The organism is Waterburya agarophytonicola KI4, from assembly GCF_020640915.1.
GTDB classification, from domain to species: domain Bacteria; phylum Cyanobacteriota; class Cyanobacteriia; order Cyanobacteriales; family Xenococcaceae; genus Waterburya; species Waterburya agarophytonicola.
Genome location: NZ_JADWDC010000038.1, coordinates 1 through 45,326, shown reverse-complemented (window position 1 = coordinate 45,326; position 45,326 = coordinate 1). Strand labels below are relative to the sequence as shown.

Here is a 45,326-nt window from a genome sequence, read left to right as displayed (position 1 = left end):
ATCAACGAATTTTTCTATTATAGTTTAGTCCTCGGAAAGTGACAAAAGAGGGTTATAGCGTTTCTCATTTTAATGCGGTACAGTCAAATGCCTCGGTATTTGTGATGAGTAATCAGTCATTAGTTAGTCACTTATTATTCTGGTTATTCTGGTTGTACCTTATGACTTTGAGAAACGCTTTTTTTAATCAAAAACAGTTTTAATTAGCAAGACTCCAATTAAAACTGTTTTTAATCAAAGTATCATCAATAAATTGTCTCAAAGTATCCGCCATCATTTGTTGTTCGCTAATACGGGGATGACCAGGGGTAACTTGTTGATGAATTAAGGAGAAAACTCGATCGTCATTGTATTCTTGACGATATTCTGCGATCGCTTCGGTTAAGTATACATCCCATTCGCGATCGTGATACATATTGGGAAACATTCCCACAAAGTAAGCATTAGGACGTTTGGCTCGCAGATTGGCAATAAACTGTTTATAGCGATCTTTCCAAGCTTCTGCGGTTAAATCCTCCCCAATTTTAATGCTTGCAGAATCATTTTGACCCAAAGCAATTATTACCAAGTCGGGATTATAGTTATTAAAATCCCACAAAGGAGCATCATCAAGAGGCGCTGACTTATCGTAAAAAGCTTCCATCCCCGTACCTCGATGCCAATAGCCAAAACCATCAATTAGAGATGCTCCTGATTGAGCTACTAAAGAAACTTCCGCATCATAACTTCTGGCAAGAATTGAGGCATAACTGTAGTAGGCGTTATAAAGATGCTCTTTGTCTCCCTCAGGATCTTGAACTCCTGCTCGATCGTATTCCACTACCGCACCAGCGGAAATAGAATCTCCGTAAACTTCGATCTTTTTTTCTGAGTCTGGATTTGCGGGTAACAATTCCCCGTCAATAATGATGCTGTTGAACTCAAATCCCCCTGCAACATAGTCTGTACGTTTAACTATGACTGCATTATGCTCCTTATTTTCCAAGCTAGAAGCGATATTGTAAATAACTGATTTACCCCACTTTCGTTGCAGCTTAATAGTGACAGGTTGAGGATTATCGTCTAGATAAACATCAATATAGTTTTCACCACCCCAATTGTCTTCTGATAGTTCGATTTTTAAACTAGTACCAGTAAATCTGAATTCTACTACTTTCCCAGGATAACTAAAGACTGGTGCTTGGGAGTCTTCCCAGTTGACTCGACCTGAATAATTAAAATTGTCGTTGTCTGGAGTTATTTTTACTCCAGTAGATTCGGGAATTTCGGCGGCTATCAAAGATGATGTCTCCGATTTTGTACTATTGGCTTTTGCCACTAAGGTCATTTCTACTGAGTTTAAAATGCGATCGCAAATTTTGGCTGTATCAACTATTCCTAATAATTCAAACATATTATTATCGTTTACATTTCCGATACTTATTTTTATAGATTAAGAAGGAAAAGACAAAAAGACAAAGCGATCGCAATTTCTAAAATCAAAAACCTAAATCGGCTTTGGCAATTTCTGCTGCTGCATACACCTCTTCATTCGGCATTTCCTCCCAATCAGTGCAGCCAATCTCGCGATAGAATTGAGCGTCGTATGGGCGAGTGCGAACTACCACAGGCATCGGTACAGCATGACCTAAAAGTAATGCTTGTTGTTTGGTGTCTAGCTTTGCCAGTACAGATTTTAAGTTAGCCCCTCCAGACACCCCTGTAAAAATAGCATCGATATCTTTTTCATCATTCAACAGACAGGTGACGCGAGTACCAATTTGGGACATGACTTCGTTATCAATTCCCGATGGGCGTTGATCTACGACCAGAAGACTAACAAAATACTTTCTCATCTCGCGGGCGATAGTCCCAAAAATAGTTTGATGAACAATACTAGAATCTAAAAAACGGTGGGCTTCTTCAATCGTAATTACAAGCTGCCGAGGCTTATCTAAGGGATTCTTGGTTTGTAAAAAATGATCTGCTTGTCTGACATAGCTAGAATGAATACGGCGAGTAATCATATTGGTTGCCAGCATATAAGACAGCATATTAGATTGGGAACCAAATTCAATAATTACACTTTTACCCGCAGCTAAATCTTGAATCAACTGATCGATATAGTTATGAGGACAGGCTGTACGAATATATTTAAGAGTATCAAAACGCTGTAACTTTCGCTGTAGAGAAGAAATAGATCCCGCGTGTCCTTTTTGTTCGCAAAACAGCTTAATATCTTCATTGGTCATGTTGATCAAACGCATAATCCAATTCCTGCCATATTCGTTATAAAGAATATTGGCGTTATCCATTGCAGCCTCGGAAAGACCTAATTCAGCAGCAACTAATTTCAGATCGGCAAGTTCAATTTGATCGTAGCTGAGATAAAGTTCTTGGGCATCCCTAACCCCCCTACGTTTGGTCGATTCAGGGTCGAGAGTATACATCACTACTTTCCCTGGGAAAAGCTGACGCAAGCCTTTAACAGTGCTTACCTGTTTACCTTCCTTCATCGCTTCCCAACCGTACTCGGAGTGCATATCAAACATCAGGTTAACTGCTGCATCCTTGCGAATGATGCCAGATAAAAGCAAGCGAGTTAAAAAAGATTTACCCGTCCCAGATTTACCAAAAATACCGTTACTACGTTCCACAAAGCGGTCTAGATCGATACAGACAGGGACATCCATATCTAAAGGTTGACCGACGGAAAAGTTGCGACGAAAAGGATCGTCTTCCCAGCCAAAGACGCTGCGGAAATCATGTTCCGTTGCTTCATAAACCTGACTGAAGTGGGCGGGAATAGTTTTGACGGGTAACAATTCCATATCTGCACTGGTATTAACCTGTAGCGAACCTAAACTAGTGTCCTTTGGTGTATCGATAGGCAAACTAGAAAAATCGCTATTAGTAGCAGTGGGGGTAAACATCAACATAGGAGATAAAGCTACGGTGCCATAAGTCCCACTTCCTGCTAGGACATCCCGTAAAAAAGTGTCTTCAATTGGTGGCGGATTGGCAATAATGCGATCGCTCGAACAGCCTAATGAGACATCAGTCAACAGACAAAAGAAACGCGATCGCCTTCCTTGAATTGTGAGAAACTTCCCGACTCGCATATCTTCCACCGATACATCGGGATGTAATCTTACTTCTAAACCTTTGGTTAAAGAACCTTGAATGACTGAACCTAAAGGGAGTTGGGAGTTCATGTGTTACCTTTTGCCAGAGAGCGATCAAGATAGATAATTTAAGTTAGTTTCCAGAACGATAACAAACTTTTGGCTAATATTTGCTGGTTTTTCACTAACTTACGCTTATTTGGCTAATTTTAACAAGTTATAAGATAAACAGTTAAAACAGTTTAAATATAACTACCATAGGTTGCCAAGGTATTGCCTTGTTCATCGACAATTAAAGTGCGATCGCCCTCGTCTAATTCGGGAAACTCCATTTGTTCTATTTGTCTGACTAATACGTTGTCGGGAATACTATGATGGCGTTCTTTATTGCGCTGGAAGTAGATATCTTCGGAACAGTGGAATATTACTAGAGTAACTAATGCTCCATAGTTACGACTGAGATTGATTACTTGTTGTCGGAAGTCTCTTCTGATATTGGTCGCATCCCAGACGATCTTACTATTACTACGTAGAAGGGCTTTTAGCTGTTCTTTTGCCAGTTGAACTACTTTACTATTCTGCGACTGATCGCTGCGAGATGTGGCTATTTGTTGTCGCAAATTATCTAAAGAAACTACTGTATGTTCGGCAAAATTGTTGGCAATCCAGGTACTTTTACCCGAACCGCTAACGCCAAAGGTCACAACTACTTGGGGAAAGGCATTGCGATAGGAATAGGAGCGAGCAATTTCTGATTCGGGAGTAAAAATTTCTCCTGCTTCCCAACGAGCGATCGCTCTACTAAAAACTAAGTCTCGCGTATCTAGATCCCAGTCTTGCAATTCGCGATGGAAATATTCTCGCCAAGCTTGATATTTCGCACCACAACGTTCCCAAGCTTGATATTCTTGGGCAAACATACGATACATCTCAATGTAATTCAATTGCTGTTGTTTATCTTGGCATTCTCGTCCTCGAATATCCGCTAATTCCAACCAATAAAGTAATTCTGGATTGGCTAAACGAGCAATTCTTTTATATTTCCCTGAAGGTTTATCATTGGTGACTAGTTGCTTGGGATCGTGATGATAGCCAACTAAACCTAAGGTGGTTTCTACCACATCATAGGGCAAACCCAGACCCATTAACTTTGGTGCTAAATAGGAACGCCCTTTACTAGCGTGTCTCGGCGCGACAGTGCGGACTATTCCTTGTATTTCTTGCTGCTTAGTAGTTTGAGGTTTGGCAATATCGTGTAGTAATGCGCCCAAAATCAAACTCAGACGATCTTCTTTTGATAAATGAGTCGCTTCTGTTTCCAGAATTTTGTAAGTTTCATCCAATACCATTCCGACATGAATATGTACGTCTCCTTCTGCGTGCCATTCTGGATCTTGGGGTGTAGATTTATACTCTTTTAATTGGGGAATGCGATCGCCTAAACCTAAGACAAATTCATCAATACTTGGGGTTGCACCTTGGAAAACTTCCGTTATAAATTTCATGAAAATTACGGCGAATTAAATTATTGTTGGTGGGCAATAGTCGCTTATGAAACAACAAAAAACATACTGGTTATTTTGCCCACCCTACATTTGGTTGTTGTTCGTTAGTCGTTGAAAATTGATAATTGATTGGGTATGACTTCTTGATACATCCAATGTTCATCGCTTTGAACGTGGTGAAGACGCACCCATTTAGCTATATTTTGAGCAAAATCATCATAGTGAAATTGCTCTGCTTTTCTGACTACAAAGCCTTCACAGACATCTAAATCTAAATTAGTTGCGATCGCTCTAATTTTCTTTTCATCCCACAAGCCTTTGTACATGACTTTAGGCAATGTTAAACCTAAAATCTCTGCCCACTCTTGAGTTTCTGCCCAACTCAAGCAATAGTTATCTTGATTCCAAATTGAAAAAAGATAAAAGTAACTGTTTAAATCTTCATAGGCAATAGAATGTCTGGCATAGAGATTTTCTCCACAGATGCGCCACCCAGAAGGAATATCATGACCAATAGAAGCTTGTAATGCTTTTACCCAAGCTCTCGATGGATGCTGGCGACTATCTAAAGAGCGAGCATGGATATAGTCTTGGTATAGAGAAGTATTTTCACCGTCTAGTTTCTCCGTAACTACTACCTGAGAGTTAATAAAAAAGCGATCGCGATCGAGTTGTAGATCGTCGCCTCCTACTCCAGGGGAAAAACTTAGATGAGGTGTTCTAGGGTACTTGTAGCGTTGAGAATACATGGTTTATACAAGTGTATTAAGTATATTCTATATAAAAATAAAAATAAAAATAAAAATTAAACTTTATTATGCCAACTTCTAAAAAAATAGTTTTACCCCAAATGGGTTGTGGTACTTGGGCTTGGGGAAATCGCCTTCTGTGGGGTTATGACGAAAGTATGGACGCTCAATTGCAAGAGGTTTTTAATCTCTGCGTTAGTAATGGCGTGACTCTGTTTGATACGGGGGATTCTTATGGTACAGGGAAACTAAATGGTCAGAGTGAGAAACTGTTGGGAAAGTTTGACGGTGAATATACAGGAGCAAATAAAGATAATATCTGTCTTGCCACTAAACTTGCTGCCTATCCTTGGCGGTTATCCAGAAAGTCGATGGTGAAAGCAGCACAAGCTTCGATAGAAAGGATGGGCAGAGTAGATTTAGCGCAGATGCACTGGTCAACTGCTAATTACTTTCCTTGGCAAGAAGAACAATTGTTAGACGGTTTGGGGGATTTATACGAACGGGGTTTGGTAAAAGGTATAGGACTTTCTAACTACGGTACAAAGAGATTGAAGAAAATTCATGCCAAATTTAGCAGACGCAGTATTCCGATCGCGACTTTACAGGTGCAATATTCCCTCCTGTCTACCTATCCTGTTACGGAATTGGGTATCAAGGAAACTTGCGATGAACTGGGAATTAAATTAATTGCCTATAGTCCTTTGTGTTTGGGAATTCTTACGGGAAAATATACCGATTCTCAAACCTATCCCAAAGGGTTGCGGGGCTTGTTATTTAAAAGATTAGTACCAGAAGCCCAATCTTTGTTAAATTGTATCGAGGCGATCGCTTTATATCGCCAGAAAACTATGGCACAGGTAGGGATTAATTGGTGTATTGCTAAAGGTGCAATTCCTATTCCTGGGGCGAAGAACATTCAACAGGCACAAGAAAATATCGCAGCTAAAGATTGGCAACTGGATGCAGGAGAGATAGCAGAATTAGATCGTGCAGCAGCAGGAATAGACAAGCCGATGGTGCAAAATATATTTCAAACAAGATAAGCAAACGCCCCAAAAGATTATTTAACGAAAATGTGCGGAACTCTCCCACCTCGCGGTTAGCAGGTGGTGAGATGGATAGCACCGCCGATAGGCGTTAATAAAATAGTTAATCATAAATTGTGAAATCTTTATCTAGAATGGGTTTCATTCGTTGTATGATAATTTTGTTCTCGTTCAGCAAGGCTATGAGCTGTTCGTTTCCTTAGAAGTGTGCCAGGGACTAGCTCTCGATCTCAATCATAAGAAAACCTCTATGTCGATGGTGTTAAAGTACGGGTACAATACCAATAAGACCTAACCGTATACATTCCAGCATATGTTAGCCGAATAAAACAAAAATAATAAACCGCACGGTGCTGGCGGTTCTGCCTGTGGAGGCATCATAAGACCAAAACTAAACTTGTTTGGTGGAGGCAGAAGCCTGTGAGACGGGAAGCTCGAAAGCGGAATAAGACCCGCAACCCAAACGTGATTTTAGGATACTCCTACCTCACGGAGTAGGTAGGAGTAGTTCATAAGCCAATTTGAATATAACTGCCTCGGGTACGGCGATCGCTGCCATGGGGATGGCGATTATAACTGCCACGATTATAGTAGCTACCGCGATCGCTTTCGTTGCGATGACTACCGTAAATACCGCCAGGACTAATAATAATCACTTTACCGCGATCGCGATTTCTACTATTTCTACTGTGGTGGGGATGGTGGTAATTGTCTCTGCCATAATCATGATGGCGATAGTTAGAATAGTTGCTCCGAGGTAAAGGAGTATGAAAGCGAGGTTTCAGGTTGAGAGGAACTGGGGATTGCACTCTACTGCGAATACCTACTTGCGCTATCTCAAAATTCTCTGGAATTGGTGCTGCTGTGGCGAAAGTATCTAAACAGCCAAGGGAAACTAACCCCACTGCTAACGCACCGAAAGTATTACGCCAATTGAATTTAGATTGATTTTCTTGGATCATGATATTTGGTACATTATTGTTTAGATCTTGAGAACAGTAAAATAATTGTCAGAGAAACCTCAGTAATAACCACAATATATCTAACAGTGACGACAGATAATCTAGAAAAGTTTCAGCAAAAATTTCAAGCAGGACAAACTGCCTTAGAAAGGGGAAATTATCGTCTTAGTATTGAATATTTAGAAGCTGCACGAGAATTAATCCCCCTCAATTCAAGACGAGGAGGAGAAGTTCAAATATGGCTACTGAGTGCCTATCAAGCTGCGGACAAAATCCCCGAAGCGATCGCCTTATGTCAAGAATTAATCCTCCATCCCAACACCCAAACCCGCGAACAAGCCCAACGTATTTTATATATTATTAAAGCTCCCAAGTTAGAGCGTCCGAAGGAGTGGATGAGTGAAATTCCCGATCTGAGAGATGCCGAGCCTGGTTTATCTCGCTATGTTGCAGCAAAAAAACAAACCCCTAAAAGTTCAGTTGAATTGCCAAAAATCGACTTAGAGCGACCCCCCTCAGATAGTCAAGATAATCAGTTTATTTGGTTTGCTTTATTCTTAATAGCGACGATTACTGCTAGCTTGCTATGGCTGGGTAAAGTATAAACGAGTGGTTTTTGATCGCCTGTAAATCATAAGATAATCAATAGCGCAATTATTTAATTTTAAAACAATGCCCAAAGCAATTTGGAACGGTCAAGTCATAGCGGAAAGCGATCGCACAGAAGTGGTGGAAAACAATCAATATTTTCCTCCAGATTCAATTAAGCAAGAGTATTTTAAAGAAAGTTCCACCCAGACTTCTTGTCCCTGGAAAGGACAAGCGAGCTACTACACCGTGGTAGTTGATGGCAAAGAAAATAAAGATGCAGCCTGGTATTATCCCGAAACTAAAGAAAAAGCGAACAATATCAAAGGTTACGTCGCTTTCTGGAAAGGAGTCAAAGTAGAAGTATAATTCTTAACTACTTCACTCCCACATTCCAATCGACAGATCCTCGATTTTCTTCGGGGATTTGTTGGTTAAAAGAATTCTCTAGACTTTCTCTTCTCAGGTGGGGAGGGGAACTAAAAATAAAACTAACTTTAGATTTGTCGAGATTTTTTTTCTCAATAATAATGTTGCATTTTTGCTTTTTCAGCAAGCGGCGATAGGCGGAAACTGATTCGAGAAAAAGCTTATTTTTAAAGCCTTTAATTTCTATTTGATAGAGAGTTCTTCTTTCTAGGAAGTAAATTAAAATCCAAGCCACCAGGGTAGATATTACCGCAATATAGAGCATTTTTAAGCCACAGCAAAGACCGATTAATGCTACTAAAATTAATCTTCCAGTTTGAATAGATGTACCCGTGTTGGTACGAAAACGCATCAGCCCACCTAAACCAAAAAAAATAAATCCTAATTCAGGGCCATAATCAGCTACCGTTGCCCCAACCAGAGAACCGATTATGGCATAAAATATCAGAGTTTTCGGTGCTTCAATCTCATTAATATCTTCTTTTTTACCATAGGTTTGGGGATGGAAAGCAATAATTGCAGCCAAGATTAGTGCTACAAAGAGAGAAATTAGATAAGTCCCTAATTGCTCGTATCCCATGTAGTTTTGAACAAATCCCTGCATCATAGAGTCCCCGATACTTTGCTCAGTGAAAATATTTTGGATGTATATTGTTCGATTTAACACTATTTTTTGGTTTTAATTGTTGGCTAATTCAAAATAACGACATTCCTGGCAAGGTCCTTCTGGATTGACCGCACAGCGCATAATTTCCGATCGCGCATTGAAACGACAGTTGGCATTACCAATCACATAGCGATCTCCGATGAGACTAGTTTCTTCTGGTCTTTTTGACTCTTGAACGTGCAGTGTCGCTTTATCAAAACGATAGCCTCCCACTCGATATTGATAGAAATGATGTCTTTCAAGGATGGCGTAGGTTTTACCCTCAAAATCCAAATAGTTTCCTGGTTGCAATCGACGATTGAGATTGAGCTTTGCAATACATTGACGTGCGGGAGTTAGGATAATTTCTGTGGGTAAGAGGTTTTTCTCGATCGACATATATACTTATTGAATTCTCAGTTTCATGAAAAAATGGTAGCGCGATCTGGCAATTCTCTCCTATAAATAACTAGGTCTTTCCCATAGGATAAACGAATTTTACCGATCTTTTTGGGCATCATAAGCTTGATACTGTTATGTCCCAAGTTGTGTGGTTATGGATCGAGATTTGATAGTTCGAGCTTTGAAAAGTTCCTGTGGTAATAAGAATTTGCGCTTTCAGGTCATTGTCCACAATTCTAAGCTACACATCTATATCAACCGCAAAGCAGATTATCTTGCAGATTATGTATTACTAGCAGATACAATCTCAAGTGCGATCGCAAGTTTGGGTTTGGATACTTTGTCGGGGATATGGCTCTACAGCCGTAAATTGGGAGAAGTCGAACCAGACTGGCAAGTTTTTATGGAGTCGCCGATTCAAATTGATGAAGAAGAGATGGATACTCTTGGCAATTCGACCCTGGATCGAGCAGAAGTAATAAATTTGCAGGAATTTGAAGATTTTCAAGATGAAGTTAGTATTGAGGATACGGGTTTGCTGCAAAATACAGGACTGATTCATGGTAAACCTCTAGAAGAAGAAGAAATTCATACCTTTGCCAAAGAAAGCGATCTTTGGGGCATCGAAACTAAAACTGAAATTCATGGTCTGGCTGAATATTGTTTTGTGAGTAATCGGAAAATACTTACAGGGGATATTATTCCGCCTCAAAAAGAAATTATCCGCTTGGTTAAGTTTTTTCATCATTTATCCTCCAGCAATCAACACAAAATACTCCCTGGCTTGGATGACTATTTTAAAGGCAAGACAACTACCGATCCAGAAAATGCTCCTATTGCTGTTAAAAGATGGCTCAAGCAAATTACTGAATTACCAATTGAAGATCGTAGTACTATGGCTATTTGGCTGAGTCGCTATTGTTTTGATAGTTTGGCAACTCTAGCAGAATTTAAGTCAATAGAGGAGAAAAAGCCTGCTGCTAACAAAGTTAAACGTAGCAGTACGGAATATGGTTTTGCTCCTGTTAATGCTCAAACTGACAAAGAGGAACGATTTGATGATTTTGACAAGAATCAAGCTCGATTCATCGATCGCTTGATTATTCCTGTGGTTTGGATTTTGGCTACGGTAGTATTGATTTTTTTGGGAGTGTATACCAATGGAGTCGATACTCGCTCTACTTCTCAAGAAATTCCTGCCCTGTGTCAAACTACTATTGGCTCCCCTAATTATTGTCGTTTGGGAGTTAATTTAGCAGGAGAAAAAGCGATCGCTCGCTCTGAAGAAAGTATTTTTCCTTTATCTCAAGTCACCCAGACAGTTGCAGCTTACGGTTGTCAGAGGTTTGCTAATGTTAAGGCGGGAGCATTTAATAGTTTAGATCCTACCCAAAATCCTGTTGTATCGAGTTATGGGGAGAAAATTTTTCCTCATATTTATGTAGTTGAAGCCGTACAGAAGCATGCTACCCAATCTGGAAATATTAGGGTTGGCTGTGTCTATACTACGGGAGAAGGAGAACGATCTCCCACCAAGCTCGCTAGCGATGTTATTCCATTGAATTGGCCTCAAGAATATTATCGGCCAGAAAATGTATCAGATACTAATTTTTCTTTTGGCATTTATACTAACTTGATTAATTTGGGATTATATACTTTATTTTCGGCAATTAGCTTAGCAATTGTTTCTAGATTTAAGTTGGGTATTGATATTAAAAATCGCCTTCAAACTGTTTATCAAATTGCTTTTATTCTAGGTATATCACAGTTGCTAGCAGTTAGTTTGCCAGCATTTAATTTATTAGGTAGTATTGTTTTTTTTATTTTGGCTATCTTGGGGTGCGATCGCTTAATTAAAAGTTTTAGTCTCAATTTCAAAAATGGTTATTCGACAGTTTTCTTGGGAATCTTAACTATCCTCGCGCTACAGTTTTTACTATATGGAATATCTCTAAAACTTATTAATAGTTTGATGCAATCAATATTATGAAATATGAAGCAAAAAAAGACCGAAGATCGTCATTATTGTTCAAGGAAACGCGGGCTAAAACTGATATTTATACTGTAGAAGCGCGATCGCTTTTAAATAAGGCTACGGGATTTATGGCTGCTTATGATTTTACCCTCAATCCCTATCGCGGTTGTCAATATGGGTGTAGTTATTGTTATGCTGCTGCTTTTAGTCCTGATAGCCAGAAACGCCAGGATTGGGGGAACTGGGTCGCTATCAAAACCAACGCAGCCGATCTTTTAGATCGAGAATTGACTAAATGGCAAAAAAAATACGATACACCTCCTCGTATTTATATGAGTAGCGTTACCGACCCCTATCAACCAATTGAAAAGCAACAGGAATTAACTAAACAATTGCTGAAAGTGATGTTAATTTATCAACCTATTTTAGTAATTCAAACTCGCAGTCCAATGATTGTCCGAGATTTGGATTTATTACAGCAGTTTGAATATTTAAGAATTAACTTGAGCATACCTACGGGGAGTGAAATTGTCAGAAAAGATTTTGAACCCAGATCTCCTAGTGTTAAAGCTCGCCTCCAAACTATTAATAAGCTGAGATATAGTATTGCCAGCAATCATCAAAATAAAATTTACTTTAGCGTCACGATTACACCGCTTTTACCTACTTTAATAGCAGATCGAGATAAATTCTTTAGTCAATTAATGGGCATAGATCGAATTGTATTACAAGATTTTCATCCTACTCATAAAAATTCTTTGATTGCTTCTACTCCCCATCAAGCGATCGCCTTGAAACAAAAGTATGCTTGGTGGTATGACGACGTAGCAGAAAGTTATCATGATTTTAAACAAAATCTGGAAAATCACTTAATAGCTTGGTCGTCCCCTACAGAAATTTTAGAAGGAAAGGCAGGTTTTGCTTATGATTAATTGGCTATCTAATTATTGGTATGATTATCAACTAAAAAAAGCTTTAAAGCAAGGGAAGAAAACTAAAGCCAAAAAAATTCTCAAGCAGTTAGAAACATCGGGAAACCAGCTATCTTGTTTAGCTACTTTATATCAGCAACAACTAAAAAGCAATAACTCTCTTAATTACTATTGCCAAGAAATAGATCGCTTAACCCATCACTTACAAGAAACAAGCTCAAGCGATCGCTTTTTAAAACCCCAGCCAGAGTTTATTAACTATATCCACCATGGTTTTAAATTAAATGAATTAGAACCCAATTTAATTCAACCTACAGGTATTAATTTACCAGTGTTTGAAGAGTTGGAAATTGCCCTAGTAGAATTTTTACAGATTGAGCTAAATAAAGTTCCCGATGAAATACGCGATCGCGAGTTAACTCAAGCTTGGGAAGATTTGAATAGTTTAAAACAAGGAAAAGATCCAGCCTATAATTACTCTTTGACCCCTCATGTTTATTTTATTAAATATTTTCTCGAAAATGTTTATTGTGTTTATTTAGCGTGGTTTTTCATTTATCAAGAAGGGTTATTAAAGAGAAATATTAATATTTTAGACTTGGCAGCAGGAGTAAACACATCTATAGTTAGTTTGGCTCTTTTATCAGCTAATTTAAAAAAATTTTCCCCTACAATTTGCGATCGCGTAAACTACTATTCCCTAGAACAACAAGCAGATTTACAGTACCGTGGCTTGCAATTTTGGCGCAGATATATAGATTCTTTTAGCCAACCCCTCAATACCTATTTTCGGTTTAATACTGCTAATTTATTTGACTATAATAATTATTATACCCAGATACCCAGACAGTTTTTTGATTTTATTATTATCTCCCACTGCTTCTTCTACGAATCAGAACAACGCCATTTATCCCATCAAATTTATCAACAAATATTTCAACAAAACTTAAGTCCCGATGGTCGAGTTTTATTAATTATTCAAGGTAAAAAACTTTTCAATACCTTTGACATTCCTCTAACAGAAGACAGTGTTATCGAACGAGAAGTTGTGGAAATGTTTGTCACAGCACTAGGACTAAAACTAAACTGGTATAAATACTTATCTTGTACGGGAAAAAGAAAGATAAACAAACAAGAATTTGCTCGCTTTGCTCGAAATAATCTACCACCTCAAAATCATCTTAGCAATTTCAGCCAATCATATTTCCTACAACATTACTTATCCCATTATGCGATCGATGATTATGTGATTTTAGCCCAGCCTTTGAAAGCAAATCAAACCTAGTTCTTCTGTTCTAAATACATGTTTTTACCCCAGAAACTGTCAGGAAAAATACGGAGTAAAAATAGAATATGCTCAAAAAACCACTTAAATTAAGTAAGATCACGGTTGTTTTTGATCCAAATAAAAAGCCTAATATAAGTTATAGAAAAAAATACCAGTCAATACAGTGTTGTTAAAAACAGAATGAGAGCGAAGGTTTTTTCACGCGCAAAATTGATTAATTTTGACCCGCCATCTTTCATAACCTACCTTTGATTAAATAGTTTTTCGATACTGCATTGTTTTAGTAAACTCTCCTACACTGCATAAATTACTTATGTTGTCGGTATTTACTAGTAACTGGAACTAAAAGCAATAGCGTTAAGCGATTATTTTCATACAGGAGTAGACCATGACAATTCAAAATATAATTGGAATCAACGGCTATACTTTGCTTGTTTATCGTACTTTGGACAAGCTATATCACTTCAGTATCATTGATTTCTCGGGGATTGCATTTAACTTTGATAGCATTTTTCTAACTGCTGAAGAAGCAAACGTTAAAGGGCGTGCTGCTGTAGAAATTGCTTGTGAATTTGACCATAATTTATATTAACGTGAGTTCGGATCGTGAAAATGAAATAGTGGGGCTGCGATCTATAACTGAAATGATTTTTAATGAATAAATTATTTCTCTCTGTTATTATTCATCCATCGGTTTGTAGTTCATTACATCAGCCCTGATATCTACCATGATAGCTATGAATACTTTTGTGGAGCCTATTGTTGCGGGTTTTGTAACTATACCCACAAAATTAGATTGGCTTCAGGGTTTTTTTATCTTGTCAGTTTATGCAATTATTGCATTACTTTTTGGTTTGTGGACAGGTTTTTTGCAATGGAATTTCAACTCATCTAAATTAATCATAATTCGAGTCGCTGCTACATCATTAGTCGCACCCGCACTGTTAGAAGAACTATTTTTTAGAGCGTTGCTACTACCTTACCCTTCAGAAAATACAGATTTAGGATTTACTTATATCTCTTCCCTTGTTAGTTTGTTTCTATTTGTTATTTATCATCCCCTCAACGGACTTACCTTTTTCCCAGCAGGAAAACAAACTTTTTCAAATCCTGTTTTCCTAACTTTTGCAGCTATACTAGGCTTGGCTTGCACTATTGCTTATTTGTCTACTGGTTCGATTTGGATCTCCATTTCTATTCATTGGTTAGCTGTGGTATTTTGGCTGTTGTGTTTGGGTGGAATAGATCGATTGGAATTGTCTGATAACTAACCGCCAACTCAATATGAAGTTTTGCGAAGAAGAACGTTCTTCTGCTTCAATAAAATAAGAATTAAAAAACTTTTAAATTTACAGATAGTATTTTGTTTTCTTATAATGAAATTCACTCAAGCATTACTCGATCCTAAATTAGCCCCTACTGCTATGAAAGTAGCCTTAGTTGTTGGTTCGGTGTTATTTACGATCAATCATGGTTCTGCTCTAGCTAAAGGGGAAATGACTCGAACCAGATGGCTATCGGGTTTAATTACTTATTTAATCCCCTATAGCGTTAATATTCACGGTCAGTTTACAAGTTCTCGCAAATCAATTAAAAACTAATTTACTTTTACTAATTTAATTAATTCTGGATTTTGAATAATGGTTTTCACCGTCAAAGAATCGCAGTCTGTTGACTTAAATCAAATTCGTGCTGAGATACGCAAGTTGCAGTCAAGTATAGTCGAGTGGCGACGCATCTTACATCAAAAACCAGAATTAGGCTTTCAAGAACAAATTACGGCAGAATTTATTCAGCAGAAACTAACATCTTGGTCAATTCCTCACCAAACAGGCATTGCTAAAACGGGTGTTGTCGCTACCATCACTAGTAACTTTCCTGGTAAAGTTATGGCAATTCGCGCTGATATAGATGCTTTACCAGTGCAAGAAGCTAATGAAGTTCCTTATAAGTCTCAACATGATGGCAAGATGCACGCTTGCGGACATGACGGACATACTGCGATCGCTCTAGCTACAGCTTACTACTTATCCCAACATAAAGATAACTTTTCGGGAACGGTAAAAATCATCTTTCAGCCAGCGGAGGAAGGTCCAGGGGGGGCGAAACCAATGATTGAAGAGGGAGTCTTAAATAACCCCGACGTAGACGCAATTATTGGCTTGCATCTATGGAATAATCTACCTTTAGGTACGGTTGGCGTCAGAAGCGGGGCGTTAATGGCTGCGGTAGAATGTTTTCGCCTGTCAATCTTGGGTAAGGGCGGTCATGGTGCAATGCCCGATCAAACGGTAGACTCAATTATAGTAGCCAGTCAAATAGTCAACGCCCTACAAACCATTGTTTCTCGTAACGTCAAACCTCTAGATTCTGCGGTGGTAACAATAGGGGAATTGCACGCGGGTACGGCTTTAAACGTGATTGCCGATACAGCTAGAATGAGTGGTACAATTCGCTATTTTAGTCCCGAACTAAAAACCCTAATTAGAGAACGATTAGCAGCAATTGTGGCTGGTATTTGTCAGATGCACGGAGCTAAATACGAACTCAATCACTGGCAACTATATCCCCCCACTATAAACGATCGCGCGATCGCAGAATTAGTTTCTTCTGTTGCAGCAGAAGTAGTAGAAACTCCCCTTGGTGTCGTGCCAGAATGTCAAACTATGGGGGGAGAAGATATGTCTTTTTTCCTCCAACAAGTCCCAGGATGCTATTTCTTTTTGGGTTCGGCTAATCCCGAAAAAGGTTTAGCATATCCCCACCATCATCCCCGCTTTGACTTTGATGAAACTGCTTTGGGTATGGGAGTAGAAATATTTGTCCGCTGTGTTGAAAAATTCTTAAAGCTTCACAATAACTAAAAAAACCTTCTCCTTAAGCCATCCGATCTAATAGCTGTCGGCGTTTTTGTTCAAACTCATATTCTGTCACCAAACCATCTTCTCGCAGTTTATCCAATTCTCTCATTGCTTCGGCGATCGCTTTTACTTGAGGAGAAGTATTAAGATTATATTGGCTGTGTCCGTTAAATTGACGTTCAAACTGCTCTAAATCTTGAACCACATACCATACTGCATCAATAGCAGATGCAATACGAGGAATAGGCGTAGACCACAAAACCAAATAAATAATACCCCAAATTGGCTGCCCTAAATATAGTTTATGCAATCCTGCGATCGGTGTAACTGTTCCGAGTAAAGCCAAAACTACAGCAACACGGCGATTTTTATGATGTTTGAATAATTTATCTAGAGCCAACATACAAATCTAAATCTGACTTAATTGAAGAATTCAGTTCACTGTAGCTTATTTTTTCTATTCCTATGTCTTGTTTTAAGTTAACAGCCTCAGCAACAATAAAGGGGTTAGTCGGACTAACCCTTCTACATCAAATATGATAATTTTTACAGTCAATTTTAAAAAATTATTAAGCTGCGCTACCAGATAACAAAAACTCTTTTAACAATTGAGCTTTGTCTGTTTTTTCCCAAGGCAGATCGAGATCGTTCCGACCGAAATGACCGTAGGCAGCCACATCCTGATAAAAACGACCATTTCGTGCCTGAGGTAAATTACGCAAGTCCAACGTCTGAATAATTCCCGCAGGACGTAATTCAAAATGCTGCGTTACCAATTTCAGTAATTTTTCTTCAGCGATCTTAGCCGTACCAAAAGTTTCAATAAAAATACTAGTTGGTCTAGCTACACCAATAGCATAACTAACCTGAACTTCGCACTTATCCGCCAAACCTGCTGCCACAATATTATTAGCTACATAACGACAAGCATAGGATGCACTGCGATCTACTTTTGTAGGATCTTTACCCGAAAAAGCACCACCACCATGACGAGAATAGCCACCATAGGTATCGACAATAATTTTACGACCAGTTAAGCCAGAATCGCCTTGAGGCCCGCCAATGACAAATTTACCCGTAGGATTAACTAAAAAACGAGTGTTGTCATCTGGCTTGATTTCCAAGTCGGCAAAAATAGGCTGAACTACCCCAGACCAAAGATCGTCTTTGATCCTTCTCTGAACTGCACTCCCTTCGGAAATATCGTCGATGGTTTCGGTGTGCTGAGTGGAAATAAGGATGGTATCAATTCCAACAGGTTTGCCGTCTTCATATTTAACCGAAACCTGGGTTTTGCCGTCAGGACGCAGATAAGATAAATCTCCTTGCTTGCGCACCTGTGCCAAAAGGCGGGACATGCGATGAGCCAAACTTATAGGCATAGGCATCAATTCTGGAGTTTCATTACAAGCAAAACCAAACATAATTCCTTGGTCGCCAGCACCAATTCGATCTAGTTCGCTGTCACTAAGATTTTCTCTCTGTTCTTGAGCAGACGTGACACCTTGAGCAATATCTGGAGATTGTTCGTCTAAGGCAATCAATACCGAGCAGCTATCTGCTGAAAAACCATTTTCTGCATTAGTGTAGCCAATTTCAGCAATTTTTTTTCTAACTAAATCAACATAATTAACATTGGCTTTGGTAGTAATTTCTCCAGTGACTAACACTAAGCCAGTATTAACTACCACTTCTGCTGCAACGCGACTTAGGGGATCTTGAGACAGTAAAGCATCTAAGATGGTGTCAGAAATTTGATCGCAGATTTTATCAGGATGACCTTCTGTGACTGATTCGGAGGTGAATAAGTAATTACGAGACAATTTTGTATAGTCCTCTTAGAGAGATTAAATAGCAGGTACGCGGAATTTTAACCTAAATATCCAAGCATAGGATATATAATACAAGTTTAGTTTGAGTCTGACAAAATTTGAATTTCAGACAAACTAAAAATCGTAACATCTCCTGGAAGAGATACTGAGCCTTGATGACGAATAACAGCGATAGTTCCTGCTGCTTTTGCTGCTTTTGCCATCTGAATATCTCCCCAAGAATCTCCCACCATCAAAGTTTGTTCTGGAGCAACTTTTAAAGCTTGACAAGCTTGTATATAAAGCTGGGGGTCTGGTTTCAATAGTTTGCCATCTACTCCCATGCTCAGTTGGATATAGTCTTGTAGTTTGTGATTGGTGACAAATTCTTCTACTCCCTGGGTAGAATCAGCAGACAGAATTCCTAGCTTCAAGCCTTCGCTCTTAAAAGATTGCAGAGTTTCTATCACTTCAGGAAATAGGGGTGCAGATTCAGGATTTTTAATGAGGTACTTAGATTGTGATATTTCATCGAAAGCTTGACGAGCAATTTTTCTAGCTTCGTGCCAACTCCTTCCTGTTTCAGCAATATAAGCAGCAGCAGCAATCTCATTTTCTTGACGACTGCCAACCGCCATTAAGCCTGCTGTATCTATGGCATTGTCTTGTATCCCAAATGCCATTAATAAAGGTTCTCCTACTCCTGGTATTTGGGCATCAATCAAACGCGCTCTCTGAATAGCTACTTCTCGCCAAAATGGTAAAGAGTTTTCTAAAGTCCCATCTTTATCGAAAATAATTGCAGCTATCTTATTGAATTTTAAACCTTGACAGGCGATCGTCAGATCGCTTGAAGACATGGGAACAGACAAAATTTTTCTCCTATCAACTAACCAACCAAAAAAAGAGAGGGGATTACCCCTCTGTATAATTATTGTTTCAACAAAAAGAACGTGGTTTAAATTCATTCTCCTTATTGGAAATCTTATTTCTTTCTAACTTCTACCTTTCAGAGTTTTAAGGGCGTTTTCTACTGCTTCCTTAACTGTTTATACTGCTCCTTCAACCGCTTCAGTGCTGGATTCTACTATGTCTTCTGCCACTTCAGTTGCAGTTTCTAATACTCCTTCGGTTTCCTCAGCAGGAGTTTCTACTGCTTCAGTAGTAGTAGTTTCTACCGCTTCTTCTACTACAGGCTCTTCAACAGCGGAGGGAATTGCTTCTGCTGCTTCCTCTAAAGTAATTCCTTCAGCTTCGGCTAATAGTTTTTGACGATATTTCTCTGCCATTTCTTCGGCTTTCTCAAATACTATCTCTCTATTTTTGAGCATATCGCCTGGTTCTGGCTCTAGCTGCTTAGTGGATAGAGATATACGACCTCTTTCCGCATCTAAATCGATGATCATCACTTTTAGTTCGTCATTAACACCAAATACGCTGTGTGGGGTATCAATGTGATCGTGAGATATTTCAGAAATATGAAGTAAACCACTTACTCCACCGATGTCAATAAATGCACCGTAAGGCTTGATACCACGTACAGAGCCTTTGACTACTTGACCTACTTCTAGACCGTTCATCTTACGTTCTACCAATGCTCGGCGATGACTTAGAACTAGTCGGTTGCGTTCTTCATCTACTTCCAAGAATTTTAGGGGAAGATCTTCTCCGACTAAGTCTTCTTTTGCTTCTCTGGCACTAATGTGAGAACCAGGAATAAATCCTCTCAAACCTTCAATTCTAACCAATGCACCACCACGATTAGTAGCAAAAACATTGGAACGTACGGTAGCGTCTTCTTGTTGTAGCTGTCTGACGCGCTCCCAAGCACGCATATATTCGATGCGTCTGATAGACAAAGTTAACTGTCCGTCTTCATTTTCGTCAGTGAGAATGAAAAATTCTCTAGTTTCGTCAGCTTGAAGAACTTCAGTAGGGTTGTCAACTCGATTGATTGACATTTCCTGAATGGGAATATAAGCTGCTGTTTTAGCGCCAATGTCAATCAGAGCACCCCGAGGTTCCATACTAAAAACTGTTCCTGCTACTATATCTCCAGGACTGAAGTGGTAGTCGTATTTGTCGAGTAGAGCAGCGAAATCTTCGTGAGTAAAACCAATATCTTTAGTACTATTTGCTTGCTGATTGACCATATGGGTTAGATGTCCTTGTTGTATTTCCTTATTTTTTTGATTGATGAGCCTCCTGCTTGATGTACACTCACCCGATCTTCGTGTAGCCTACACCTACATTCATCTAGCGTGACCGCCAACAAAGATTAATTGTCGGATTACGAAAACCCGCTCAAACACTTTGCCACTGAAATATATCTGCTTGTCGGCAAGATGGCATTATAGCATTGTAACTTTTTATTGGGGTGGCTGTAACTTTTTTTTATTTTTTTTGCTGAAAGTTTAATTGATTTTTATGTTTTTCTTATTAAAGACAAAGACTATCTAATGGTAGTAAATTCTGGACTCTTGGAATTTGAATTTTCTTTTTGAAGATGATTTAAAGTTTCAATAAAGTCTTTAATTCCCTGGAATTTTCGATAGACGGAAGCAAAACGAATATAGGCTACTTCATTTTCATAGCGTAAGTTTTGTAAGACTAATTCGCCAATTTCACTGCTACTAAATTCTTTGCCTGAATTTTGCTGCAACCTTGCTTCTATGCCGTCAACAATAGCTTCTGCTTTTTGATAAGAAACTGTTGTTTTTTCACAAGCTCTTAATATGCCTCTAAGTAATTTAGCGCGATCAAAAGATTCCCGACTGCTATCTCTTTTAATTACTGTAATAGGAACTAATTCAATTCTTTCGTAGGTGGTAAAACGTCCCTTGCAGTTTAAACATTCTCGACGACGGCGAATACTTTGTCCGCTTTCTGTCGAACGAGATTCAAGGACTCTACTTTCCGTGTGCTGACAATTAGGACAGTGCATGGAGCTAAAAATATACTTTCATTATAAACATGTTCGCATAAACGACAAATCTGAGCCGTTCTCTACATCATAATCTGTTAGTTAACAGACAATAAGTAAAAATGACTCAGAAATGGCAAAAACTTAAAAATTATTAACAACTTATGGAATTCCGAACACTCAACTAAATAGTGCTTTGAATTGACTAGTTGTGTTTAATTTACATTCATTTACATTAATGCTTAATTTATTTTTCAATACGGGGTGGCTCGCGAAAAGCGATCGCAAAAAAGAGAACTGAAATCGCCATAGCCAACACTAGAATATATGCAACAGCTTCCATATTTAAAATCCTAAAGTTTATTTACTATTATTTTACCGCTAAAATCATTAGAGATTTGATTTTTGTTTGTTTGTTAGGGAGAGAATAAATTACTATCGCCCTAACAAACATTCAGCTAAAAGTTCCTAACCAATAGCGTAATTCTACGCTTCTTGCTTGGCACGAGTAGATTTGTCACCCACTTTTTGATAGAAGCCCCATTCTACCTGTTCTTCTTCTAGCTCGGGGTCAACACCAGCAAATACGTCTCTGTACAATGTACGAGAACCATGCCAAATATGACCAAAGAAGAAGAATAGAGCGAATACGGCATGACCGAAAGTAAACCATCCACGAGGGCTGGTGCGGAATACACCGTCAGAACCTAATGTTTCTGTATCAAAAGCAAAAGCTTCGCCAAGTTGAGCCTTACGAGCATATTTCTTGACTGTAGGAGCATCACTAAAGCTTTGACCGTCTAAAGCACCACCGTAGAAGGAAACTGTAACTCCGCTTTGTTCTACGCTAAGTTTAGACTCTGCACGACGGAAAGGAATATCCGCTCGAACAACACCATCTTCATCAACTAGGATCACAGGGAATGTCTCAAAGAAGTTAGGCATACGACGAACGTTGAGTTCGCGTCCTGCACCATCGGTGAATACTGCATGTCCTAACCATTCTTGAGCAATGCCATCTCCACTATCCATCGAACCAGTACGGAATAAACCACCTTTAGCGGGGCTGTTTCCTACATAGTCATAGAAGGCTAGTTTTTCAGGAATTGTCGACCAAGCTTCAGAGCGAGTCATGCCGTCATCCATTGCAGTTTCAACACGACGTTGAATTTCTTGGTTGAAGTATCCCTGATCCCACTGATAACGAGTAGGACCAAACAATTCTATGGGGGTAGTAGCGTTTCCGTACCACATAGTTCCTGTAACTACGAAAGCTGCAAAGAATACCGCAGCAATACTACTAGAAAGAACTGTTTCAATGTTACCCATCCGTAAAGCTTTGTATAGTCTTTCGGGAGGACGAACGCTGAGATGGAATAAACCAGCAATAATACCAACTACACCAGCCGCAATGTGGTGAGCGACAACACCGCCAGGATTAAAGGGGTTAAACCCACCAGGACCCCATTCTGGTGCGACTGGTTGGACGTGACCAGTTACCCCGAAGGCATCTGATACCCACATTCCAGGTCCCCACACTCCTGTGAGGTGAAATGCTCCAAAACCAAAACAAAGTAGACCAGACAAAAACAAGTGGATACCAAACATTTTTGGTAAATCTAATGCTGTTTGACCAGTACGAGGATCGACGAATAATTCTAAATCCCAATATACCCAGTGCCATACTGCTGCGAGGAACAGTAAACCAGATAAGACAATGTGTGCGATCGCAACACCTTCAAAAGACCAGAAACCAGCACTCGCGCCAGTTTCTCCCGTAACGCTCCAGCCACCCCAAGATGTGTCTACACCCAAACGTGCCATAAAAGGTAGTACATACATACCTTGTCGCCACATAGGGTTGAGGACAGCATCACTAGGATCGAACGTTGCTAGCTCAAATAGAGCCATCGAACCAGCCCAGCCTGCTACTAGAGCGGTGTGCATTAAGTGAACTGATATTAGCCTTCCTGGGTCGTTCAGAACGACCGTATGAACTCGATACCAAGGTAGTCCCATAGACTAGACCCCTCCTATTAATTAAATAATTTGTTTAGTGAGATCGAACTATTGTCGATCTTGCTAATAGACCACTGTCAATTAGTGGAATTAATTTTGACTGTTATTTTGTAATCTGTATTTATGCCTCAAACCCAATGGTTATCAGGGCAAGCCCAATCGCCATTAGTTAGAAATTAGGCTTGTTCAAGAAAGACTTGAAAATACTATTTATTTAAAGAAGTGTAACTATTGTTAGAACCTATTGCAAGATTTATCGACTGTTATCGATAAATGTTAAGTTTTGTAAAGTTTTTCAGTCTCAAATTAATAGTTTTTGAAATCGAGAAACTAGGAGTTATTGAATATTGATTGTGATTCGCTCAGTATTTCAATTGCTCGATCTGCATCGATCAAACGTTTGAGTACGACTTGTCCAATACTAGATTCGGCGGAGGATGTTTCTTTGGGATGAACTTCAACCATCAACACGGCATCTTCCACAGCATGAAGCCATAAAGTTTCTTCTTGTTGAATCGCGCCACAATTGAGGCGTTTAATTTCGGGTTTGCGTCCCCAACTAAGACGATCCCATAATCCGCCAAACTCCCAAACTCTACCGTAAGTCCAGCCATCGCTCAGAAAAAAATACTTCACTTTTTCAATAGTCACCTAAATCTAAAACGTGAATTGAATCTTTAAATAAAGTCTCAACTGTTAAGTCAATAATTATCATACAACTAGGGCGAAGGGCGATCGATTAATTACACTTTCTCTTCGGGAAAAGTTTCATTAAACTCTTCAATAAGCTCGTCTAATTCTTCTAAAGCTTGGTCGACGTCTATTCTGAGAGTTCCTAAGTTGGGTCTTTCAAGCAATTCTACTAAAGAATCTCTTTTGGCTGCCATTTGAGCGATTTTGGCTCTAATGTCGACTTTATCCATAATTTCTTTAAAACTAAGTATCCAATAGCTTTAGAATAGACAATATTGACAAATTTAAACAATTTTTTATTATGTTGCGTAAAATACCATTAGCCGCAGTTGGCTTGACTGTGGGAGGGATACTAACTGTCGTTGGTTTTTATGCCTATGCTGTGGGAATGAACACCCTTAATTTGGCAGGTTTCTTTTATGGAATTCCTTTATTGTTAGGAGGTTTGGCTTTAAAGGCATCAGAATTGAAACCTGTACCTTACACTAAAGAAACTACTCCGGAAGTAAAAGAATTGCGATCGCAAGCAACCCCTACCCAAGAGCAGTTGCGTAAAGATGTTACTCGCTTTCGTTACGGGCAGGAAGCTCATTTAGACGAGTCATTGGCCAAGTTTGGTTTGAGTCCTACGGACGAAGAAAGACCTATCTTAGTTGGTCTTCAAGAATATTCGAGGGATGGTGCTTATACTTTGCTGATGGAATTTTATTCTCCTTTCTTTAATCTAGAGCAATGGCAGGAAAGACGAGAAAAAATTGAAAAGTTTTTTGGCCCTGATATTAAAGCGGAAATTACTGAGGGAGAAGAGTCTAAAATTGATTTAGCTTTGATTAAGGATTTAGCTTTGATTAAGTCTTAGAAATTATTTATCTTATTAAATTCCGATGGCTTTAATTCGTATTCCCGAATCTTGGGAAATATCAGAAAATCAGATTACACCCCCCAGACTTTATTACAGCCGTCGTAGCTTTATAAAATCTCTGGTGGGAGCGGGAATTGGTGCGAGTCTCTTGCCTCTGGGGGGATGTCAGGCAGGATCTAACATTGGTAAGTCTTCATCCGAGACAGCTTTAGAAAAAAGCATTAATTTGCCTGAAATCAAATCATTTAACAAGAATCCTAATTTTGCCAAAGTAAATCGACCTATTGCAGAAGAAAAGGTAGCTGCCCAATATAATAATTTTTATGAGTATGGCGGTACCAAGAAAATCTGGCTCGATGCTCAAAGCTTACCTACAGAAAACTGGAAAGTAGAAGTTGGCGGTTTGGTTAAAAATCCTCGTACCTACGACCTCGACGATCTAAAAACTAAGTTTCCTTTAGAAGAAAGAATTTATCGTTTTAGATGTGTCGAAGCTTGGTCGATGGTGTTGCCTTGGATTGGTTTTCCGATGAAGGCTTTGTTAGCAGATGTCGAACCGACTGCTAAGGCTAAATACGTGAGTTTCACCTCTTTTTATGACCCAGAGATTACCACAGGGCCAGGTTTTCATTTTGGCTCGTTACCTTGGCCTTATAGGGAAGGATTGAGAATTGAGGAGATGGCAAACGAGTTGGCTTTTTTTGCGGTGGGTATTTACGGTCACGATCTGCCCAAACAACATGGCGCGCCGTTACGCATGGTTACTCCTTGGAAATATGGTTTTAAGGGTGCGAAGTCCATTGTTAGAATTGAGTTTGTTGCTGAACAACCAGCTACTTATTGGAATACTATAGATTCTAATGAATATAAGTTTGAGGCTAATGTAAATCCTAACGTGCCCCATCCTCGCTGGTCGCAGGCGACTGAGAAGTTTATTAGCAAGGGGCCTGGTTTGTCTTGGGAAATTAAAGAAACTCTGCCTTATAACGGTTATGGAGAGTATGTAGCTGGCTTATATGCTTGAGTGTTCGTGTAAAAATTTTTATGGTATGATTGGAGCCTGTTTTAATTTCAATTCTCGATGATTGAAATAGTAAGAATTGAGCGATTGTTTTAATTAAGTTTTACTGGCGATCGCAAACTTTGAAAAATAACAGCAAAAACTGTTTCAGCGGTTAATAAATAACCTTAAATTAATCAATCAATTTAATTATTTAAGCCTATTTATTAGGCTAATTCGTAATTATAAATACCTGCAATGAAACTAATTCTCAAACCAAATCTTCGATGACGATTTCGATCTGGAAAAGATAATATTTTAAACATTTTTAGCCGACGGTTAACGTGTTCTATGGCAACTCTTAAGCGATTTAATTCACGATTATATTTCTTTTGGTCTTTATAGGTATGGGAATTGCTATAAAATTTTACTCTTCTTGAGAATTGAGCGTAATTAATATTCATTTCTCAAATACCCGATCAATGCAGGTAAAACAGGACAGGGTTTTTTCTGCTGCAAGTTACTGGCACTATCTTGGCGAAAAACACTCCAACGAAAAGGACCTAACTGGGCTGCGGACATCCAGAGGAGACGTTTAGCTCTAGTCATAGCTACATATAGTAAACGATATTCTTCTGCTTGTTTGAGCTTGACTGCTTCCTCCCAGGCTGCGTTAGGTAAGGGTATTACTTGGGGTCGATCGCCTAATATATATTGATGGTGGACGATCGCTCTTATTTGAGCGCGGGCGACTTCTGACAGAGTGAAATTGCCAAGAAATTGACTGGCTTTGGGTATCCAAGGTTGTCCTGGCAAAATATCTTGGTGGAGAAAGGGAATAAATACATAGTCCCAATCTAATCCTTTTGCCTTGTGCATGGTAATGATGGTTATTTGTCCTGGGCGAGTATAACGATCCTCGTTATCTTCTTCTACCCCTTCAAAATTTTCGGCGGTCACAATCTCCTCTAGGGCATTAATACTGGCTTTAAGGGAACTTTGTCCGATTATTTGCTGGTTGACTCTTTCTGATAGTTTTTGTACTGTGGCTAATTCCGAACCCGTATATTTTAAAGTCATACCCAAAAAAGGAATTATTTGATAGTGGGGTAATTCCATGCGGGCGCGGAGTAAGTTACAGCAATAGCGACGAGCCTCTTCTACTTGGGGTTTGTGAGGGGGAGTTAAAACAGTGGGATATAAAAATTGTTCGGGAGAGGTGGCTAAGGCGTTGAGATCTTGGGTAGGAATAAGACTTCTTTGCTGCAATACCTCCAGGGCTGCTTTGAGATTATCTGGGGAGTGGGGGCGATCGATAAACTGTAATAGTTTGAGTATTTCCCCAGGAATCTGGGAATATCTTTCGCTTTCGCTGATTTCGTAAACTTTTATATCATGTTCCTTATTTAGATAAGCTAATTCTTGAGCCAAGAAACGTCCTTGACGATTTTCTCGTACCAAAATAGCTGCATTGTGATCGGGATGCTCTTTAAATAAAGCGATCGCTTTTTCGCCAATTAGCTTCACTGTCTGATAGACATCATCGGGATTAGTAATCATAACTCCACTACCCTCAGGTTGAGGATTGGCATCGGGTTGCGGATCTCCGCGATCGACAGTGACAATTTTTTGTTCGCGAAAGGGTAACTGTTCGGGATTGCGATCGCCTTGCTGTTGATTGACCCAACTCACTACAAAATTGGCAGCATCAATAATTATCTCACTACTTCTTCCCGCTTGATTCATCGTTGTCAAGCTGTTTTTAGTTTGGCAATTTTGGCAAAACCATTTAAAGTAGATCGGATCTGCGGGGGTAAAGGTAGAATTAATGGCTTGATTAGGATCTCCCACTCGTACTAGATTGGGTGAAGAATTAACTTCATCGCTACCAGCCAAGATAGAGATTAATTTTTCCTGTAGGGGACTAGAATCTTGAGCTTCATCTTCAAATACCCCGTATACCTGATTCTGCCAGAGCAATCTCATGGGGGGATATTCTAAGACTTTTAAAGCAGCCAAGATCATATCGTCATAATCAATCAGATCTTGCGATCGCATTAACCGTTGATATTCTTGATATAATCCTGCTGCAATATTTAAAATGCCATATTCATCCCTAGCACTTTGACTCAGTTGCGCCAATTCATCTGGCAATAATCCCGAACTTTTTGCTTCTCGCACCACTGTATTAGTTAGTTGGGGTAAAACTTCCGTCCGCAATACCGACTGACGGCGCAATCTTTCGGTTTCTTCCCCATCAAACTGGATCCCTTCCAACAATGTTTGATATTCTACTGGATGATCGCCGATCCATTGTTCTACCGCAGTTCTAATAATACGGTGTTCCGCGTTCGGTACGACAATACTGACATTGTCTAAATTTAATCCCGCCAACTCCTGACGTGAATTAGCGATATTAAGGGCTAACCCGTGTAGAGTATGAACGACAAAACCTCCAGGAGGAAGCTTCAAATCCTTGAGGCGATCGCGAATCTTGAGCTTAATATTGGCTGCTGCGGAGCGAGTATAAGTAACTACAATCAACTGTCGGCGACTGTGTAATTGATTGCGGGCAATGGCGATCGCTGCTGCCACAGAAAGACTGTGAGACTTTCCCGCCCCAGGTACGGCAGACACTGCCATCTCTCCTCCATTCCAGTGGGCTAAACCTTGCTGTCCTCTTCTCAAACTATTACGCAACAACTCTAGTTCAGATTCCAACCATTGATCATTTATCATTTATGTCTTCAAGCCATCACGACACAATATTAAGTTTTGAATCCCTAGCCTGGACAATCAAATTTTTTCGCATATAACGTAGGTGCGATTTTTCGTATCTCCTCTAAATTTTATAAATCCAACCAAGATTGATAATGGAAGAGCCTGGGCTAAAGATTCAACACGATTCCCTATCTTATTATTTATCTCTTCAATATCCCATTGACGTGTATCCCGAGAGAAGAGGATTCACTGTCATGATTCCCGACTTACCTGGGTGCATGAGTCAAGGAATGACTATGGACGAGGCAATGATTAATATAGACCGCGCCAAACACCTTTGGCTAGAAACTGTTTATGCTAAAGATAAAACTTCAATTCCCTTACCTTCAAAATAGAAGACATATTTAACAAAACTACATTTAAATAATCATAGAGCGAGCAATAACACAACTTGCTTACACTAGAAATCAAAGAGTTAATTAAGGAACATAGAGAAACTGGAAAAATTGCGTTAGCCTTTTCCTAGAAAGACTGATAAGCAAGAGTCATTCTAGCAACCGACAAACAAGCAAAGAAACCTTTGGGGCAAGTTAAATACTATGGCAAAAAGAACTTTTGGTGTAATTGGTTTAGCGGTAATGGGGGAAAATCTCGCTCTTAATGTAGAAAGTCGCGGTTTTCCAATTGCTGTATACAATCGCTCTCCTGATAAAACTGAAAAATTCATGGCAGGAAGGGCGCAGGGAAAAGATATTAAAGCTGCTTATTCTCTTGAAGAATTCGTGCAAACTTTAGAATGTCCTCGCAATATTTTGGTAATGGTCAAAGCAGGTAAACCTGTCGATGCAGTTATCGAACAATTAAAGCCATTATTGGACAAAGGCGACACCATTATTGATGGTGGAAACTCCCTTTATGACGATACAGAAAGACGTACCAAAGACCTAGAGTCTACTGGATTGGGTTTTGTGGGTATGGGAGTCAGTGGCGGTGAAGAAGGCGCGCTTAACGGACCTAGTCTGATGCCTGGAGGTACAGAAGCAGGTTATCGAGATTTAGAGCCAATTTTGACTAAAATCGCTGCTCAGGTAGATGATGGTCCTTGCGTCACTTATATTGGTCCTGGTGGTGCTGGTCACTATGTCAAAATGGTACACAATGGCATTGAGTATGGGGATATGCAATTAATTGCCGAAGCCTATGACTTGATGAGAAGTACTCTAAATTTATCTGGCGAAGAATTAGAACAAGTATTTAGCGAATGGAATCAGACGGACGAGCTAAAATCCTTCTTGATTGAAATTACTGCTGATATTTTCAGCAACACCGATCCCAAAACTCACAAGCCGTTAGTAGATTCTATTTTGGATGCTGCGGGACAAAAAGGAACGGGACGTTGGACTGTAGTAAGCTCTCTAGAGTTGGGCGTACCTATCCCGACTATCTATGCTGCGGTTAATGCTCGGGTTATGTCAGCCTACAAAGACGAGCGCGTGGCTGCATCAAAAGAAATTGAAGCACCTGCTGGTAATTATGAAGGAGACAAACAAGAGTTTATTAATAAAGTTAGGGATGCTCTCTACTGCTCCAAAATGTGTTCTTACGCTCAAGGAATGGCTTTATTGAGCAAAGCGTCTAGTGAATTTAACTTTCAGCTTAATTTGCCAGAAATAGCGCGAATTTGGAAAGGAGGCTGTATTATTCAAGCTGGCTTCTTAGACAAAATTAAAAAAGCGTTTAACGAAAATCCCGATCTGCCCAATCTTCTACTCGCACCTGAATTTAAGCAGTCCATTATAGATCGTCAGGCAGCCTGGCGCGAAGTATTATCCACTGCCAATCAGTTGGGTATTGCTGTACCTGCCTTTAGTTCTTCTCTAGACTATTTTGACAGTTATCGTCGAGCTAGTTTGCCTCAAAACCTGACTCAAGCTCAACGAGATTATTTTGGTGCCCATACTTACGAAAGAGTAGATCGTCCTAGAGGTGAGTTCTCTCATACTGAATGGACTAAAGTAGCGGAAAAATCTTTGCAAACAGGAACTACAGATTAGTACTGCTGGGTGTAGGTTAAGTAACAAGTAATCAGTAAGGGGAGAAAGTGCCATTGTATTTTCTTCCCTTTTTCTTTAAATCCCAAGTCCTTAATCGCTAAAATGTTCAGCGATAAAATTGGTATAGATCTCACCTTTCAAAAAAGCAGGAGTTTCGAGAATCTTTTGATGAAACTCAATGGTAGTAGGCACTCCCGTAATAGCACATTCCCGTAAGGCTCTCTTCATTCGCTTGATTGCCATATCGCGATCTTCTCCCCAGACAATCAACTTGCCAATCAAAGAATCATAATAAGGAGGAATTTCATAATCTGTATAGACATGAGAATCCATTCTTACTCCTGGCCCTCCTGGTGGTAAATAAGCACTAATACGCCCAGGATGGGGACGGAAATTATATTTAGGATCTTCTGCATTAATACGACACTCGATCCCATGACCCCTTAAAACTACCTCCTCTTGAGTAAATCGTAGTTTTTCTCCTTGGGCTACCCGAATTTGCTCGGCAATTAGGTCGATTCCCGTGACAACTTCGGTAACTGGATGTTCCACTTGAATGCGGGTATTCATTTCCATAAAGTAGAACTCTCCCGATTTATCTAAGAGAAACTCGACTGTCCCCGCACCAACATAATCGATCGATCGAGCAGCCTTGACCGCAGCGTCTCCCATTTTGTCCCGTAATTCTTGACTTAAAACCGCGCTAGGGGCTTCTTCTAATAACTTTTGGTGACGACGCTGGATCGAACAGTCTCTTTCTCCTAAATGGACTACATTGCCATGACTATCAGCCAGGATTTGGAATTCAATATGGCGGGGACATTCAACAAATTTTTCTAAATATACTCCCCCATTACCAAAGGCTGCTTCTGCCTCTCCTTGAGCAGCTTGGAACATTCTCACCAATTCCGATTCATCCCCTACCAAACGCATTCCTCTACCACCACCACCCGCAGTAGCTTTAATCATCACGGGATAACCAATTTCATCGGCAATCTTTTTGGCTTCTGATTCGTCTCGCAATAAGCCATTGCTACCAGGAACAGTAGGGACTCCTGCCTTTTGCATGGTTTTTTTGGCTGTAGATTTATCCCCCATCGCCAACATAGCTTCTTTAGAAGGACCAATAAAAGTTAGCTTGTGGTCGTTACAAATTTCGACAAAACGGGCATTTTCTGCTAGGAATCCATAGCCAGGATGAATAGCCGTCGCGTTACGAGTCAAAGCAGCCGCAATGATATTGGGGATATTGAGATAGCTTTTCCCAGATGGAGGAGGCCCAATACATACGCTCTCATCGGCCAGCTGGACGTGGAGGGCTTGGCGATCGATAGTGGAGTGTACGGCTACGGTAGCAATACCCATTTCAGCACAGGTGTGTAAAATGCGTAGAGCAATTTCTCCTCGATTGGCGATCAGGATTTTGTCAAACTGCATTCTTTAGAGTAGATAACTAGAGTCATGTTTAAGAATAAGGCTTTTTCAGGTATTAATAAAAGAGCCGACTTTTCTCTATTATTTAATCGGTAAAATGCGTAGAGCAATTCCTCCTCGATTGGCGATCGGAAATTTTGTCAAACTGCATTCTTTGAATAGATAACTAGAGTCATGTTTAAGAATAAGGCTTTTTCAGGTATTAATAAAAGAAACGATATTTACTTCGTACCTAATTCTGAAGTTGGACGATCGTCACTCCAGCCCCACCAAGAAGTTTGACATTCGCACAGATAGAATTCTTGATACTTACGGCGATCGCCCATACTAACGGGAGCGCGTCGGTTGAGCCAAACATTTTTTGCTTCTTTAGGGGAAGTTTTACAACTAGGACAACAAAAGTCAAAGGCATGAACTGCTGATTTAGTCCATTCTGGAGGAACTAGAGCAAAAGCATCCATATGGTCTATCAATAATGGGGAATGTGGATAACAACTTGTGATGGTTGTTTTTGTATTGTACTTTGATTATCAAATTGGGGAGTTTGGCTACTCATCTTTTTTGACGCTCCCCCGAATGAATTACGGGGGATTCCTCCTGCACAAGGATATTCTAAGACCTTTCCCCTTCAGAGGCTTGGACGGTGCGCCCCACCGCCACTAATTTAAGACCACGCTGCATGACTACTTGAGCAGCAGCTACATCTCGATCGGTTATATATCCACATTCAGAACAAGAATGTACTCGCTCTGATAACAGCTTTTTACCCGTTAATGTCTGACATCTAGGACAAGTTTGACTTGTTAAATTAGGATCTACGCGATCAAAATACACTCCTCTCTTGTGACAAACAAACTCAAGAATACTCAAAAATTGACCAAAGCCAGCATCTAAAGTATGTTTTCTCAACATACCTCTAGACATCGCTTTCAGGTTCAAGTCTTCAGCAAATATCATTCCAGCCTCATCGCACAGTTGATTAGCTACTTTATAGTGATAATCTTTTCTAGTATCAGATATTTGTTCATGCAGACGAGACACTTTTTTACAAGCTTTTTTCCAGTTGCTAGAACCTTTTTTCTTATTCTTCATTTTCCGTTGCAGCGATTTCAGCTTGCCTTGGAGAGAAGCAAAAAACTTTGGTCTAGCAATTAATTTCCCTGTTGATGTACTCAAGAATTTCTCAAGACCTAGATCTATGCCGACTGGTTCACCATGAGGTAGTACATCTGGCGTAGACACATCTGCCTTTAAAACTAACATTGCGTACCAACCAGAAGCACGTCTGACTACCCTGACCTGCTTTAGCTCAAAGCTTTCGGGGATTTCTCGTGATTGATGCATCTTAACCCAACCGATTTTAGGTAACTTAACTGCACCTTGCTTAACTGGCTTAACTCCCATTTGTTTGAAGTTAAAAGACCTCATTCGACGAGTAGACTTGAATTTTGGGAAACCATGTCCTCTGTCCCACATTGCAACAAAAGCATTTTCTAGTCGCTTTAGTGTCTCTTGTAGAACGTGAACATGAACATCTCCTAGTTCTTTAAAATCTTTCCTTGCTTTAGTTAAAGCCTTACACTGAGTAGCAAAGGTAGGACGTTTCGTATTGGCAGAGATAATGTATTCTTGTTGGATACTGCAAGCGTTAATTTCGCACTTTCTTGAATTTACCCATGCCTTTCTTTCTGCCAGTGCATAGTTATAAACCTTGCGACAAGCAATTAGCCAAGACTCAAAAATAGAGACTTGTTCAGTTGTTGGCTTGAGTTTAAATTCATAAGTGCGAGTTATCATGACTAAACTATATCACATTTAGTCACGGACGTTTTAACGTCCGAGTTAGCTTATCCCCCGACTGAAGTGCGGGAGCTTGCCCTTGCCTGTCTTTTCTCTGTCAGTCAATCATTAAATTTTTCCTTTAAATATCATTTTGACCCCTGTTTTGGGTGCAAGAGTAACTCCTCGTCTAGCGGGAGATTCGGGCTTATCTTCGAGCAATTCTAGGTCGTAATTAGCGATAATTGTAGCGAGGACTAATTTCATTTCTAATTTGGCTAAAGCTTCGCCAATACAACGGCGTTTACCCCCACCAAAAGGAAAGAATTCATAGGGAGAAAATTCTTGGGTTAAAAAGCGTTCGGGTTTAAATTTATTTGGTTCGGGATAAACATCTTCTCGTTGATGTAGCAGGTAAATGCAGCCCATTACTATCTGTCCTGGTTCGAGCTTGTAGCCGATTAGTTCCAGTGGTTTTTGCACTTCTCTAGGGAAGGTTAACATTCCTACGGGATAGATCCGCAGAGTTTCTTTACAAACGGCATCTAAATAGGGAAGTTGGGCTATTTCCATCGGCTCGGGATCTGTTCCCAAACTGGCTATTTCTGCTCGTAACTTAGTTCTAATTTCTGGTTGGCGATGCACCCAATATAACGACCAAGCGATCGCCGTAGCAGTAGTTTCGTGTCCTGCAAACATCAGGGTCATTAGTTCGTCCCGCAACTCTATATCTTGTAATCCTTCCCCCTCTTCGTCTTTTGCAGACATCATCAAGGATAAGATATCAGAGCGATCGCTATTATTTTCTTGTCTGCGATCGGCAAGTTCTTGATAAATCCCCTCGTCAATTGCTTGTCGTTGGCGGATCAAATTTCCCCAAGGACTCCAAGCACCCAAATCTTTTTGCAGCAAAGGAAAAAATAAAAAGGCAGAAGTGAGAGTAGATTCAAAGATATTGGTTAGTTTGTTAATATGCCCTTGCAACGCTTGGGAACGTTCTCCATCTTGCAGCCCATAAACCGCTTCAAATATCACTTGTAAGGATATTGTTTGACTAATTTGACGTGCCACAAAGGACTGATTGGGTTTAAGGCGACTGACAATATTGTGAGTCAGATCGCAAATCAATTTGCCGTAAGACTGCATTCTTTCCCCGTGAAAGGGAGGTAACAATAACTTACGCCGTTTTTTATGGCGATCGCCTTCTATTAATAATAAAGAATTTTCTCCTACTATCGGTTTTAAAATTTGATTGTCTTTACTACCTGCAAAAAAGCTAGAGCGATCGCTAGTAATCATCTGACGCATCCCTTCAGGATGATTGACAAATATATAACTACCCTGGGGTGCTATGTCAGCTAGGAACATATCGGGAGAGTGTTTGGCAGCCGAATTCATATATTCAACGGGTTTGGCAACCCACTGAAACTTTTGCTGTAGAGAAGATTGTTTGAGTCGGGGAATCAATTGCACGATTATTTATCGAAGTTTATTAAATTAGCTGTTCTTTAGTTTAATAATTTCGTAGCATAAATGCTTGAATTCTATAGGAATATATATTTCGATTTTGGGACAATCCCTATCTTTGGGAAATACCAGTAGACTATATTGATCGCTTATTTGAAAAATGTTTAATAGGATACTTTAGATTTAAAAATGCGTGTTTACTACCCTGTCTCGATCGTAATATCCACTTTAAAATAGAAAAATAATATCTATTTTTATCATTTTTATCGTTATCCTATGAAGCACGCAAAAATATTGATAGTAGAAGATGAATTATTAATTGCCGAAAATTTAGCCATCAAACTCAAAACACTAGAATACCAAGTAGTTGATATTGTTTCTTCAGGAAAAGCTGCTCTTGAAAAAGTTGAGTTGCACAATCCCGATCTTATTTTAATGGATATTGCTATTAAAGGAAAAATAGATGGGATTCAAACTGCCCAGGCAATCCGAAAAAAACATGATGTAGCTATTATTTTCTTAACAGCTTATGCCGACGATCAAACTTTAGATAGAGCCACTTTTGCTGGTTGTTATGGATATATTATTAAGCCATTCAAAGATCGGGAACTCCACGCAACAATTAAAGTAGCTCTAAAAAAACATCAAGAACAGATTGGTATTCAACAGTCATTAACAGAAATTACTGAGCTTTTGGGAGAGTATTCAGCAGAAAAGAATCATGTCTATGAAGATAAATTGACTAAATTACCCAATCAATTGATGTTACAAGACTTGTTTTCTTATTTAGTAGCTGAAGCTAACAATTCATTTACCAGAGAACGATCAAAGGGAGTTGGCAACCAAAGTACATTTAGCAAAAGACTATTATCTGTAGCTTATATAAAATTATATAAATTTGAAAGAATAGTAGCTTCTTTGGATAACGATTGTAATAATTCATTAATTCAATTGATAGCTAGTCGATTTGCAGAAGCAGTCGAAGAATTTAAGTATCAAGGAGCTACCCTGAAATTAGCATCTAGTGATTTTTGTATTTTACTATCAGGCTTAGAAAACAGACAAGTTGCATCTAATTTTTTTGAATCTATTTTAGATAAATTATGCCAGCCTTTTATAATTAATCATCATAAAATATTTGTGACTGCTAGTATTGGTATTTCTTTTTATCCTTTTGATAATTTGGCTATAGATAGACTCTTAGAACAAGCCAAACAAGCTATGCTCTATGCAGAAAATCAAGGTAGTAACAAGTATCAATTATATACATCAGCATTTAGAATTATGAATTCTAATATCTCTGGAGATTTATCTCTAGAAGCCGATCTTCATCAAGCTCTAGAACGTGAGGAACTTGAGCTTTATTATCAACCAAAAATAAGCGTCCAAACAGGAAAAATACATAGCGCAGAAGCTTTACTACGTTGGAATCATCCCCAACTCGGGATAATTGCACCTAATAAAATTATTCCCTTAGCAGAAGCTACTGGTTTGATGGATAAAATAGACAAATGGGTATTAAGAAAAGTCTGTCATCAAATTAAGATTTGGCATCGAGCAAAGTTCGATTTTTTGAAGGTTGCGGTTAATTTGTCTGGACATCAATTTAAGCAATCAGATTTGTTTCACCAATTAACTACATTACTATTCGAGCTAAATATTAATCCTAATTTTTTGGAATTGGAGCTAACAGAACAAGTATTGGTTGAAAGTATTAAAAGTAATATTCAAAGATTAAATTCAATTAAAAATTTGGGAGTTCAAATATCTCTTGATGATTTTGGTACTGGTTATTCTTCTTTAGGATATTTACACCAATTTCCTTTTGATATTTTGAAAATAGATCGCTGTTTTATTAGCAATATAAATTCTAATACTAAAAATGCTACGATTACACAATTCATGATAGAAATGGCACATAAACTAAATTTGAAGGTGGTGGCAGAAGGAGTTGAAACCCAAGGAGAATTAGATTTCTTGATCGAACATAAATGCGATGAAGTCCAAGGTTATCTATTTTCTTATCCTTTGACTGTGAGAGATTTTGAAAAATTATTAAATAGCAATCGCATATTTATTAAATCGTCTGATTGTAATTCTGATTTATCAATTAAATCAATTAAATAAAATAATATTATTTTGTCTGATAGTTGGGATTATCTTGACTCAGAAATTAGATTAAAACAGCAAGTTGCCAGACAATTAGTCCAAAAACTTTATTAACCATGAGTTGGAGCCAACAAATCAAACGAGAATTACAAATATCTTTAGGAGCAAAACTCACCTTGGCAATGACAAGTTTGGTTTTATTGTCTTTGATCTTTGCTACTACTGTCTCTCTGTATCAAAATCAAAAAATCTTCCGCCAGCAATTAGAACAACAGGCAGATATGCTTTTAAACACCTTAAGCGTATCTACTGTAGACTCTTTGACTTCTGGAGATACAGAGTTAATTCAAAACATTATCGATCAATTGAGGGAGCAAGAAATTATACTTTGTAGCCGTGTTTATCAATCAGAAGGTATAGAGATCGCCATTACTCAAGTTCACCATCGGGATGAATTGAGTTCGATCGCCAATTCTTGGAAGACGAAAATGTTGCAAAGTAAGACAACAATTCTCGATTGGTACTCAGATCGTTTAATAGCTGGTAAATCAATCGAAGTAGATAATAAAATATTAGGAGCGATCGTAGTAGAGTTGTCTACTGCAACCCTAGAACAAAAATTAGCAGTTGAAAAAAAACAAAGTTTTACCTTAGCCGTGATTATTGCCATTACGATCGGTATAATCGCTTACTGTTGGAGTCGATCGATTACCGAACCCCTCAATCAGATGATTACCGCCACCCAATATCTGGCTTCTGGAGCTTTAGATCGCCAGCTTCAAATTACAAGTAATGATGAATTTGCTGTGTTAGCTCGCACTTTCAACTTCATGGCTTCGGAATTGAACAAAACTGTCAAAGATTTAGAATTTCGAGCCGAAGCATTACATCAAAGTGAAACGGATGCAAGCGATCGCGCCTTAGAATTAAGAAAAACTTTAGAAGAATTAGAAGACGCTAAGGCAATAGCGGAAAAAGCCAATCGAGCCAAAAGCATGTTTCTCTCTAACATGAGTCACGAATTACGAACTCCTCTCAATGGTATTTTAGGCTACGCTCAAATATTAAAACGCGATCGCACTTTGACTGCCAAACAAGAACATGGCTTAAACATAATTTACGACAGTGGCAATCATTTATTGACTCTGATTAACGATATTCTCGATCTCTCTAGGATTGAAGCGCGCAAACTAAAACTATATCCCACTGAAATTCATTGCCAGAGTTTTTTCCAAAGTATTGGCGATCTTATTCGCCTACAAGCAATAGAAAAAGGAATCTTATTTGAGTGTGCTTTGTCTCCTGATTTACCCGTTGGGATCGAAGCTGATGAAAAAAGACTCAGACAAGTGCTGCTCAATCTACTGGGCAATGCCGTTAAATTTACCGATCGCGGTAAAGTAACACTTGAGGTGAGTATCTCATCATCACAAAACCCTACCAAGTCGTGTCAAAAAACCTTATGTTTTCACGTAATCGACACAGGATCGGGTATTAACCCTCAACAACTCAAGAAAATTTTTCAGCCTTTTGAGCAAGTAGGAAATATGAAAAAGCGCGAAGCAGGTAGTGGCTTGGGTTTGGCGATTAGTAGGAACTTGGTTACATTGATGGGTGGGCAAATTAGCGTAACCAGCAAGCCTAATCAAGGCTCTAATTTTTGGTTTGATGTTACTTTTCCCACAGTAGAAACAGCAGCCATGCCGAACTTTTTAGAGCCAAAGCGTCAGGTAATTGGTTATCAGGGTAAACAACAAACAATTCTGGTGGTAGACGACCAAAAACAAAATCGTCAAGTAATTCTCAATTTACTCGAACCACTGGGTTTTAAAATCATTTTGGGTAAAGATGGTCAAGAAGAAATTGATTTGGCACAAAAACACCAACCAGACTGTATTTTGACCGATGTAGTCATGCCAGTAAAAGATGGATTGGAAGCAGTCAAAGAAATTAGAACAATTCCCAGTATTAAAGATACGATTATCATTGCCATCTCTGCCAGTGTTTTAAAATCAGACCGCCATCAAAGTCGTATAGCTGGTTGCGAGGCATTTTTGTCCAAGCCATTTCAAGAGGAGCAGTTACTTACTTTATTACAAAAACATCTCAAGCTGAAGTGGATTTATGAAGAAGTCGAGCTATCAACATCAGATCCAGAAAAAAGCTTGTCATCTCAATTAAAAAGTCAAACCTCTACTCCTCCCAAAGAAGAAATAGAAGTCTTATACGAACTAGCGATGTTGGGTAGTATGAAAAAAATCAGCGAGCGAGCCGACTACCTCGAAGAATTAGACGATCGATATGCCGATTTAGCCAACCAACTAAGATCTTTGGCTCAAGGTTTTAAAGAAAAAGCGATCGTCGATTTGATCGAACAGTATCTATAAACTATTTCAGTCTGCTTCGCTATCGGAATTGATAAATCTAGATTTAACCGTCCACATATCAAACTTTATATACAAATAGCAATTATCTCGAAATCTTACTTCCGTCTGACGCTAGAATATACGACGGATACTTTTTTGAGAACGCCCATAGGCAGCAATTGGTAATATGAGTAAGGGAACATTATTCGATAAGGTTTGGGATTTACACACTGTTGGTACATTACCCTCTGGTCAAACTCAACTATTTATTGGTCTGCATTTGATTCATGAAGTGACCAGCCCTCAAGCTTTTGCCATGCTGCGGGAAAGAAATCTCAAGGTATTGTTTGCCGATCGCACTGTCGCTACAGTAGATCATATCGTGCCAACAGAAAATCAAGCCCGTCCTTTTGCTGATGCATTGGCAGAAGAGATGATGCAAGCTTTGGAAAAAAACACTCAAGACTACGGCATCAGGTTTTATAACGTCGGGTCGGGAAATCAAGGCATAGTCCACGTTATCGCCCCCGAACAGGGTTTAACCCAACCAGGAATGACCATCGCCTGTGGAGACTCCCACACTTCCACTCACGGGGCATTTGGCGCGATCGCTTTTGGCATCGGTACATCTCAGGTAAGGGATGTTTTAGCCTCTCAAACTCTTGCTTTAGCTAAACTTAAAGTCCGTAAAATTGAAATCAACGGCGAGTTACCCCACGGTGTATTTGCTAAAGATGTAATCCTTCATATCATTCGCCAACTAGGGGTTAAAGGAGGTGTGGGTTATGCCTACGAGTTTGCAGGGACTACTTTTGAAGCCATGAATATGGAAGAAAGAATGACTGTCTGCAATATGTCTATTGAAGGTGGGGCGCGTTGTGGCTATATAAACCCCGACGAAACTACTTTCAATTATCTCAAGGATCGAGATTTTGCCCCCCAAGGAGAAGCATGGGATAAAGCTGTGTCTTGGTGGTCGAGTATTCACAGCGATACCGATGCGGAATACGATGATGTAGTTAAGTTTGATGCTGCCGATATCGAACCTACGGTAACTTGGGGCATTACCCCAGGACAGGGATTGGGTATTAGTGAGACTGTACCTGTAGCCGAGAATTTAGCAGAAAGCGATCGCGCGATCGCTCAAGAGGCATACAAATATATGCAGTTAACTCCAGGTCAACCCATTAAAGGTACGAAAATTGATGTTTGCTTTATCGGTAGCTGCACTAATGGCAGAATAAGCGACTTGCGAGAAGCTGCCAAAGTAGCCCAAGGACATCATGTCGCATCAGGGGTTAAAGCATTTGTCGTCCCTGGTTCAGAAAGAGTCAAACAAGCAGCTGAAGCAGAAGGATTAAATAAAATATTTGAACAAGCAGGGTTTGAATGGCGCGAACCAGGATGTTCTATGTGTTTGGCAATGAACCCCGATAAACTTGAAGGAGATCAAATGAGTGCATCTTCTTCCAACCGTAACTTTAAAGGTCGTCAAGGATCGTCTACAGGTAGAACTTTGTTAATGAGTCCCGCAATGGTTGTCGCAGCAGCGGTTAAAGGTCAAGTAAGCGATGTTAGAGAATTGTTTTAGGCGTGAATTTAGGATATAAAAGATAAGAGGGGAACAAGTTCCTATAGCTCTAACCGCTCCTTCCATCAACGGTTAATCTTATCTAAGACTTAGATAAAAAATGCTCTCCACTTCTTGGGGGGCATTTTTTTTGCCAAATTAATTTCCAATATGGAGTCGAGCTAGCTAGATGGTTAGCACAACGGGAAAAAGTCTATTTAACTCACATCTTGCACGCCTTTCAAATAAACTTAATAATCTAGGATGTATCATCACTACAGTTACTTACTTGGGAATATAAGGCAAACTTGCTTGGTTTGTTAAATAACGCAAGCAATTTAAAATCGAATTGAAGTAGTTTTTTAGTTCTCTAGTTTTGTTGGCTAAGGCACGAATTGCAATACCATTTTCTGTAGGTAATAAAGTAATAGCAGTTTCTATATTATGAATATCGGCAGGCGATTGCTTTCCTATTTCGGCAACTAATAAATTCAGATCTAGATCGGGCAATATTGCGATCGCATTTCCCATAATTGGTAAGGATGTAAATAGTTTATTATCTTTAAAAGGATTATTTTTGCCGAATAAACGCATCGCATCGATATATGATAATTTATCTTGTGAATCTACAATTTGTAGGCGATTAAAATAGTAATTAAAATCGTAATATTCATTTTTTGCCAGTCTTCCTGGTAAGATTATTTCCGTTAAAAATAATTTAGCTGTAGGATCTAGTTTTATCTTAGTATTTTGCTCTAAAACTGAATCTTGATAAAGAATAATAGGTTCGGGAATAAATTCTAAGCTCGAATTATTTTCGATTGTTATTTGTTGATTAATGGTAGCTTTACTAACCTCTTCGGAGATCGGATGCACTTTAGTAGCAGCTTGATCTGTCAGATACAAATTAGTATTTTCCCTGAGGTGTAAAGATAGATCTAAAGTGTCGTTGGCTAATAAACCAGGGGAAGTATTAATGAGATAAAGATAGGCGCGATTTGTGTTTGCTCCTTCTAAACGGAATACAGGAGATAAGCGTAGGGGATAAGTTGTGTATTGATGCTGGCAGACTGTTTGATTGTTAGCATCAGTTTTTAGTTTTAGTTCTAAATTGTTTTTGTATTTATTACTTGCTGTTTTTTCTACGATCATATTGATTTTTGATTGTTAATTGTGATATTCATTTCTAATAGAAATGTGACTTTATTATTCAATGTGTGGCAAAGTTATGGGTAAAGCCTCTTCAACGCTATTCAAGCTAGCGAACCTCGATCTGGGAGTTACAACTCCAATTCTTTCTTCTGCCGCTTGGAGAATTTTACCCAGCATTTGACCGTAGGAAATATCAGCTATTTTCGCCATTTTTGCTAAATGACCATCCCAACACCACCCAGGATTGGGATTAACTTCCAGTAGTCGGGGAGTCTGGTTGGCATCTAGTCGCCAGTCAAATCGGGCATAGTCGCGACATTCGAGCCTGTTAAATAGTTTGATACAGCTAGCAATTAAAAATTGTTCTGTTTCTTCAGGTAGATTGGCAGGTACAGAAGTGATTTGCCAGTAGGGAGAATCGGGCTGCCATTTTGCCTCATAGCCACAGATATGGGGTAATTGGCTGGGTAGTTTGCCATAGTCTTCTTCGATAATGGGCAGGGCATGATAGGACTCTGGAGGATTACCAATAATACCGACGCTAATATCTTTTCCTGTTAAAAACTGTTCTACCAAGATTGGCTGGTTATAGCCTAGTTTTTCCCTTACCTGAAGGATGGCGTTTTCTAACGTAGTGAGGTCATAGCAAACACTATCTTGGGTAATGCCAAAACTAGAGTCGCCAAAATTGGGTTTGACAATTACAGGAAATTTCAGCGGCAAATCGATAAAAGAAATATCCTCTGGTTTAATTACAAAGGCTTTAGGCACGGGAATATCCATCCCTTTGGCAATGCCTCGCACTAGGGATTTATCATAACAGTAAGCCAAACATTGAGGATTACCTCCCGTATAGGGCAGATCGAGGATTTCTAATAAAGCAGGAATGTGCAACTCTTTTGTAGCTTGATTATCATAGCCTTCATCGCAAAGATTAAAGACAAAATCCAGCTTGTCTCTCTTTTTGAGTAAATCTTGAATTAACTTATCGTGCTGATTGAAATAGATAAAATTATATCCAGGCAAGTTTGCCAAAGCTTGCTTTAATTCATTAATGGTAAATAGATCGTCTTGGTCGAAACTACCATCGGGTTTAATGATATCGCTAAGATTAGGATCGCCCATCAATACCCCTACGGTTTTTTTCTGACCCTGAGAAATTTTAACGGGAGTCCAGTCTTTATTTGCCACAGCCGAAACAATAATCCGCTTTTCCATCATTCCCAAGTCCTGATTCCGTTTTGACTCGGTTTTGACTTCTGAATGTAGCTGAATCTTACCAAAGCTAGCCAGACTCAATAAATCCGTAATACTGTTACGAGAATATAGTCTTTCAGCATAAAACTGATCGGCAATCACTCCTTTTTTGACGTGGGTGATTACTTCTCTAGAGATTAATCGTTCTTCATTTTCTGAGAGAGAACGTTCTCGGCAGACAAAATATTGCTTATCGATCCATTCCCAACTTCTAGGCTGAAAATTTTCTTTGACATAGCTACCGTCGGTAACATCAATTAGGAGTTTGCCTTGAGGTTTGAGGATGCGGATGATTTCGCGTAAAACTCTTAGATCGTCCTGGTCAGATTCAAAATAACCAAAACTATTACCCGCCAAAATTACATAGTCGAAAGTATCGGTAGGAAAGGGCAGTTTTCTGGCATCGCCCTCTTTATAATTGACGTTGAATTTTTGCTGTTTGTTGAGGGTACGCGCCCTAGTAATTAGATAGTGCGAGCGATCCAATCCTGATAAATTGGTGAAGCCACGGCCAGCTAACTCCAGAGAATGTCTTCCCTGTCCGCAGCACAAATCGAGAATTACACTATCTTGGGCAGGAGATAAAATTTCAGTGAAAAGATCTACCTCATCTTTGGTGATAGTTTTGTCTTCAACTACGTCGCCATCAGTTCTTAAATAATTGGCATTAAAAATATGTCGCCACCAGTCAGCCTTAACGTATTTTTCTAGGTCTTCCACTGGACCTAAGGATACATTGTTATCAATTTTCGAAGATTTTGTTGATGCAGCCATAATTCAATCTGAAAAGAAAAAATAGTTTTGATTTTTGGTAATATAAAAACTTAATATTGCCTATATTTTTAAATACTAGCCTTTAAAAATTGAAATGTGTATTTTTTGGGGTATTATTACGGCTTTTTCGGTTTCTGAATGCTTTATTCTTTAAATAACTCTGGTATTCTATTATATTAAGCACAAAATACCAGAGATAAATTTTTAGCTCTGAATTTCGCCCCACCAATTCGATCCAATCTAATGCAGATATTTGTCATGAATATGTCTAAGATGTGTCAGTTTTGACAAACGATTTTGTGGCATTTGTGAGGCGATCACCTTGTGAGAACAATGCGAGTTCAATCATTGCCAAAGATCAATTCATTTTTAAACTAAGTCATAAACTAAGTCAGAAAATGTGGCAGTAAACTTGGTGCTTGCCATAGGGCATAGCCAAGGAAACTAAAAAATAGTGTGTTGACCAGAGTTAAAAAATACCCCAGACACATCAACAAGCCATCAGCCTCTAAAGTAGCTACCGCCAACAGTAAAATCGCGATCGCAGGCAGAGGGTTAGTAAAAGGGATCGGCAACATGAGTAAGATGGAAAGCCAAGCAATACATAGACCATTTCCTTGCCAGCTAAAGGGATGTTGCGCTATCGAGCGCCAACGAGATCGTACGACCTTTTCTAACCAAACCGTAATGCGTCGCACATTTTTGAGTAGTTGCTGGCTCAGACTGCGAGGGAATTTGAACCGTGCTATTGGCTTGGGTAACCAGGGAGTTTTTCTGCCTAATGCCATTTCAATACTTCTCGGTTAAGTATCAAACAGAGTTAAAAATTGCAAAAGTAGGCTCTT

Annotated in this window: 42 protein-coding genes; 17 read left to right on the top strand and 25 right to left on the bottom strand. The window is 39.2% G+C overall.

Going from position 1 to position 45,326, the window contains the following annotated elements; genetic code table 11:
- Positions 1-199: 199 nt before the first annotated feature.
- From I4641_RS14850 to I4641_RS14835, 4 genes are all read right to left on the bottom strand, one after another.
- Entirely contained in the window at positions 200-1,393 is a 1,194-nt protein-coding gene (locus tag I4641_RS14850) for a GDSL-type esterase/lipase family protein (protein ID WP_229641324.1), read from the bottom strand.
- An 85-nt stretch (positions 1,394-1,478) separates the two neighbouring features.
- Positions 1,479-3,194 carry a helicase HerA domain-containing protein gene (locus I4641_RS14845; RefSeq protein WP_229641323.1) on the bottom strand — a complete coding sequence of 572 codons (1,716 nt, stop codon included), beginning with the start codon at positions 3,192-3,194 and terminating at the stop codon, positions 1,479-1,481.
- A gap of 152 nt (positions 3,195-3,346) precedes the next feature.
- Positions 3,347-4,609, bottom strand: a complete 1,263-nt coding sequence (locus tag I4641_RS14840; RefSeq protein ID WP_229641322.1) for an AAA family ATPase — start codon at positions 4,607-4,609, stop codon at positions 3,347-3,349.
- A gap of 104 nt (positions 4,610-4,713) precedes the next feature.
- A complete protein-coding gene (locus I4641_RS14835) occupies positions 4,714-5,358 on the bottom strand; it encodes an RNA ligase family protein (protein ID WP_229641321.1) in 645 nt (214 codons plus the stop codon).
- Positions 5,359-5,426: 68 nt separating this feature from the next.
- Here I4641_RS14835 and I4641_RS14830 point away from each other — a divergent pair, with 68 nt between their 5' ends.
- The gene (locus tag I4641_RS14830) at positions 5,427-6,404 is read left to right on the top strand and encodes an aldo/keto reductase (protein WP_229641320.1); all 978 of its coding nucleotides are present in this window, start codon (positions 5,427-5,429) and stop codon (positions 6,402-6,404) included.
- A 512-nt stretch (positions 6,405-6,916) separates the two neighbouring features.
- On the opposite strand, the gene I4641_RS14825 is transcribed toward I4641_RS14830, so the two are convergent.
- A complete protein-coding gene (locus tag I4641_RS14825) occupies positions 6,917-7,369 on the bottom strand; it encodes a hypothetical protein (protein ID WP_229641319.1) in 453 nt (150 codons plus the stop codon).
- An 86-nt stretch (positions 7,370-7,455) separates the two neighbouring features.
- Between I4641_RS14825 and I4641_RS14820 the strand changes: the two genes are divergently transcribed.
- Both I4641_RS14820 and I4641_RS14815 read left to right on the top strand, forming a co-directional pair.
- A complete protein-coding gene (locus tag I4641_RS14820; RefSeq protein ID WP_229641318.1) occupies positions 7,456-7,974 on the top strand; it encodes an outer membrane protein assembly factor BamD in 519 nt (172 codons plus the stop codon).
- Positions 7,975-8,041: 67 nt separating this feature from the next.
- Positions 8,042-8,326, top strand: a complete 285-nt coding sequence (locus tag I4641_RS14815) for a DUF427 domain-containing protein (protein ID WP_229641317.1) — start codon at positions 8,042-8,044, stop codon at positions 8,324-8,326.
- A gap of 7 nt (positions 8,327-8,333) precedes the next feature.
- Here the strand turns inward: I4641_RS14815 and I4641_RS14810 are convergent, their stop codons facing one another.
- Positions 8,334-8,993 carry an MgtC/SapB family protein gene (locus I4641_RS14810; RefSeq protein ID WP_229641316.1) on the bottom strand — a complete coding sequence of 220 codons (660 nt, stop codon included), beginning with the start codon at positions 8,991-8,993 and terminating at the stop codon, positions 8,334-8,336.
- Positions 8,994-9,065: 72 nt separating this feature from the next.
- Positions 9,066-9,425, bottom strand: a complete 360-nt coding sequence (locus I4641_RS14805; protein WP_369426803.1) for a DUF6464 family protein — start codon at positions 9,423-9,425, stop codon at positions 9,066-9,068.
- A gap of 163 nt (positions 9,426-9,588) precedes the next feature.
- Between I4641_RS14805 and I4641_RS14800 the strand changes: the two genes are divergently transcribed.
- The 7 genes from I4641_RS14800 to I4641_RS14770 all read left to right on the top strand — a co-directional run bounded on the left by I4641_RS14800 (position 9,589) and on the right by I4641_RS14770 (position 16,493).
- Positions 9,589-11,424, top strand: a complete 1,836-nt coding sequence (locus tag I4641_RS14800; protein ID WP_229641314.1) for a hypothetical protein — start codon at positions 9,589-9,591, stop codon at positions 11,422-11,424.
- A complete protein-coding gene (locus I4641_RS14795; RefSeq protein WP_229641313.1) occupies positions 11,421-12,341 on the top strand; it encodes an SPL family radical SAM protein in 921 nt (306 codons plus the stop codon). The genes I4641_RS14800 and I4641_RS14795 overlap by 4 nt, the downstream gene beginning before the upstream one ends.
- On the top strand, positions 12,334-13,626 hold the full coding sequence (locus I4641_RS14790; protein ID WP_229641312.1) for a hypothetical protein: 1,293 nt from the start codon (positions 12,334-12,336) through the stop codon (positions 13,624-13,626). The genes I4641_RS14795 and I4641_RS14790 overlap by 8 nt, the downstream gene beginning before the upstream one ends.
- Positions 13,627-14,017: 391 nt before the next feature.
- Positions 14,018-14,221 (top strand): hypothetical protein, encoded by a 204-nt coding sequence (locus I4641_RS14785; RefSeq protein WP_229641311.1) that lies wholly within the window; start codon positions 14,018-14,020, stop codon positions 14,219-14,221.
- A gap of 145 nt (positions 14,222-14,366) precedes the next feature.
- Positions 14,367-14,900: a CPBP family glutamic-type intramembrane protease gene (locus I4641_RS14780; protein ID WP_229641310.1), complete on the top strand. Its 534-nt coding sequence runs from the start codon at positions 14,367-14,369 to the stop codon at positions 14,898-14,900.
- Positions 14,901-15,005: 105 nt separating this feature from the next.
- A complete protein-coding gene (gene nrtS, locus I4641_RS14775) occupies positions 15,006-15,230 on the top strand; it encodes a nitrate/nitrite transporter NrtS (RefSeq protein WP_229641309.1) in 225 nt (74 codons plus the stop codon).
- 39 nt (positions 15,231-15,269) lie between these two features.
- Positions 15,270-16,493: a M20 metallopeptidase family protein gene (locus I4641_RS14770; RefSeq protein ID WP_229641308.1), complete on the top strand. Its 1,224-nt coding sequence runs from the start codon at positions 15,270-15,272 to the stop codon at positions 16,491-16,493.
- A gap of 13 nt (positions 16,494-16,506) precedes the next feature.
- Here I4641_RS14770 and I4641_RS14765 read toward each other — a convergent pair whose 3' ends face one another.
- From I4641_RS14765 to I4641_RS14725, 9 genes are all read right to left on the bottom strand, one after another.
- Positions 16,507-16,893: an NINE protein gene (locus I4641_RS14765; RefSeq protein WP_229641307.1), complete on the bottom strand. Its 387-nt coding sequence runs from the start codon at positions 16,891-16,893 to the stop codon at positions 16,507-16,509.
- A 166-nt stretch (positions 16,894-17,059) separates the two neighbouring features.
- Positions 17,060-18,313 carry a methionine adenosyltransferase gene (gene metK / locus I4641_RS14760; protein WP_229641306.1) on the bottom strand — a complete coding sequence of 418 codons (1,254 nt, stop codon included), beginning with the start codon at positions 18,311-18,313 and terminating at the stop codon, positions 17,060-17,062.
- 86 nt (positions 18,314-18,399) lie between these two features.
- Positions 18,400-19,161: an HAD family hydrolase gene (locus I4641_RS14755; RefSeq protein ID WP_369426801.1), complete on the bottom strand. Its 762-nt coding sequence runs from the start codon at positions 19,159-19,161 to the stop codon at positions 18,400-18,402.
- 189 nt (positions 19,162-19,350) lie between these two features.
- Positions 19,351-20,454, bottom strand: coding sequence for a 30S ribosomal protein S1 (locus tag I4641_RS14750; protein WP_229641304.1), 1,104 nt, complete (start codon positions 20,452-20,454; stop codon positions 19,351-19,353).
- Positions 20,455-20,753: 299 nt separating this feature from the next.
- Positions 20,754-21,245, bottom strand: a complete 492-nt coding sequence (gene nrdR / locus I4641_RS14745; RefSeq protein WP_229641303.1) for a transcriptional regulator NrdR — start codon at positions 21,243-21,245, stop codon at positions 20,754-20,756.
- Positions 21,246-21,471: 226 nt separating this feature from the next.
- The gene (locus I4641_RS14740; RefSeq protein ID WP_106236019.1) at positions 21,472-21,567 is read right to left on the bottom strand and encodes a photosystem II reaction center protein T; all 96 of its coding nucleotides are present in this window, start codon (positions 21,565-21,567) and stop codon (positions 21,472-21,474) included.
- A gap of 143 nt (positions 21,568-21,710) precedes the next feature.
- The gene (gene psbB, locus I4641_RS14735; protein ID WP_229641302.1) at positions 21,711-23,243 is read right to left on the bottom strand and encodes a photosystem II chlorophyll-binding protein CP47; all 1,533 of its coding nucleotides are present in this window, start codon (positions 23,241-23,243) and stop codon (positions 21,711-21,713) included.
- Between the two features lie 330 nt (positions 23,244-23,573).
- Positions 23,574-23,879 carry a hypothetical protein gene (locus I4641_RS14730; protein WP_369426800.1) on the bottom strand — a complete coding sequence of 102 codons (306 nt, stop codon included), beginning with the start codon at positions 23,877-23,879 and terminating at the stop codon, positions 23,574-23,576.
- Between the two features lie 107 nt (positions 23,880-23,986).
- Entirely contained in the window at positions 23,987-24,166 is a 180-nt protein-coding gene (locus I4641_RS14725) for a hypothetical protein (RefSeq protein WP_229641300.1), read from the bottom strand.
- A 71-nt stretch (positions 24,167-24,237) separates the two neighbouring features.
- Here I4641_RS14725 and I4641_RS14720 point away from each other — a divergent pair, with 71 nt between their 5' ends.
- Positions 24,238-24,795, top strand: a complete 558-nt coding sequence (locus I4641_RS14720; protein ID WP_229641299.1) for a DUF2854 domain-containing protein — start codon at positions 24,238-24,240, stop codon at positions 24,793-24,795.
- Positions 24,796-24,820: 25 nt separating this feature from the next.
- A complete protein-coding gene (gene msrP / locus I4641_RS14715; RefSeq protein ID WP_229641298.1) occupies positions 24,821-25,822 on the top strand; it encodes a protein-methionine-sulfoxide reductase catalytic subunit MsrP in 1,002 nt (333 codons plus the stop codon).
- A 203-nt stretch (positions 25,823-26,025) separates the two neighbouring features.
- Here the strand turns inward: msrP and I4641_RS14710 are convergent, their stop codons facing one another.
- Positions 26,026-26,262: a transposase family protein gene (locus I4641_RS14710; RefSeq protein WP_263858239.1), complete on the bottom strand. Its 237-nt coding sequence runs from the start codon at positions 26,260-26,262 to the stop codon at positions 26,026-26,028.
- On the bottom strand, positions 26,252-28,537 hold the full coding sequence (locus tag I4641_RS14705) for an ATP-dependent helicase (protein ID WP_229641297.1): 2,286 nt from the start codon (positions 28,535-28,537) through the stop codon (positions 26,252-26,254). Before I4641_RS14705 ends, I4641_RS14710 begins: the two co-directional genes overlap by 11 nt.
- Positions 28,538-28,671: 134 nt before the next feature.
- Here I4641_RS14705 and I4641_RS14700 point away from each other — a divergent pair, with 134 nt between their 5' ends.
- The gene (locus I4641_RS14700; RefSeq protein WP_229641296.1) at positions 28,672-28,914 is read left to right on the top strand and encodes a type II toxin-antitoxin system HicB family antitoxin; all 243 of its coding nucleotides are present in this window, start codon (positions 28,672-28,674) and stop codon (positions 28,912-28,914) included.
- Between the two features lie 204 nt (positions 28,915-29,118).
- Positions 29,119-30,573 carry a decarboxylating NADP(+)-dependent phosphogluconate dehydrogenase gene (gene gnd / locus I4641_RS14695; RefSeq protein WP_229641295.1) on the top strand — a complete coding sequence of 485 codons (1,455 nt, stop codon included), beginning with the start codon at positions 29,119-29,121 and terminating at the stop codon, positions 30,571-30,573.
- Between the two features lie 90 nt (positions 30,574-30,663).
- On the opposite strand, the gene accC is transcribed toward gnd, so the two are convergent.
- The 4 genes from accC to I4641_RS14675 form a co-directional block, all read right to left on the bottom strand.
- Complete coding sequence (gene accC / locus I4641_RS14690; protein WP_229641294.1) at positions 30,664-32,010, bottom strand: acetyl-CoA carboxylase biotin carboxylase subunit; 1,347 nt, start codon at positions 32,008-32,010, stop codon at positions 30,664-30,666.
- A 218-nt stretch (positions 32,011-32,228) separates the two neighbouring features.
- Positions 32,229-32,468 (bottom strand): hypothetical protein, encoded by a 240-nt coding sequence (locus I4641_RS14685; protein ID WP_229641293.1) that lies wholly within the window; start codon positions 32,466-32,468, stop codon positions 32,229-32,231.
- Between the two features lie 151 nt (positions 32,469-32,619).
- The gene (locus I4641_RS14680) at positions 32,620-33,804 is read right to left on the bottom strand and encodes an RNA-guided endonuclease InsQ/TnpB family protein (protein WP_229641292.1); all 1,185 of its coding nucleotides are present in this window, start codon (positions 33,802-33,804) and stop codon (positions 32,620-32,622) included.
- Between the two features lie 111 nt (positions 33,805-33,915).
- The gene (locus tag I4641_RS14675) at positions 33,916-35,259 is read right to left on the bottom strand and encodes a cytochrome P450 (protein ID WP_229641291.1); all 1,344 of its coding nucleotides are present in this window, start codon (positions 35,257-35,259) and stop codon (positions 33,916-33,918) included.
- Positions 35,260-35,529: 270 nt separating this feature from the next.
- Here I4641_RS14675 and I4641_RS14670 point away from each other — a divergent pair, with 270 nt between their 5' ends.
- The 3 genes from I4641_RS14670 to leuC all read left to right on the top strand — a co-directional run bounded on the left by I4641_RS14670 (position 35,530) and on the right by leuC (position 41,319).
- Positions 35,530-37,380, top strand: coding sequence for a putative bifunctional diguanylate cyclase/phosphodiesterase (locus tag I4641_RS14670; protein ID WP_229641290.1), 1,851 nt, complete (start codon positions 35,530-35,532; stop codon positions 37,378-37,380).
- A gap of 98 nt (positions 37,381-37,478) precedes the next feature.
- Entirely contained in the window at positions 37,479-39,749 is a 2,271-nt protein-coding gene (locus I4641_RS14665; protein WP_229641289.1) for an ATP-binding protein, read from the top strand.
- A 166-nt stretch (positions 39,750-39,915) separates the two neighbouring features.
- A complete protein-coding gene (gene leuC / locus I4641_RS14660) occupies positions 39,916-41,319 on the top strand; it encodes a 3-isopropylmalate dehydratase large subunit (RefSeq protein WP_229641288.1) in 1,404 nt (467 codons plus the stop codon).
- A 264-nt stretch (positions 41,320-41,583) separates the two neighbouring features.
- Here the strand turns inward: leuC and I4641_RS14655 are convergent, their stop codons facing one another.
- The 3 genes from I4641_RS14655 to I4641_RS14645 all read right to left on the bottom strand — a co-directional run bounded on the left by I4641_RS14655 (position 41,584) and on the right by I4641_RS14645 (position 45,269).
- On the bottom strand, positions 41,584-42,450 hold the full coding sequence (locus I4641_RS14655) for an urease accessory protein UreD (protein ID WP_229641287.1): 867 nt from the start codon (positions 42,448-42,450) through the stop codon (positions 41,584-41,586).
- A 54-nt stretch (positions 42,451-42,504) separates the two neighbouring features.
- Positions 42,505-44,481, bottom strand: a complete 1,977-nt coding sequence (locus tag I4641_RS14650) for a methyltransferase domain-containing protein (protein WP_229641286.1) — start codon at positions 44,479-44,481, stop codon at positions 42,505-42,507.
- Between the two features lie 386 nt (positions 44,482-44,867).
- A complete protein-coding gene (locus tag I4641_RS14645; RefSeq protein WP_229641285.1) occupies positions 44,868-45,269 on the bottom strand; it encodes an exopolysaccharide biosynthesis protein in 402 nt (133 codons plus the stop codon).
- Positions 45,270-45,326 lie beyond the last annotated feature (57 nt).

What these genes read in the sequence shown, in the direction of transcription:
- I4641_RS14850 (WP_229641324.1), bottom strand. Translation starts at nt 1,393, where the DNA reads ATGTTTGAATTATTAGGAATAGTTGATACAGCCAAAATTTGCGATCGC.
- I4641_RS14845 (WP_229641323.1), bottom strand. Translation starts at nt 3,194, where the DNA reads ATGAACTCCCAACTCCCTTTAGGTTCAGTCATTCAAGGTTCTTTAACC.
- I4641_RS14840 (WP_229641322.1), bottom strand. Translation starts at nt 4,609, where the DNA reads ATGAAATTTATAACGGAAGTTTTCCAAGGTGCAACCCCAAGTATTGAT.
- I4641_RS14835 (WP_229641321.1), bottom strand. Translation starts at nt 5,358, where the DNA reads ATGTATTCTCAACGCTACAAGTACCCTAGAACACCTCATCTAAGTTTT.
- I4641_RS14830 (WP_229641320.1), top strand. Translation starts at nt 5,427, where the DNA reads ATGCCAACTTCTAAAAAAATAGTTTTACCCCAAATGGGTTGTGGTACT.
- I4641_RS14825 (WP_229641319.1), bottom strand. Translation starts at nt 7,369, where the DNA reads ATGATCCAAGAAAATCAATCTAAATTCAATTGGCGTAATACTTTCGGT.
- I4641_RS14815 (WP_229641317.1), top strand. Translation starts at nt 8,042, where the DNA reads ATGCCCAAAGCAATTTGGAACGGTCAAGTCATAGCGGAAAGCGATCGC.
- I4641_RS14810 (WP_229641316.1), bottom strand. Translation starts at nt 8,993, where the DNA reads ATGATGCAGGGATTTGTTCAAAACTACATGGGATACGAGCAATTAGGG.
- I4641_RS14800 (WP_229641314.1), top strand. Translation starts at nt 9,589, where the DNA reads ATGGATCGAGATTTGATAGTTCGAGCTTTGAAAAGTTCCTGTGGTAAT.
- I4641_RS14795 (WP_229641313.1), top strand. Translation starts at nt 11,421, where the DNA reads ATGAAATATGAAGCAAAAAAAGACCGAAGATCGTCATTATTGTTCAAG.
- I4641_RS14790 (WP_229641312.1), top strand. Translation starts at nt 12,334, where the DNA reads ATGATTAATTGGCTATCTAATTATTGGTATGATTATCAACTAAAAAAA.
- I4641_RS14785 (WP_229641311.1), top strand. Translation starts at nt 14,018, where the DNA reads ATGACAATTCAAAATATAATTGGAATCAACGGCTATACTTTGCTTGTT.
- I4641_RS14780 (WP_229641310.1), top strand. Translation starts at nt 14,367, where the DNA reads ATGAATACTTTTGTGGAGCCTATTGTTGCGGGTTTTGTAACTATACCC.
- nrtS (WP_229641309.1), top strand. Translation starts at nt 15,006, where the DNA reads ATGAAATTCACTCAAGCATTACTCGATCCTAAATTAGCCCCTACTGCT.
- I4641_RS14770 (WP_229641308.1), top strand. Translation starts at nt 15,270, where the DNA reads ATGGTTTTCACCGTCAAAGAATCGCAGTCTGTTGACTTAAATCAAATT.
- I4641_RS14765 (WP_229641307.1), bottom strand. Translation starts at nt 16,893, where the DNA reads ATGTTGGCTCTAGATAAATTATTCAAACATCATAAAAATCGCCGTGTT.
- I4641_RS14755 (WP_369426801.1), bottom strand. Translation starts at nt 19,161, where the DNA reads ATGTCTTCAAGCGATCTGACGATCGCCTGTCAAGGTTTAAAATTCAAT.
- I4641_RS14750 (WP_229641304.1), bottom strand. Translation starts at nt 20,454, where the DNA reads ATGGTCAATCAGCAAGCAAATAGTACTAAAGATATTGGTTTTACTCAC.
- nrdR (WP_229641303.1), bottom strand. Translation starts at nt 21,245, where the DNA reads ATGCACTGTCCTAATTGTCAGCACACGGAAAGTAGAGTCCTTGAATCT.
- I4641_RS14740 (WP_106236019.1), bottom strand. Translation starts at nt 21,567, where the DNA reads ATGGAAGCTGTTGCATATATTCTAGTGTTGGCTATGGCGATTTCAGTT.
- psbB (WP_229641302.1), bottom strand. Translation starts at nt 23,243, where the DNA reads ATGGGACTACCTTGGTATCGAGTTCATACGGTCGTTCTGAACGACCCA.
- I4641_RS14725 (WP_229641300.1), bottom strand. Translation starts at nt 24,166, where the DNA reads ATGGATAAAGTCGACATTAGAGCCAAAATCGCTCAAATGGCAGCCAAA.
- I4641_RS14720 (WP_229641299.1), top strand. Translation starts at nt 24,238, where the DNA reads ATGTTGCGTAAAATACCATTAGCCGCAGTTGGCTTGACTGTGGGAGGG.
- msrP (WP_229641298.1), top strand. Translation starts at nt 24,821, where the DNA reads ATGGCTTTAATTCGTATTCCCGAATCTTGGGAAATATCAGAAAATCAG.
- I4641_RS14710 (WP_263858239.1), bottom strand. Translation starts at nt 26,262, where the DNA reads ATGAATATTAATTACGCTCAATTCTCAAGAAGAGTAAAATTTTATAGC.
- I4641_RS14705 (WP_229641297.1), bottom strand. Translation starts at nt 28,537, where the DNA reads ATGATAAATGATCAATGGTTGGAATCTGAACTAGAGTTGTTGCGTAAT.
- I4641_RS14700 (WP_229641296.1), top strand. Translation starts at nt 28,672, where the DNA reads ATGGAAGAGCCTGGGCTAAAGATTCAACACGATTCCCTATCTTATTAT.
- gnd (WP_229641295.1), top strand. Translation starts at nt 29,119, where the DNA reads ATGGCAAAAAGAACTTTTGGTGTAATTGGTTTAGCGGTAATGGGGGAA.
- accC (WP_229641294.1), bottom strand. Translation starts at nt 32,010, where the DNA reads ATGCAGTTTGACAAAATCCTGATCGCCAATCGAGGAGAAATTGCTCTA.
- I4641_RS14685 (WP_229641293.1), bottom strand. Translation starts at nt 32,468, where the DNA reads ATGGATGCTTTTGCTCTAGTTCCTCCAGAATGGACTAAATCAGCAGTT.
- I4641_RS14680 (WP_229641292.1), bottom strand. Translation starts at nt 33,804, where the DNA reads ATGATAACTCGCACTTATGAATTTAAACTCAAGCCAACAACTGAACAA.
- I4641_RS14670 (WP_229641290.1), top strand. Translation starts at nt 35,530, where the DNA reads ATGAAGCACGCAAAAATATTGATAGTAGAAGATGAATTATTAATTGCC.
- I4641_RS14665 (WP_229641289.1), top strand. Translation starts at nt 37,479, where the DNA reads ATGAGTTGGAGCCAACAAATCAAACGAGAATTACAAATATCTTTAGGA.
- leuC (WP_229641288.1), top strand. Translation starts at nt 39,916, where the DNA reads ATGAGTAAGGGAACATTATTCGATAAGGTTTGGGATTTACACACTGTT.
- I4641_RS14655 (WP_229641287.1), bottom strand. Translation starts at nt 42,450, where the DNA reads ATGATCGTAGAAAAAACAGCAAGTAATAAATACAAAAACAATTTAGAA.
- I4641_RS14650 (WP_229641286.1), bottom strand. Translation starts at nt 44,481, where the DNA reads ATGGCTGCATCAACAAAATCTTCGAAAATTGATAACAATGTATCCTTA.
- I4641_RS14645 (WP_229641285.1), bottom strand. Translation starts at nt 45,269, where the DNA reads ATGGCATTAGGCAGAAAAACTCCCTGGTTACCCAAGCCAATAGCACGG.